The organism is Komagataeibacter sp. NFXK3, from assembly GCF_054182245.1.
In genome coordinates this window covers 170,663-228,333 of sequence record NZ_JAPIVJ010000002.1, presented here as the reverse complement: position 1 = coordinate 228,333, position 57,671 = coordinate 170,663, and the positions used below count along the sequence as shown (strand labels likewise).

The window sequence follows — 57,671 nt, the reverse complement described above, 5'->3', positions numbered from 1 at the left end:
TGGGCGTGATCTTCGTGTTCCTGCGCAACGTGCCGGCCACGCTGATCCCCAGCCTGTCGGTGCCGCTGTCGCTGGTGGGCACGCTGGCGGTGATGTACCTGTTCGGCTTCTCGCTCGACAACCTCTCGCTCATGTCGCTCACCATCGCCACGGGCTTCGTGGTGGATGATGCCATCGTCATGATCGAGAACATCGCCCGCTACATCGAGATGGGCGACACCCGCATGCAGGCGGCGCTGAAGGGCGCGGGCGAGATCGGGTTCACCATCATCTCTCTCACCGTATCGCTGATCGCGGTGCTGATCCCGCTGCTGTTCATGGGGGACGTGGTGGGCCGCCTGTTCCATGAATTCGCCATGACGCTGGCGGTCACCATCATCCTTTCCGCCGTGGTCTCGCTCACGCTGGTGCCCATGATGTGCGCCCGCCTTTTGCATGAGCACGACACCAAGCATGCCGAACCCGCCTGGTCAGCCGCCATCGAGCGCTGGACGGTCGCCACGATCGAGGGCTATGGCCGCGCGCTCGATGTGGTGCTGCGCCACCGCAGGCTCACGCTGGGCGTGTTTGGCGCAACGCTGATGCTGACCGGCGTGCTGGCGGTGATCATTCCCAAGGGGTTCTTCCCCGTGCAGGACACGGGCGTGATCCAGGGCATATCGGTCATGGCGCAGTCCACCTCGTTCAGCGCCATGAAGCGCCACCAGCAGGAACTCGCCGACCGGATCCTGCAAGATGAGGACGTGGCCAGCCTGTCCTCCTTCGTGGGGGTGGACGGGCAGAACGTCACCCTCAACCAGGGGCGCTTCCTCATCAACCTCAAGCCGGTGGACAAGCGCTCATCCACCGCGCAGCAGGTCGCAACCCGCCTGCGCGCCGAGACCGCCGACATACCGGGGGCCGAACTGTACGTGCAGCCGGTGCAGGATCTCTCGCTCGACACCTCGGTCGCGGCCACGCAGTACCAGTTCCTGCTCGAAAACCCCGACTACAACCAGTTCACCACCTGGGTGCCGAAATTCATCGCCCGCCTGCAGCAGGAAAAAGCCCTGTCCGACGTGACATCGGACCTGCAGGCGGCAGGTCTCGTGGCGCATGTCGACCTCGACCGCACCACGGGCGCGCGCTACTCGATCACGCCGCAGACCATCGACAACGTGCTGTATGACAGTTTTGGCCAGCGCCAGATCTCGACCATCTTCACCCAGTCCAACCAGTACCGCGTGATCCTCGAGGCAACGCCCAGCTTCCAGCAGGACATGGGCTCGCTGAGCCAGATCTACCTGCCGGGCATCAGCGGCAATGCGGGCGAGAGCACGTCCGGCCCCACCCGCTCGCCCACCTCGGGGCTGGTGCCGCTCTCCTCCGTCACCACGGTAACGCAGGATACCGCGCCGCTATTGATCACGCATGTGGGGCAGTTCCCGGCCACGACCGTCTCGTTCAACGTAAGGCCCGGCTACGCGCTGGGCGATGCGACGGATGCGATCGAGCGCGCGGAGAAGGACATCCACCTGCCCTCGAGCTTCCAGACCTCGTTCCAGGGCACGGCGGCGGCCTTCCGCAGTTCGCTGTCAAACGAGGCCTGGCTGGTGCTGGCGGCCCTGGTTGCGGTCTATATCGTGCTGGGCATCCTGTATGAGAGCTTTGTCCACCCCATCACCATCCTCTCCACCCTGCCCTCGGCTGGCATCGGCGCGCTGCTGGCGCTGTGGCTGACGGGATCGGGGCTGGATGTGATGGGCATCATCGGGCTGGTGCTGCTGATCGGCATCGTCAAGAAAAACGCCATCATGATGATCGACTTCGCGCTTGAGGCCGAGCGGGTGGAGGGCATGACGCCGCTGCACTCCATCCGCCACGCCGCGCTGCTGCGCTTCCGCCCCATCCTCATGACCACGCTGGCCGCCATGCTGGGCGCCGTGCCGATGATGCTGGGCACCGGCACCGGCTCGGAGCTGCGCCGCCCGCTGGGCATTGCCATCGTGGGCGGGCTTGCGGTGAGCCAGCTGCTCACGCTGTTCACCACCCCGGTCATCTACCTGCTCATGGACGGGATCAGCCAGAAGCTGGCCCGCCGCTTTGGCACGACGGATGAGGCCGGGCCTGACGGTGGCCAGCCCGGCCCGCAGGCTTCTGCATGAACCCGCTTGCCATCTTCGTGCGCAGGCCGGTCGCCACCGTATTGCTGACGGTGGCGCTGATCCTGGGCGGCGTGATCGGCTACACCACCCTGCCGGTGGCGGACATGCCCAATGTGGACTTTCCGGTCATACAGGTGCAGGCGCAGCAGGCCGGTGGCTCGCCCGAGGAAATTGCAAGCTCGGTGGCCGCCCCGCTCGAGCGGCACCTTGGCGCCATTGCCGACCTGACGGAAATGACCTCGCAGTCATCTGCCAACCAGGCGCGGATCACGCTGCAGTTCTCGCTTGACCGCGACATCAACGGCGCCGCACGCGACGTGGAGGCCGCCCTTCAGGCCGCCCATGCCGACCTGCCCTCCTCGCTGCGGCAGAACCCAAGCTACTTCAAGGCCAACCCCAACGGCGCGCCGGTCATGATCCTGGCGCTGACCTCGCGCACGCGCACGCCGCCGCAGCTTTACGACCTGGCCTCGAACGTGCTGCAGCAGCACCTCTCGCAGATTCAGGGCGTGGGCCAGGTCGAGATCGGTGGCAGCTCGCTGCCTGCCGTGCGGGTGGAGATGAACCCGCTGGCGCTGTACAAATTCGGCATCGGGTTTGAAGATATCCGCGCCGCCCTCGCCTCGGCCAACGCGCATACGCCCAAGGGCTTCATCGACCAGGGCGACAACCGCTTCGTGCTGTCCACCAACGACCAGGCGCATAACGCCCAGGCCTATCGCGACCTGATCGTGGCCTACCATGACAGCCGCCCCGTGCGGCTCGAGGACGTGGCCTACGTGCATGACAGCGTGGAGGACGTGCGCAACGCGGGCTACGTGGATGGCAAGTCCGGCGTGCTGGCCATCATCTTCGCGCAGGCCGGGGCCAACATCATCAACACCAATGACCAGATCCGCGCGCAGATCCCCATGCTGCGGGCGGCATTGCCCGCGGATGTGGACCTTGGCAACTTCATGGACCGCTCCACCACCATCCGCGCGGCCCTGGCCGACACGCAGTTCACGCTGGTGCTGTCGGTCGTGCTCGTGGTGCTGGTGGTGCTTCTGTTCCTGCGCTCGCCGCGCATCACCATCATCCCCGCCATTGTCGTGCCGACTTCCATCATCACCACCTTCGGCGCGATGAAGCTGATGGGCTATTCGATCGACAACCTCTCGCTCATGGCGCTGACCATTTCCACCGGCTTCGTGGTGGATGACGCCATCGTGGTGGTGGAGAACATCAGCCGCCACATGGAGGCGGGCATGGACCGGCTGCAGGCCACCCTGCTCGGCACGCGCGAGGTGGCGTTCACGGTGCTGTCGATCACGATGTCGCTGATTGCGGTGTTCCTGCCCATCCTGCTGCTCAGCGGGGTGGCGGGGCGCCTGTTCCATGAATTCGCCATGACGATGTCGCTGACCATCGTCATCTCCATGGTGCTGTCGCTCTCGCTCACCCCCATGATGACCTCGCGCCTGCTCAGGCAGTACGAAAAACCCACCGCGGGCGGCGGTGTGTTCGGGCGCATCGGCCTGTGGCTGGAAAGCGGGCTGAATGCGGCCCAGCAGGGCTATGCGCACTCGCTGGAATGGGCGATCACGCACCGCCGCATCACCATCCTGTCGCTGCCCGTCACCATTGCCATCATGGTTGGCCTGTTCATCAAGATGCCCAAGAGCCTGTTCCCTGAATCGGATACCGGCATGCTGATGGGCCACCTGATGGGCGACCAGTCGATTTCGTTCCAGGCCATGCAGTCGCAGGTCCATACCGTGCAGTCCGCCATCATGGCGGATCGGGACGTGGCGCATGTCATGGGCTTCATGGGCGGGCGCGGCAGTTCCAACCAGGCCAACATGTTCGTAACCCTCAAGGACAAGTCGGAGCGCAACGACACCCCCGCCCAGACCATTGCGCGCATCTCGCACCGGCTGCGCAACATGGTGGGGGCGACATTCTATGCCTCCGCACCCGGGCAGCTGCGCATTGGCGGGCGGCAGAGCAATGCGGCCTACCAGTATTCGCTGCATTCCGATTCCTCGAAAGATCTGTACAAATGGACGCCGCTGCTGGTCTCGGCGTTGCAGAAGCATCATGAGCTGTCCGATATTTCATCGGACGTGCTGCAGGGCGGCTCGGCGCTTGACGTGCAGATCGACCGCGACACCGCAAGCCGCCTCAACATCACGCCGCAGCTCGTGTCGAACACGCTGTATGATGCGTATGGCCAGCGCTCGGCCTCGGTCATCTATAACGCGCTGAACCAGTACCGCGTGGTGATGGAGGTCGAGCCCCGCTTCTGGGCGGACCCGACCACGCTCAAGCAGGTCTGGGTGAGTGTGGCGGGTGGCACGGCGGGCGGTGGCACGCAGTCCAACACCATCCGCGTCAAGACCGATACGGGCACCACCGCCTCGCAGCTCAGTGCTGAATCCTTCCGCAACCAGGTGGCCAACAAACTGGCGGGCGGCAACAGCGCCTCGACCGGTTCGGCGGTTTCCACCAGTTCGGAAGCCATGGTGCCGCTCACGCTGGTCTCCACCCTCAAGCCCACCAAGACCGCGCTCAGCATCAACCATGACGGGCAGACGGTCTCGAGCACGGTCTCGTTCAACCTGAGCAATGGCGTCTCGCTCAGCCAGGCGGTGCAGATCATCAATGAGGAAATGGTGCGCCTGCACATGCCCGACAATATACAGGGCGCGTTTGCGGGCAATGCCGCGCAGTTCCAGAAATCGGTCAATAACGAGCCGCTGCTCATCCTCGCCGCCCTGGCTGCGGTGTACATGGTGCTGGGCATCCTGTATGAAAGCTACGTGCACCCGCTGACCATTCTCTCCACCCTGCCCTCGGCCGGGGTGGGCGCGCTGCTGGCGCTGCAGTTCTTTGGGGAGGCGTTCTCGCTGATTGCCATGATCGGGGTGATCCTGCTGATCGGCATCGTGAAGAAAAACGCCATCATGCTGGTCGATTTCGCCATCACCGCCGAGCGTGATGAGGGGCATAGCGCGCTTGAGGCCATCCGCACCGCCTGCCTGCTGCGCTTCCGCCCGATCATGATGACCACGTTCGCCGCAGCCCTGGGCGCGCTGCCGCTCATCTTCGGCCATGGCTACGGCTCGGAGCTGCGCCGCCCGCTGGGCATCGCCATCGTGGGGGGGCTGCTCGTCAGCCAGGCGCTCACGCTTTATACCACGCCGGTTGTCTACCTCTATCTCGACCATATGGGGGCAGCCTGCCGCGGCTTTTTCAACCGGCTGTATGGACGGCTGTCCCGACGCCATCGTCTTTCCCACCAGCAGGATTCCTGAACCGGATGACACGTCCCTCGCCATCCCCCATCCGTGCCAGCCATGCGCCCGGCCGCCGCCTGCGTCTTGCCTTGGCCCTTGTGCCGCTCGCGGCCCTGAGCGGGTGCATGATCGGGCCGAAATACCATCGGCCCGCCGCCATCGTCTCGGCCCATTTCAAGGAATTGCGGCCCGAACCTGGCTGGGAAGCCGCCAACCCCAAGCTTGCGGAACTGCCCAAGCATGACTGGTGGACAATCTATAACGACCCCGTGCTGAACGCACTGGAGGCGCAGGTTGCGATCTCGAACCAGAACGTGAAGCAGTACGAGGCCAATTACCGTAACGCACGCGCCATGATCGACAGCGTGCGCGCCCAGCTTTTCCCCACCATCAGCGGCAGCCTTGGCTTCAACCGCGCGGGGCATGGGGCGGGGTCTCTTTCCTCCTCCGGCAGCAATTACGCCAAGGAGGGCTCGACCTATAACACCTATGATATCGGCCCCAGCGCCAGCTGGGATCTCGACATCTGGGGCAAGATCCGCCGGCAGGTGCAGGAGCAGGTGACGGCGGCGCAGGCGAGTGCGGCCGACCTGGCCAACGCCACGCTGTCCTATCAGGCGCAGCTGGCCACGGCCTATTTCAACCTGCGCTACCAGGACAGCCTGACCGACCTTTTGCAACGCTATGTCCACTTCAATGAGCAGGCGCTGCAGATCACCCAGAACCAGTTCGAGGCGGGCACGGCGGACCCGACCGCCGTGCTGCAGGCCCGCACCACGCTGGAGCAGAACCGGGCCTCGCTGGTGCAGGCGGGCATCAACCGCGCGCAGTATGAGCACGCCATTGCCGTGCTGGTGGGCAAGCCGCCCGCCGATGTCACGATCGCTCCGGCGGAACTGTCGCGCACCGTGCCGCCCATTCCGGTCAGCGTGCCAGCCGACCTGCTGCAACGCCGCCCCGACATTGCCGCCGCCGAGCGCACGATGGAGGAATACAACGCCATGATTGGCGCGGACATGGCCGCCTTCTTCCCCGACATCACCATCAATGCCAGCTATTCACAGAGCGGCGGCGACCCGGTGACCTCGCTGATGCAGGCTTTGAACCGGGTGTGGTCGCTTGGCGCTTCCGCCACCGAAGTGCTGTTTGAAGGCGGATCGCGCACGGCCGCCGTGCATGAGGCCAACGCCCAGTATGACAGCGCGGTGGCCACCTACCGCCAGACCGTGCTGACAGCCCTGCAGAACACGGAAGATCAGCTCTCGAACCTGCGCATCCTGGCCGAGCAGAGCCGCCAGCAGCAGAAGGCGCTCGACCTTGCCAACCGCACGGTCGAGGTCTCGCTCAACCAGTACCAGGCCGGCACCGCGATCTATACTACCGTCATCACCAACGAGAACTCGGCCCTGAGCGATGCCGAGACGCTGCTTGGAATCCAGCAGCAGCGCATGGTCGATAGCGTGAGCCTGGTGCAGGCCCTTGGCGGCGGATGGGATACCTCCCGCCTGCCCAGCAAGCACTCGCTGCAAAAGGACAACCCGCTCCTGCCCTCCTTCATCCAGAAGGACACCAACAAATAGGCATGAAAAAACCCCCTGCACCACGTGGCGCAGGGGGTTTTTGCCTAAGGGCCAGCAGGTTGCTACCGGAATAACGTGTTGGCCGAGAACAGCACCAGCAGCACCACGATCACGAAGCACGCAATGGCGATGAAGAACAGAATCTTCGCCATCCCTGCCGAAACGGCGGAAATGCCACTGAAGCCGAACACGCCGGCCACCAGCGAGACAATAAGAAAAAACAGCGCCAGTTTCAGCATGGCTTATTTCCTTGCAAATCAGTCATGCCCCATTCAACGCGGCAGCATGGCATATGTTGCCTCAGCCGCGCCTGCGGCGCAGGAACGCGGTTACGAGAAAGCCGAGAAAAGAGGCACCGAGCAGCGCCATGAGCGGGCGGTCGGCGGTCACGTCACGCAGGCTGTCGCAGATCTCGCCCATGCCCTGCTGGGCTGCGCCGCCCGCACCCTGCATGCGGGCTGACAGCGGCATGCCGGAATCACCAACAAAACCATCCAGCCCATCCTGGAGGCGGCCGATGCCTTCTTCGAGATGCTCTTCAAGATTGGGGGGATTTGTCATGGTCTGTCTTCCCTATGCTTGCCAGGGGCGCAGGCCCGACCGCCCTGCCCCCATGCCTTCATGCCCACCTGCGCCAGGCAGGGTGAGTGCCGAGACTTATCATATCTCCGATGCCTGCCAATAGGCCGCATCCGCGCCGGGGTCGGGTTCACCAGCAATGAGTCGCTTCATCCGCTCGGCCATGGCCTGCACGGCCGCGCCCTCATGCGGGCGTGGCCCCACCATGAAGTCGCCCTTCACCCCCGCCGGCTGGCCCTGCAGGATGATGATCCGGTCCGCCAGCAGCAGGGCCTCGTCAAGGTCATGGGTCACGAACAGCACCGTGCCCTGCCGGCGGGCATGGATGTCGAGCAGTTCGCGCTGCAGGCTGGCGCGTGTAATGGCATCGAGCGCGCCAAAGGGTTCATCCATCAGCAGCAGGTCGGGTTCCACCGTCAGCGCGCGCGCAACCCCCACACGCTGGCGCTGTCCGCCCGAAAGCTGGCGTGGCCACCGTGCCGCCCTGTCGGCCAGCCCCACCAGTTCAAGGGCTGCCATGGCGCGTTCGTGCCGCTCGGCGCGGTTCAGCCCCAGCCCCTCAAGCCCGAGTTCCACATTACGCCGCACGCTGCGCCATGGCATGAGCTTGGCATCCTGAAACACCATGGCGGCGGGCCGATGCGCCTGGGCCGGGCGCGATTGCAGGGTCACCTGCCCCTCGCTGGGCTGCACAAGCCCCATGATGACGCGCAGCAGCGTGGACTTGCCCACGCCCGAGGGGCCAAGCAGCGCCATGAACTCACCGGCCCGGATTTCAAGATCGACATGGCGCAGGATGAAACTGTGCCCGTGATCGTGCGACAGGCCGATATTCTCAAGCCGCACCACGACTTCCGCCGCGCTGGCGGGGTCTGTCTCGCGTATTGCCATCGTGTTCATCCCTGCCAGCCCAGCAGCCTGCGCCGCACCAGCATGAACAGCATGTCGGTCACCGCATAGAGCAGCGCCATGGTGAGCATGTAGACCACCACCAGATCGGTTGCGAGCAGGCTTGAGGCCTGCATCATCCGCGCGCCGATGCCCGGCACGCCAAACAGTTCCGCCGCCACGACCGACATCCAGGCCTGCCCGATGCCCGTGCGCAGCCCATCAAGCACGCCCGGGCTTGCCGCAGGCAGCACCACCGTGCGCAACCGCGCCCAGAAGCCGCCATGGCCGAAGGCGGCGGCAACCTCATACAGGTCCGGGTCGATCGCGCGCACCGCGCCATAGGCGGCGTAAAAATTGATCCAGAAGACCGAGATGGCGATGATGAACGTGGCCCCCGCTGTGTTCAGCCCGAACCACAATATGGCAAACGGCACCCACGCCAGACCCGGAATGGGGCGCAGCACGCGCACGATGCCCGAGAGCAGCCCGTCGAGCACCGGCAGCGCTCCGCACAGCAGCCCCACCAGCGTGCCCGTGACCGAGCCCGCCACGAGGCCTGTCAGGTAGTGGGTCAGGCTGTCGCGGATGGCCTGCACCCATGCCCCGCTGCGCACCTCATCAAGCCATGCCGGGCCGAGGCTGGAGGGCGCTGGCAGGAAGCCGGACTGGATCCACCCCCCGCGCACCGCCGCTTCCCATACGCCAAACAGCACGGCCAGCCCCGCAAGCCCGAGAGCGGGGCGCAGAAGGCGGGCGCGGGCCTGACTCATGGCCGGACCTGCCGGTAGGTTTCAAGGTCAAACAGGTCAGCCACCGGCTCGGCCTTGCGCAACAGGCCACTTTCAACCTCGAAATCCTGCAGCTTGCCCACGGCCGCCACGATCCGCTCGGGATCGGACACATATCCGCCCGCCGAGGCCTTCAGCGCCTCGACAATAATCGCCTTGGGCAGCATGCCCCCGCCCAGCGCCTGCTGCACGTAAGGCGCTGCCTGCTCGGGATCGGTGGCCAGAAGCTGCGTGGCCTTGACGAAAGCGCTGACAAATGCCGTCTTCCACGCGGCCCGGTCGGGCGCGTCTTCATTGACAATGGCCAGCACCGAGCCCGGCTGGCCGGGCATGAGGTCATGACCCGAGGCCAGCACCCGTGTCGCGGGCAGGCGATGGCGGATGATGGTCAGCGCCGGTTCGCGCAGGATCGCACCATCAACCGCGCCCGCCAGAAAAGCCTGCTGGGCGGCATCAATATCAATGCCGACAATATCCGCCACCTGCGCCGGGTCGAGCCCGTTGCCCGCCTTCAGCCAGTAACGCAGCAGCGTATCAGGCACCGAGCCCAGGGGCTGGGCGGCAATCTTGGGCTTGTGGCCATCCTTGGCCGCAAAATCAGCCAGGCGCTGGCGCAGTGCGTCGGGGGTGAGCGTTGCAGGCTGCTCGGGCAGGCCCGTTGCCAGGTCCCCACGGGCCACGACCTCGAGTTCCTCCGTCGCGGCACTGGCCACCACCTTGACATCCGCCCCATGCGCGCGGGCCTGCAACAGCGGCAACACGCCAGCCACATAGGCATCAATCTTGCCCGATATCAGCGCCTGTATGGCCTGCGGCCCAGACTGGAAACGCACAAGCTGCAGGTCCATGCCCGCATCATGCCCCCAGTTTGTGCCCTGCATGACAAAAAGCGGCGCCGAACCGATGACGGGAATATAGCCCACCCGCACGGGAGCCGCCTGCACCGTGCCGCACAGCATCATCACGCTGGCCATGGCGTAAAGCCCGCACCGTAACAAATGCCCCCAAACCCTTGCTGCCATGTCTTGCGCCCTATCCTGCCGCGCAGGCAAAACCCTGCTGGTAAGAGATTTTTTGTAAACACCCGGTGGATAACAGGTGCCGCCTGCCGCCTGTTTTCAAAACAGACGACGTTATTCGAAGCCTTATAAACAGCCCCCAAGCGTATTAATCAATAATATACGCAATTACGCCTGTATATCTATATAACGATTAAAAAGATTAATTAGGATCCGGGCACAAAAAAACCCGGCATAAAGCCGGGTTTCCTTGAAGGAACGGGGTTCCTCAGGCTGCCAGGTTTTCTTCCGTGGCGGCCTCGGGGCGCGGACCGCTGTCCTGGCCCTTGGCCGACACATCGCGGTCAACCAGTTCGATCACGGCCATGTCGGCCGCATCGCCATGGCGCATGCCCGCACGCAGCACGCGGGTGTAACCACCCGAACGCGCCTTGTAGCGGTCAGCCACGGCAGCAAACAGCTTGGACACGATCTTGTCGTCACGCAGCTGGGCGAAAGCCTGGCGGCGGGCATGCAGATCGCCGCGCTTGCCAAGGGTGATCAGCTTCTCCACGACCGGGCGGAGTTCCTTCGCCTTGGGCAGCGTGGTGGTGATCTGTTCGTGCTTGATCAGGGCGACAGCCATGTTGCGAAACATGGCCTGTCGATGGGACGAGGTAACGCCGAGCTTACGGCCGGCAACACCGTGACGCATGATGTAATTTCCTGTTTTATCCGGTTCGGAGGATCAGAACGGCTCGTCGAGCCTCTTGGCCAGATCTTCGATATTTTCCGGCGGCCATGCCGGCACATTCATACCCAGTGAAAGCCCCATGGCGGTCAGGACTTCCTTGATCTCGTTGAGCGACTTGCGGCCGAAGTTCGGGGTGCGCAGCATCTCCTGCTCGGTCTTCTGAACCAGATCACCGATATAGACGATGTTGTCGTTCTTCAGGCAGTTTGCACTACGGACCGACAGTTCCAGCTCATCAACCTTGCGCAGCAGGTTGCGGTTGAACGGCAGGTCATCCTGCGGCTCTTCCGTGCGCACCGTGCGCGGCTCATCGAAGTTGATGAACAGCTGAAGCTGATCCTGCAGGATACGCGCGGCCAGGGCCACGGCATCTTCCGGAGTCACGGCGCCGTTGGTTTCCACCGTCAGCAGCAGGCGGTCATAATCGGTGACCTGACCCACGCGGGTCTGCTCCACCTTGTACGACACCCGACGGACCGGTGAGTAGATGGCGTCAACCGGGATCAGGCCAATCGGCGCATCTTCCGGGCGGTTTGCCGCTGCCGGAACATAGCCCTTGCCCATGTTCACGGTGAACTCCATCCCGAACTTCACCCCTTCATCAAGGGTGCAGATCACGAGATCGGGGTTCATGACTTCGATGTCATGCCCGGTCTGGATCTGGCCGGCACGCACTTCGCCCGGGCCCGTGGCCGTCAGCACCATGCGCTTGGGGCCTTCGCCATGCATCCGCAGCGCGAGCTGCTTGATGTTCAGCACGATGTCGGTCACGTCTTCACGAACACCCGCCACCGACGAGAATTCATGCAGCACGCCGTCAATCTGGATTGCCGTAACCGCAGCCCCCTGCAGGGACGACAGCAGAACCCGACGGATCGCGTTGCCCAGCGTCATGCCGAAGCCGCGTTCCAGCGGCTCGGCTACGACGGTAGCAATGCGTGAAGGTTCCGCCCCCGGTTCGACTTCCAGCTTTTCCGGCTTGATCAGGGATTGCCAGTTTTTCTGGAGGACCAAGGTAATGGCCTTTCAAGACTGATCTGCCACCCGAGAGTGGCAGATGGTATCCTGTGGCAGGATACCGGAATGACAATCTTCCCCCGCATGCGGGGGAAATACGACTAAGGCAGACGACGTATCAGACGCGACGGCGCTTGCGGGGGCGGCAGCCGTTATGCGGCACCGGCGTCATGTCACGGATCGCCGTGATCGAGAAGCCGACAGCCTGCAGCGCGCGCAGGGCGCTCTCACGCCCCGAACCCGGACCGGAAACCTCGATCTCCAGCGTTTCCATGCCGTGCTCGCGGGCCTTGCGGCCTGCATCTTCAGCAGCAACCTGCGCCGCATACGGCGTGGACTTGCGCGAGCCCTTGAAACCCTGGGCACCAGCGGAAGACCAAGCAATCGCATTGCCCTGCGCATCCGAGATGGTGATCATGGTGTTGTTGAAGGTGGACAGCACATGCGCCACACCGGAGATGATGTTTTTCCGCTCTTTCTTACGAATACGCGGAGCCGCAGCTTTCGCCATAATTTTCTCGATCCTGTCAGTTCAAACGGTGCACGGAACCCGCAGGCTCCATGCACTCATACCAGGCAATCCGCTGATTAGCGGGTCGCCTTCTTCTTGCCCGCAATAGCCACGGCCTTACCCTTGCGGGTACGGGCGTTGGTATGAGTCCGCTGACCATGGACAGGCAGGCCACGACGGTGGCGCAGGCCACGGTAGCAGCCCAGGTCCATCAGGCGCTTGATGTTCATCGCCACTTCACGGCGAAGATCACCTTCAACGCGGTAATCGCTGTCGATCAGTTCACGGATCTTGCCGATCTCGTCGTCAGACAGTTCGTTGACGCGCCGCTCAGCCGGAATTTCCAGCTTGTCGCAGATCGCCTGGGCCTTGGTGGCCCCGATACCATAGATATAACGAAGGCCAATTGTGACCCGCTTGTTGCTAGGGATGTTCACGCCGGCAATACGTGCCACGCCACTTACTCCTCGTCCGCCCCTGATTCAGGGCACTAACTATCAGGCAGGGCTGCGTCACACCACCCGCCCTGTTCTGGCGGGAGCATCGTGAACATACCGGTTTACGGACCGGCCAACCCCATCATCATACATTCTGGCCCTACGAGCCGCCCCTCATGGACGACTCACACGACGCTCATACCTTGAGGGCGCGCAATATACTGCTGCCCCCCATTGAGTCAATTATTTTGCGTCACTTTTTAGTGATACGATCGATAACATCAAAGACCTGCTTCGTCACGTCATCGATATCCGCCATGCCGTCCACACGGTACAGCCGCCTTTCCGCCTCGTAATAAGGCAGGATCGGCGCCGTGAGTTCCCGATAGGTCTTCAGGCGTGCCGCCACGGTCTCCCGCCGGTCATCTTCGCGGCGGATGAACTCGTGGCCGCCACACACATCACATGTGCCAGCCACCTTCGGCCGCTTGGACACGTCGTTATAGCCCGCGCCGCACTTGGCACAGGTGTAACGGCCCGCAATCCGGTCGGCCAGGGCATCCTCGTCTACATCGAGCAGCAGCACCGCATCGATGTGCTGCCCGCTGCGGGCCAGCATGGCATCAAGCGCTTCCGCCTGCGCCCGAGTGCGCGGGAAGCCATCAAGGATGAACCCCTTGGCACAGTCCGGCTGGCGGATGCGCTTTTCAATCATGGCGATGATCAGGTCATCGGACACAAGCTGCCCGTTCGCCATGACCGCCTTGACCTTCTGTCCCAGCGGGCTGCCGGTCGCGACTTCGGCCCGCAGCATGTCACCGGTTGAAATCTGGGCGATTCCGTAGCGTTCTTCCAGCCGCTTCGACTGGGTGCCTTTTCCAGCACCCGGCGGCCCAAGAAAGATAATATTCACCGCATTTTGCCCTTTCGGCCCCGTCCGCGACGCATAAGGCCCTGATACTGGTGCGCCACCAGATGCGACTGCACCTGCGTCACCGTATCGATCGTCACGGTCACGATAATGATCAGACTCGTACCACCAAAATAGAACGGCACGTTGTAATGGCTGATCAGGATCTGCGGCAACAGGCAGACAGCGACAAGATAGAGCGCGCCGATGGTCGTGATGCGCGTCAGGATACGGTCAAAGAACGCCGCCGTATTGGCGCCTGGCCGGATGCCGGGCACGAACCCGCCCTGCTTGCGCAGGTTCTCGGCCGTCTCCTGCGGGTTGAATGTCACCGCCGCATAGAAATACGAGAAGAACACGATCATCGCCGCATAGAACAGCATGTAGAGCGGCTGCCCCTGCCCCAGCGATTGCCCCAGGAAGGACAGCCAGCCGGGCATCGAGCTGTTATTGACGAATCCCGCAATGGTCACGGGAATCAGCAGCACCGATGAGGCGAAGATTGGCGGAATCGACCCCGCGGTGTTCACCTTCAGCGGCATATGCGTCGAGTCACCGCCAAACATGCGCTGGCCGACCTGCCGCTTGGGGTACTGGATCACCACGCGCCGCTGTGCGAGTTCCATGAACACGATGAACGCGATGGTCACCGCCGCCAGCACCAGGAAGACCAGCACGAAGAACGGTGAAAGCGCCCCGGTATAGCCAAGCTGGAACAGGCTTGCGAGCGCATTGGGCAGGTTTGCCACGATACCGGCAAAGATGATCAGCGAGATGCCGTTACCGACCCCCCGCGACGTGATCTGCTCTCCAAGCCACATCAGGAACATGGTGCCGCCCACCAGCGTCAGCACGCACGAGACGATGAAGAACAGCCCCGGCGAGACAACGGCCGAGCCTGCCTCCGTATGCATGTTCTCCAGCCCGATGGCGATGCCGTAGGCCTGGAACAGCGCAATGACCACCGTCAGGTAACGGGTATATTCATTCAGCTTGCGCCGCCCGCCCTCGCCTTCCTTCTTCAGGGCTTCAAGGGAGGGAATGGCCGCCGACATGAGCTGCACGATGATCGAGGCACTGATATAGGGCATGATGTTGAGTGCGAACACGGTCATGCGCCCCAGCGCACCACCCGTGAACATATCGAACATACCCAGGATACCGCCCTGATGCCGGGCCAGAAGCTGCCCCATCACCGTCGCATCGACGCCAGGGACGGGGATATAGGTGCCAATCCGGTAGACGATCAGCGCACCGAGGGTAAACCAGATACGCTTCTTCAGTTCCGTTGCGTTGGCAAAGGAACTGAAATTCAGATTGGCAGCCAACTGTTCGGCCGCGGAGGCCATGCGCCCATCCTTTCACAAGAACAGCGCCACCGCCGAAAACGGGACGCTGTCATGATAAAAAAAACCGCAGAAAGTAATAAAGCGATGCGCCCGCCGAGTGCAAGCAGCATCGCTTTTATCATGCTTCGGGTACAGAACGTGCCTGTGCCCCCAGCCGGTCATTCGGCGGCAGGAGCCTGCGGCTTCTGGACCTTGACCTGCACCTTGCCGCCAGCCTTTTCAACTGCGGCGATGGCACCGGCCGAAGCACCGGACACTTCAATGGTCACGGCGTGGTTCAGCGCGCCATCGGCAAGCAGGCGGATGCCGTCAAAGCGGCCCGACCCGGCCAGACCGGCCTTGGTCAGGATCTCTTCCGTCACCACGGTCTTGGCATCGATCTTGCCAGCCGCAATCGCCTTGTCGAGCACGCCCAGGTTCACCACCGCATAATCCTTGCGGAAGATGTTCTTGAAGCCGCGCTTGGGCAGACGACGGTAGATGGGCAGCTGGCCGCCTTCAAAACCGTTCAGCGACACACCGGAGCGTGCCTTCTGGCCCTTCACACCCTTGCCCGACGTCTTGCCCTTGCCAGAGCCGATGCCGCGACCAAGGCGCTTCTTGCGATAGCGTGCGCCCTCGTTGTCACGAAGTTCGTTCAGGTTCATCTCAATCCTCCACCTTGATCAGGTGGGACACCTTGCGGATCATGCCACGAACCGAAGGGGTATCCTCCAGCTCGCGGGTACGACCGATCTTGTTCAGGCCCAGGCCCACCAGCGTAGCCTGCTGGCCCGGCTTCTGGCCATTGCCAGAATGCACCTGGGTAACGCGAATGGTTGCCTTGGTATCAGACATCGGCCGCAGCCTCCGTCGCTACCGCAGCCTCGCGGCGCCCCAGGATGTCCGAAACCTTCTTGCCACGGCGGTTGGCAACCGAACGCGGGCTGGCGCAACGCTCCAGCGCGGCGAAAGTCGCCTTGACCATGTTGTGCGGGTTGCGGGTGCCGAGCGACTTGGCCACCACGTCATTGATGCCCAGGCTCTCGAACACGGCGCGCATCGGACCACCGGCAATGATGCCCGTGCCCGCATCAGCGGAACGCAGGACCACCTTGCCCGCCCCGAAGTGACCGGCCACATCGTGATGCAGCGTACGGCCTTCCTTCATCGGAACGCGGATCATCGTCCGCTTGGCGCGGTCGGTTGCCTTGCGGATCGCCTCGGGAACCTCACGGGCCTTGCCCGCGCCAAACCCTACGCGACCCTTCTGGTCACCAACAACAACCAGTGCCGCGAATGCAAAGCGGCGACCGCCCTTTACAACCTTGGCAACACGATTGATCGTGACCAGCTTGTCGACCAGATCGTCGCCTTCGCGGTCGCGATCGCGACCACCCCGGCCGCCTTCTCTCGGTTCACGTGCCATTATGCGTGACCCTTTCGTCAGAACGAGAGACCGCCCTCACGGGCAGCCTCCGCCAGGGCCTTGATACGCCCATGATACAGATACGCGCCGCGGTCGAAAACGACCTTCGACACACCAGCAGCCACCGCGCGCTCGGCAAGAAGCTTGCCGACTGCACCGGCTGCCTTCACGTCCGTACCACCCTTGAGGGTGGAACGCAGATCCTTGTCGAGGGTCGAAGCTGCGGCCAGCGTGCGGCCAGCGGCATCGTCGATCACCTGCGCGTAGATATTCTTGCCCGAACGGAACACCGACAGACGCGGACGGCCACCACTCTTGAGGCGAAGCTGGAAACGGAGACGCTGGCGCCGCCGCTCCCGCAGATCCTTCTGCGTGCTCATTATTTCTTCTTGCCTTCCTTGCGACGGATGGTTTCCGTTTCATAACGGACACCCTTGCCCTTGTAGGGCTCGGGCTTACGGAAGCTACGGATATCAAGCGCAACCTGACCAACCCGCTGCTTGTCGATACCCTCGACAGTCACGGCCGTAGGCCGCGGGGTGGTGATCTTGATGCCTTCGGGAATCGCATAGACGATGTCATGCGAATAACCGAGGTTCATGACCAGGTTCTTGCCCTGCACCGCAGCGCGGTAACCGGTTCCGGAGATTTCCAGAGTCTTGGAAAACCCTTCCGACACACCCTTGACCATGCTCGCGATCAGGGAACGCGTGGTCCCCCACATCATGCGGGCCTGGGCCTCGGTGCCAACCGGCTTCACCGCAACCTTGCCATCCGCAACATCAACGGCAACATGACCGGACAGGGGCAGCTTGAGCTCGCCGAGCTTGCCCTTCGTGGTCAGCACGCCATCAGCAACGGAAACCTGAACGCCCGACGGAACTTCGACGGGATATTTGCCCACTCGCGACATTTATCCCTCCTCAGAACACACGGCAGAGGACTTCACCGCCAACATTGGCAGCGCGGGCCTCCGCATCGGACAGAACACCACGCGGCGTCGACAGGATCGACACACCCAGCCCGGCATAGACACGCGGCAGTTCCTTGATCTTGGAATAGACGCGGCGCCCCGGCTTGGACACACGGTGGATTTCTTTGATGACCGGCTCGCCATCGAGATATTTCAGCTCGATGCGCAGCTGGGCCACACCCTTGCGCAGTTCCTCACGCGAGAAACCACGGATATACCCCTCGCGGCGAAGCGCCTCGAGAACACTGGCGCGCAGCTTGGAAGCCGGCGCCACGCAGGCAGCATGCCGTGCACGCTGCGCATTGCGGATCCGGGTGAGCAGATCACCCAAAGGATCAGAAAGTGACATCGTTCCCTGCCCTTACCAGCTTGACTTGACCATGCCCGGGATCTGACCATTGGAGGCCAGGTCGCGCAGGGCGATACGGCAGAGTTCAAACTTTCTGTAATTGGCGCGAGGACGCCCGGTGAGCTTGCAGCGCAGGCGCACGCGCACGCGCGAGCCATTGCGAGGAAGTTCAGCAAGCTTAAGCGACGCATCGAATCGATCTTCAACCGGCAGAGACCGGTCCATGATGATGTTCTTCAATGCAGTCCGCTTAGCCCGGTCCCGGTCTGCCATGCGCTCGCGCTTGACATTCCGGTTTACGGCGGAAATTTTGGCCATGCCTTGTTTTACCCTCCGGAACCTGTCGGGCCAGTCCCAACGGTTTTCCAAACAACGTGTGTATTAGGTCTTCTGGACTTCAGACGGAAGCCCTTTCGCTACATTTTATGCAGCGAAGGGCAGATCAAACGCCTTCAGCAGAGCCTTCGCTTCCGCATCCGTCTTCGCAGTGGTCACGAAGATGATGTCCATGCCGCGGATCTCGTCTACCTTGTCGTATTCGATTTCCGGGAAGACAATCTGTTCCTTCAGCCCCATCGCGAAGTTGCCACGGCCGTCGAAACCCTTGTTCGCCGGCAGCCCGCGGAAATCACGCACGCGCGGCAGGGCGATCGTCACGAAACGATCCAGGAATTCGAACATCTGGGCACGGCGCAGCGTCACCTTGCACCCGATGGGCAGACCTTCGCGGATCTTGAAGCCGGCGATCGCCTTCTTGGCAACCGTCTTGACCGGCTTCTGACCAGCGATAAGGGTCATTTCCTTGACCGCCGCGTCGAGCTTCTTCTGGTCGCCGGCGGCTTCGCCAACACCCATGTTCAGGACAATCTTCTCGAGACGCGGAACCTGCATCTCGTTCTTGTACCCGAATTCCTCGCGCAGCTTCGCGCGCAGCTCGTCCTGATAACGCTGCTGCATGCGCGGCAGGGCGCGGGCTTCTTTCACTTCAGACATTCCCGCCCCCTCAGCCTTCGATTACTTCGCCGGTCGCCTTGGCGACACGAACCTTGCGACCATCTTCCAGAACGCGGAAGCCGACCTTCGTCGGGTCGCCGCTCTTGGGGTCGATCAGCTTCAGGTTGGACAGGTGCACCGGCATTTCCTTCTGGACAATGCCGCCCTGCTCACCCATGCGCGAAGGACGGGTATGACGCTTCGCAATGGCAACGCCACGCACCACGGCCTTGTTGGCCGCGGGCAGGACCGTAACGACCTCGCCACGGGTTCCCTTGGAACCACCGGTGGTGACCAGAACCTGGTCACCCTTCTTGATACGAGCAGCCATTACAGCACCTCCGGTGCCAGCGAGATGATCTTCATGAACTTGCGGGCACGCAGCTCACGCACGACCGGGCCAAAGATACGGGTACCGATCGGCTCCTGCTGCTTGTTGATCAGCACGGCCGCGTTGCGGTCAAAACGGATGGCGCTGCCATCGGCCCGGCGCACGGGGTAGGAAGTGCGCACGATCACCGCCTGGTGAACATCGCCCTTCTTGACCTTGCCGCGGGGAATGGCTTCCTTGACGGACACGACAATCACGTCGCCGACCGAGGCAGACTTCCGCTTGGAACCGCCCAGTACCTTGATGCACTGCACCTGACGGGCGCCGGAATTGTCGGCCACGTCAAGGTTGGTCTCGGGATGGATCATGGTCTATGCCTTCTTTACGCCTGGGCGCCAGACGCAGCACCGGCGGCTGCCGCGAGCGGCTGGCCATTCCGGACAACGACCGTCCAGGTCTTGCGGCGGGAAATCGGCTTGCATTCTTCAATGCGCACCGTGTCGCCCACCTTGCATTCATTCAAGCCGTCATGCGCCGCGTACTTCTTCGAGCGGCGAATGAACTTCTTATACAGCGGGTGGATAATGCGACGATCGACAAGAACCGTAACGGTCTTGTCCATCTTGTCGCTGGTTACCCGCCCGGTCAGGACGCGCCTTGGCATCGCCCGTCTCCCTTCAGGACTTTGCTGCCGGCGCGTGGCCAGCAGAACTCTTCTTAACAACCTCGGTCGCAATCGTCTTCACACGCGCGATTTCACGACGAACCACGCGCATGCGGGACTGCCCCTCGGTCTGGCCGGTCGCATGCTGAAACCGAAGATTGAACTGCTCGCGCTTCAGATCGACGAGAAGCGTATCCAGTTCTTCAACAGTCTTGGCACGCAGATCGGCCGGCTTTGTTGCCTTTGCCATCTCACGCCTCTCCGATACGGGTCACGAATTTGGTCTTGATCGGCAGCTTTGCCGCACCCAGAGCCAGCGCTTCACGCGCGACTTCAGGCGACACGCCTTCGATCTCGAACAGGATTCGACCCGGCTTCACACGAGCCACCCAATATTCGGGCGACCCCTTGCCGGACCCCATACGCACTTCTGCCGGCTTTGTCGAGACCGGAAGGTCAGGGAAAATCCGAATCCAGACACGACCCGCACGCTTCATGGCACGGGTAATGGCCCGGCGGGCCGCTTCGATCTGGCGGGCCGTGATCCGTTCAGGCTGGAGAGCCTTCAGGCCAAAAGCCCCGAAATTCAGGGTTGTGCCGCCCTTGGCCAACCCATGAATGCGCCCTTTGTGGGCCTTGCGGTACTTTGTCCGCTTGGGAGAAAGCATTTTTCAAATCCTCACGCGCCGCCTGGCGCATCTAGGTCCATTGGACCCCGCAGTTAGCGCTGCGGGGCCTGTTCGGCGGCGCGACGGTCCTGCGCCAGCGGATCATGGGCAAGAATCAAGCCCTTGAAGATCCAGACCTTCACACCACAGGTGCCATAGGTCGTCTTGGCGGTCGCCACACCATAGTCGATGTCCGCACGCAGCGTGTGCAGCGGCACCCGACCTTCACGATACCACTCGACACGCGCGATTTCCGCGCCGCCAAGACGGCCCGAGCAGTTGATCCGGATCCCCTGCGCGCCAAGGCGCATGGCGGACTGCACGGCACGCTTCATGGCGCGACGGAAGGCAACGCGGCGCTCGAGCTGCTGGGCGATGTTCTCGGCCACCAGGGTCGCATCGATTTCCGGCTTGCGGATCTCGACGATGTTCAGCGCGACATCGGTCTTGGCCATGCGGGCCAGGTCCTTGCGCAGCACATCGATGTCCTGGCCCTTCTTGCCGATCACCACGCCAGGGCGTGCCGCGTAGATGGTCACGCGCGGCTTCTTGGCCGGGCGCTCGATCACCACGCGGGACACGCCTGCACCGGCCAGCTTGCGGCGCAGGTAGGCGCGCAGCTTCAGGTCATCATGCAGCAGGCGGGCATAATCCGCATCGGCGTACCAGCGGCTGTCCCATGTCCGGTTAATACCGAGCCGAAGCCCGATCGGATTAACTTTATGTCCCATGGATCAGGCCGCCTTTTTTTCGGTTTCAGCTTCGGGCTTCTTTTCGGCCACGACAATGGTCAGGTGGCTGAAAAACTTCTCGATGCGGGCCGAACGGCCACGACCACGTGCGTGGAAACGACGCATCACGATCGACTTGCCCACCTCAGCGCGGGCAACGACCAGTTGGTCAACGTCCAGCTGGTGGTTGTTCTCGGCGTTGGCAATCGCACTTTCCAGCGTCTTCTTGACCTGCTGGGCAATGCGACGCTTGGAGAATGTGAGGGTGGCGATTGCCTGCGCAGCCGGCTTGTTGCGGATCAGACCCGCAACAAGGTTCAGCTTGCGCGGGCTGATGCGGATGTTCCGCGTCAGCGCCTGCGCCTCGGTTTCCGCGAGCGTGCGCGGATGCTTAGGCTTGCTCATGTTCAGCCCCGCTTCGCTTTCTTGTCCGAAGAATGACCCGTGAAGGTACGGGTCGGTGAGAACTCACCGAACTTGTGGCCCACCATGTTCTCGGAAACCTGCACGGGCAGGAATTTGTGCCCGTTATAGACGCCGAACGTCAGTCCGACGAACTGCGGCAGGATGGTGGATCGACGCGACCAGATCTTGATCACTTCGTTACGGCCCGACGCGCGCGATGCATCGGCTTTGTTCAGCAGATACCCGTCTACGAACGGGCCCTTCCAGACGGAACGTGCCATCTTAAATGCCCCTTACTTGCCGGTCTTCCGGCGACGGATGATCAGACTGTCCGTACGCTTGTTGACCCTGGTCTTGTAACCCTTAGTCGGCTTGCCCCATGGCGTAACCGGATGACGCCCACCCGAAGTGCGTCCTTCACCACCACCATGCGGATGATCAACCGGGTTCATGACGACACCACGGTTGTGCGGGCGGCGGCCCAGCCAGCGATTGCGGCCGGCCTTGCCCAGGTGCTGGTTCATGTTGTCCGGGTTGGACACGGCACCGATGGTGGCCATGCATTCCGCGCGAACAACACGCAGCTCACCGGACTGCAGCTTGATCTGGGCATAGCCCATGTCCTTGCCGACCAGCTGTGCATACGTGCCAGCCGAGCGGGCGATCTTGCCACCGGCACCGGCCTTGAGCTCGATGTTGTGGATGATCGTGCCCACCGGAACGGCAGACAGGGGCATGGCGTTGCCCGGCTTGATATCGGCGCGCGCACCGGCGATGACTTCGTCACCCGCCTTCAAACGCTGCGGCGCGATGATGTAGGCCAGCTCGCCATCGGCATACTTGATGAGCGCGATGAACGCCGTACGGTTGGGATCGTATTCCAGGCGCTCCACCGTGCCGACCACGTCGAACTTGCGACGCTTGAAGTCAACATAACGGTAGGACTGCTTGTGACCGCCACCGATGAAACGCGAGGTGGTGCGGCCGTGGTTGTTACGGCCGCCGCTCTTGTTCTTCCCCTCGGTCAGGCCCTTGACGGGCTTGCCTTTCCACAGCTCCTTGCGGTCGATCAGGACCGTTCCGCGCAGGCTGGGGGTAACTGGATTAAAGTGCTTCAATGCCATTTCTTGTCACCCCGCGTCAGACCAGCTTCGCGGTCAGGTCGATGGACTGACCTTCTGCAAGCTGAACAAACGCTTTCTTAACATCCGAACGCTGGCCGGGACGTCCCTTGAAGCGCTTGGCTTTTCCCTTCTGGATGAGCGTGTTCACACCCAGAACCTTCACACCAAACAGCGTCTCGACCGCAACCTTGATCTCCGGCTTCGTAGCGCTGATCGCAACCTTGAAACCCACCTGGTTCTTCTCGGAAAGGGCAGTCGCCTTTTCCGTGATCAGGGGAGAGCGGATGATGTCGTACATCGCTTCGCGCGACATGCGTTCCGCCTTCTTGCGGATTGCCAGGATGTTGGTCATGCCAGACGCTCCTTCAGGCCCTCAACCCCGGCGCGCGTGATCGCGAGCACATCGTGGTTCAGGATATCGTAGACATTGGCGCCCACCGTCGGAAGAATGTCGATCTTCGGCAGGTTGCGCGCGGCGCGGCCGAAGTTCTCTTCAACCGCGGCATCCACGATCAGCGCGGATGTCCAGCCCAGGACCTTCAGCTTCTTGGCCAGCTCGGCCGACTTGCCCGAGGCAGTCGCGGCATCGAGCACCACCAGCTTGCCTTCCGCCGCCTTCTGCGACAGGGCGGAAATCAGGCCAAGGCGACGCACCTTCTTGGGCAGGTCATAGCCATGGTCACGCACCACGGGACCATGAACGATGCCACCGGTGCGGTACTGCGGCGCACGCAGCGAACCCTGGCGGGCGCTACCCGTGCCCTTCTGGCGATACGGCTTCTTGGTCGTGCCGGAGACTTCCCCCATGCCCTTGACCTTGTGCGTACCAGCCCGGCGCTTGGCCAGCTGCCAGTGCACCACACGCGCCAGGATGTCCGTGCGCGGCGTTGCGGCGAAAATCTCGTCGGGAAGGCTGGCGGTGCCTGCGCTTCCGTTATCGAGGGTTTTGATCTCGTAATCCATTGCCCTCTATCCTCAGCCCGCAGCCTCAACCAGGGCCGCCGGATACGGCGCCTCGGCATGACGGGCCTTCTTGATCGCATCACGAACGAGAACCGTTTCATTCTTTCCGCCCGGCACGGAGCCGCGGATCATGATCAGGTTCTTTTCGGCGTCAACAGCCGCAACCTCAAGGTTCAGCGTAGTGATACGCTCGGAACCGAGATGGCCGGCCATCTTCTTGTTCTTGAAAACCTTGCCCGGATCCTGACGGTTACCCGTGGAACCGTGCGAACGGTGACTGATCGAGACACCGTGGGTGGCTTCGAGACCGGCAAAGTTCCAGCGCTTCATCGCGCCGGCAAAACCCTTACCCTTGCTGGTGCCGGTAACGTCCACCTTCTGCCCCACCACGAAATGGGCGGCGGACAGAGAAGCCCCGACTTCCAGGACGGCGTCATCCGATACACGGAATTCAGCCAGCTTCTTCTTGGGCTCGACCTTGGCCTTGGCAAAATGGCCGCGGTTCGGCTTGGACACATTTTTGACCTTGGCCTTGCCCGCGCCAAGCTGGACAGCTGTGTAGCCATCACGCTCGGTGCTGCGAACATCAACCACCTGCAGATCATCAAGCTGCAGGACAGTCACCGGCACATGTGTGCCGTCTTCCTTGAACAGCCGGGTCATACCCAGCTTTTTTGCGATCAATCCGGTGCGCATCGTCTGGACCTTAGAGTTTAATCTCGACATCTACGCCAGCGGCGAGGTCGAGTTTCATGAGAGCGTCCACGGTCTGCGGGGTCGGCTCGACAATGTCGAGCAGCCGGCGATGGGTCCGAATTTCGAACTGCTCGCGGCTTTTCTTATCCACGTGGGGGGAGCGGTTTACGGTAAACCGTTCAATATGCGTCGGCAGCGGGATAGGACCCCGAACCCGCGCACCCGTACGCTTCGCCGTATTGACGATCTCCTTCGTGCTGTTGTCTAGCACCCGATGATCGTACGCCTTCAGGCGAATGCGGATGTTCTGGTTGTCCATCTTTCTGTTTCAGTCCAACTTTACCTGATTCGGGGGAACCCGATCCGCAATGGAAACCCGGCCGGATTGCTCCGACCGGGATGCCACAGTTCAGTTACTGTCCAATCACTCGGTGATGGAAGCAACAACACCTGCACCAACGGTGCGGCCGCCTTCGCGGATAGCGAAGCGCAGGCCTTCATCCATGGCGATCGGAGCGATCAGCTCGACATCCATGGCGACGTTATCGCCAGGCATGACCATTTCCGTGCCTTCCGGCAGGTGAACGACACCGGTGACGTCGGTCGTGCGGAAATAGAACTGCGGACGATAGTTGGTGAAGAACGGCGTGTGACGGCCACCCTCTTCCTTCGTCAGGATGTAGGCTTCCGCCTTGAACTTGGTGTGCGGGGTGATCGAACCCGGCTTCGCCAGCACCTGACCACGCTCAACGTCTTCACGCTTCGTGCCACGCACCAGTGCGCCGATGTTGTCACCTGCTTCACCACGGTCGAGCAGCTTGCGGAACATTTCAACGCCGGTCACGGTCGTCTTCTGCGTCGGGCGCAGGCCAACGATCTCGATTTCGTCGCCGACGTTCACCACGCCACGCTCGACACGGCCCGTCACCACGGTGCCACGGCCCGAGATGGAGAACACGTCTTCGATCGGCATCAGGAACGGACGGTCAACCGGACGCTCCGGCTGCGGGATGTATTCGTCCACAGCGTTCATCAGGTCCATGACGCGGTTTTCACCGACTTCGGCGTCGCCATCTTCCAGCGTCACCAGGGCCGAACCCTTGATGATGGGGATATCGTCGCCGGGGAACTGGTAAGCGGAAAGCAGCTCGCGCACTTCCATTTCCACCAGCTCGAGCAGCTCCGGATCATCAACCTGGTCAACCTTGTTCAGGAAGACGACCAGGGCCGGCACGCCAACCTGGCGGGCAAGCAGGATGTGCTCACGGGTCTGGGGCATCGGGCCATCAGCAGCCGACACGACCAGGATCGCGCCGTCCATCTGCGCGGCACCGGTGATCATGTTCTTCACATAGTCAGCATGGCCGGGGCAGTCGACGTGCGCGTAGTGACGCTTCGCGGTCTCGTACTCGACATGGGCGGTCGAGATGGTGATGCCACGGGCGCGCTCTTCCGGCGCGGCGTCGATCATGTCGTACGCCTTGAATTCCGCGCCACCGGCCTTCGCCAGCGTCTTGGTGATAGCAGCGGTCAGCGAGGTCTTGCCGTGATCGACGTGACCAATCGTGCCGATGTTGCAGTGCGGCTTATTCCGCTCAAATTTAGCCTTTGCCATCGTTTTCTCCGTTAACTCGGCCTCGTGCCGAGAGTCGGGTTGGAAAGTTCCGTTTCGGAAGCCGGGCCGGTCAATAAACCGGCCTGACCGCCTTTACCAGCGGTAATGACTGAATGCCTTGTTGGCTTCTGCCATGCGGTGCGTGTCTTCGCGCTTCTTGACCGCGGCGCCACGATTGTTGACGGCGTCAAGAAGTTCGTTCGACAGGCGATCCTGCATGGTGTTCTCGCCACGCTTGCGCGAGGCGTCAATCAGCCAGCGGATGGCCAGCGCCTGACGACGCTCGGCCCGGACTTCGACCGGAACCTGGTAGGTGGCGCCACCAACACGGCGGGAACGCACCTCGACAGCCGGCTTGACGTTGTCCAGCGCGCTGTGGAACATGACCACAGGGTCCGCTGCAGCACCACCACGGCGGCGCAGCACCTCAAGGGCGCCATAGACGATCCCTTCAGCGGTGGACTTCTTGCCGTCGTACATCAGGGCGTTCATGAAACGCGTAATGACGACATCACCAAATTTTGGATCGGGAAGAATCTCGCGCTTGACTGCGCGATGACGGCGACTCATGCCTCGTTATTCCTTTTACTTAGGACGCTTCGCGCCATAGAGCGAGCGACGCTGACGACGCTTGGCGATACCCTGGGTGTCCAGAACGCCGCGCAGGATGTGATAACGCACGCCAGGAAGATCCTTAACGCGACCACCACGGATCAGGACAACGCTATGTTCCTGGAGGTTATGCCCCTCACCCGGAATATAGCTCACAACCTCATAACCGTTGGTCAGGCGTACTTTTGCCACCTTACGCAGAGCCGAGTTCGGCTTCTTCGGTGTGGTTGTGTAAACACGAGTGCAAACGCCACGCTTCTGCGGACAGCCCTGCAGGGCAGGAACCTTATTGCGTTTGGCTGCGGGTTCGCGACCTTTCGCGATCAACTGGTTGATGGTCGGCATACGCCTTTCCCGATCCTTACAAAATTCGGCCGGCCAACCCCATATCTGGTTGCCGACTGTCGTTCACAACAAAACCCCAACGAATGACAACCATTCGTTCGGGCATCATATTTACATCCGGCCTGGGCAGCCCGATTCCCGGACTGCGGCACCGCATGTCTGCATGCTGCATTCGACGGCCAACGACGTCTTTCAGACAGGGCTAGCCGAGGGCGCGTTACCTACGGGCAAACTGACCAAAAGTCAAGCCTTGCGCAGGATTCGCTAGCAGTCTGGCGAAACGACTCTGTTCCGCCGGACTCGGAGCACCGCTCCGTCAGGCTGCTGATACCGCCTGAATCGGATGGTGACAATAGTGCAGCACCGAATCATGCCGGATAGCGGTCCCCCGCCATCCGGCATTTCTCTCGTGTAGTTACTCGGCCGCCTTGGGCGGCACGGCAGCGCGGGCCTTGGCGAGGCGCTGCTTGTCCTCGCCCGCGGCAACCGCGCGGAGCTTGTTCATCACGCTGCCCGTCCCTGCCGGGATCAGGCGGCCGACGATGACGTTCTCCTTGAGGCCGTTGAGCGTATCCTTCTTGCCCGCCGTAGCAGCCTCGGTGAGGACACGGGTGGTCTCCTGGAAGGAGGCCGCCGAGATGAAGGACTGCGTCTGCAGCGAGGCCTTGGTGATGCCCTGCAGCACCGGCATGGCAACGGCAGGGTGCTCGCCAATGTTGAGGCGCTTGGCGTTCTCTTCCTCATATTCGATACGGTCCACCGTCTCACCGATCAGGTAGGTCGTATCGCCCGGCTCAAGGATTTCCACCTTCTGCAGCATCTGGCGAACAATGACTTCGATGTGCTTATCATTGATCTTCACGCCCTGCAGTCGGTACACGTCCTGAATCTCGTTGACGAGGTAGTCCGACAGCGCCTCGACACCCAGAACCTTCAGGATGTCATGCGGCACGCGCGGCCCGTCAACGAGCGGATCGCCCACCTGGACAAAGTCGCCTTCCTGAACGGACACGTGCTTGCCCTTGGGGATGAGATAATCCGTCTCCTCGCCCGTCTCGTCGTTCTTCACGATGACGCGGCGCTTGGACTTGTAGTCCTTGCCGAATTCCACGCGCCCCTCGGTTTCCGAGATGATGGCGTGATCCTTCGGGCGGCGGGCCTCGAAGAGTTCCGCCACGCGCGGCAGACCACCGGTAATGTCACGCGTCTTGGAGCCTTCACGCGGGATACGCGCCAGCACGTCACCTGCGTTGACCTGCGCGCCGTTCTCCACCGAGAGCAGCGAATCAGGCGACAGGAAGTAGCGGGCGTCGTTGCCGTTGGCCAGCTTCACCACGTCACCGTTGGCGTCCTTGAGCTGCAGGCGCGGACGCAGGTCGATCCCCTTGGAAGCCTGCTTGTAGTCCACGACCACTTTCGAGGTCAGGCCGGTCACCTCATCCATCCGCTCCACCAGGGTGATGGAGTCGATCAGGTCAAGATATTCTACCTTGCCAGGCTGCTCGGTGATGATGGGCAGGGTGTACGGATCCCACTCGGCCATCTTCTGGCCACGGGCCACCTCGGCGCCATCCTCGACCAGCAGGCGCGCACCATAAGGCACGCGGTAGCGGGCGCGTTCGGTTCCACGGTCATCCGTCAGCAGGATCTCGCAGTTACGCGACATGACGATGGGCACGTTCTGACTGTTATGCACCACGTTCTTGTTGCGGATCGTCACCTTGCCATCACGCGAGGCCTCGACCATCGACTGCTCGGCGCCACGCTGCGCCGCACCACCGATATGGAAGGTACGCATGGTCAGCTGCGTGCCCGGCTCACCGATGGACTGGGCGGCGATAACGCCCACGGCCTCACCGATGTTGACCGGCGTGCCGCGTGCAAGGTCACGGCCATAGCAGTGGCCACACACGCCCACGCGGCTGTCACAGGTCAGCACGGAGCGGATCAGCAGGCTTTCGACACCCGCCTTCTCGATCTGCTCGGCCTCGGCTTCCTCGATCAGGGTATTGCGCGGGAAGAGCACCTTGCCGGTTGCCGGGTCGAGCACGTCGGCTGCCAGCGTGCGGCCGAGCATCCGCTCGGACAGGGAGGCAACGACTTCGCCGCCATCCATGACCGCACGCACGGTCAGGCCGCGCTCGGTGCCGCAATCTTCCTCGACAATGATGCTGTCCTGCGCCACGTCAACGAGGCGGCGGGTGAGGTAACCCGAGTTCGCAGTCTTGAGCGCGGTATCGGCCAGGCCCTTACGCGCACCATGGCTGGAGGTGAAGTAATCGAGAACCGACAGGCCTTCCTTGAAGTTGGCGATGATCGGCTGTTCGATGATCTCGCCCGACGGCTTGGCCATCAGGCCACGCATGCCGGCAAGCTGCTTCATCTGCGCTGGCGACCCACGGGCACCGGAGTGGCTCATCATCCACACCGAGTTGGTGGGCTTGCCGATCTCCTGCTTGGAGATCTCCTTCATCATCGCGGCCTGCACTTCATCGGTGCAACGCGACCAGGCATCAACCACCTTGTTGTAGCGCTCGCCAGCGGTGATCAGGCCGTCCTGATACTGCTGCTCGAACTCCTTCACTTCGCCGGCCGTACGGTCCACGAGCTCCTTCTTCTCGACGGGAACGATCATGTCGTCCTTGCCGAACGAGATGCCCGAACGCGCGGCGTGGCGGAAGCCAAGCCCCATCAGGCGGTCACAGAAGATAACGCATTCCTTCTGGCCGCAGTGACGGTAAACCGCGTCGATCACATCCGACACGATCTTCTTGGTCAACTGGCGGTTGATCAGCGAGAACGGCAGCGCCGGGTTGCGCGGCAGGATCTGGGCAACAAGCATGCGGCCCGGCGTGGTCACCACCGTCTCGCGCACGGTCTTGCCCTCGGCATCGAAGCTTTCGATGCGCGCGCGGATCTTGTCGTGCAGCTTCACCGCGCCCGTGCTCAGCGCGTATTCCACTTCGCCAACGCTGGAGAAGGACGGCGCGCCGCTTACGGTCACCAGCCCCTTGTCATCGTAGCTGTTCTTGTCGGGCGTTGCGCGGAATTCGGGTGTTTCGAGGCTGAGGTAATACAGCCCGAGCACGATATCCTGCGACGGCACGATGATGGGCTTGCCGTTGGCCGGGCTGAGGATGTTGTTGGTCGACATCATCAGCACACGGGCTTCAAGCTGCGCCTCGAGGCTCAGCGGCACGTGCACGGCCATCTGGTCGCCATCGAAGTCGGCGTTGAACGCGGTGCAGACCAGCGGGTGCAGCTGGATGGCCTTGCCCTCGATCAGCACCGGCTCGAACGCCTGGATGCCCAGACGGTGCAGCGTGGGCGCACGGTTGAGCATGACCGGATGCTCGCGGATCACCTCTTCAAGGATATCCCACACTTCGGGACGTTCCTTTTCCACCATCCGCTTGGCGGCCTTGATGGTGGTGGCATGACCGTATTTTTCCAGCTTGGAATAGATGAACGGCTTGAACAGCTCGAGCGCCATCTTCTTAGGCAGGCCACACTGGTGCAGCTTCAGTTCCGGGCCCACCACGATGACCGAACGGCCCGAATAATCGACGCGCTTGCCCAGCAGGTTCTGGCGGAAGCGGCCCTGCTTGCCCTTGAGCATGTCGGACAGCGACTTGAGCGGACGCTTGTTGGCACCCGTAATGGCACGGCCACGGCGGCCGTTATCGAACAGCGCATCGACCGATTCCTGCAGCATGCGCTTTTCGTTGCGCACGATGATGTCGGGCGCGCGCAGCTCGATCAGCCGCTTGAGGCGGTTGTTACGGTTGATGACGCGGCGGTACAGGTCGTTCAGGTCCGACGTGGCGAAACGACCGCCATCAAGCGGCACCAGCGGGCGCAGCTCGGGCGGAATGACCGGCACGAGGTCCAGGATCATCCATTCCGGGCGCGATTCACTGTCGGCAAAGGCCTCGACCAGCTTCAGGCGCTTGACCAGCTTCTTGCGCTTGGCTTCGGACGTGGTTTCCTTCAGCTCAAGACGCAGCTCTTCCTTCTCGACCTTGCAGTCGATGCGCTCGAGGATCTTCTTGATCGCTTCCGCGCCAATGCCGACCTCGATGCCCTCGTCGCCATGCTCGTCCATGACATCGAGGTACTGGTCTTCCGTCAGCAGGCTGTACTGCTTGAGCGGCGAGGTGCCGGGCTCCAGCACCACATAGCTCTCGAAATACAGGATCTTTTCCAGATCCTTCAGCGTCATGTCGACCATCAGGCCGATCCGGCTGGGCAGTGATTTCAGGAACCAGATATGCGCAACCGGGCTGGCCAGCTCGATATGGCCCATGCGCTCGCGGCGCACCTTGGCCAGCGTGACCTCAACGCCGCATTTTTCGCAGATGATGCCGCGGAACTTCATCCGCTTGTACTTGCCGCACAGACATTCGTAGTCCTTGATCGGACCAAAAATCCGCGCGCAGAACAGGCCATCACGCTCCGGCTTGAAGGTCCGGTAGTTGATGGTCTCGGGCTTCTTGATCTCGCCATAGGACCACGAACGGATCTGCTCGGCCGAGGCCAGCTGGATCTTGATCTGGTCAAAGGTCATGGCCTGGCCACCCTGGCCAAGGATCTTCATGAGTTCATTCATGCGCCGCAAACCCCCTGAGGGAATGAAGCGGAAGCAGGCGCCGCACCTGCCTCCACTCCTGAAAGAAAAATAGATGGACCGACGTGCAACATGCCGACCGGATCAGTTACCGCTCTGTTCCAGGTCAACATTCAGGCCAAGGGACTTCAGTTCCTTGATCAGCACGTTGAAGCTTTCCGGAATACCGGCCTCGAAATCATCCTGCTCGCGCACGATGGCCTCATAGACCTTGGTACGACCGGACACGTCATCCGATTTGACCGTCAGCATTTCCTGCAGCGTGTAGGCGGCGCCGTAGGCTTCGAGCGCCCACACTTCCATCTCACCAAAGCGCTGCCCACCGAACTGCGCCTTACCGCCCAGCGGCTGCTGGGTCACCAGCGAATACGGACCGATGGAGCGGGCATGGATCTTGTCATCAACAAGATGATGCAGCTTGAGCATGTAGATGTAGCCAACCGTGGTCTTGCGCTCGAACGGCTCGCCCGTGCGCCCGTCGATCAGCTGCGACTGGCCGGACTTGTCCACGCCCGCGCGGGTCAGCATCGCCTCGATATCGGGGATGGACGCGCCATCGAACACCGGGGTCGCGATCGGCACGCCCTTGCGCAGGTTGCCGCACAGCTCGAGAAGCTGGGCATCGGTCATGTCACCGATCTGCTCGTCATAAACCGCGTCGCCATAGACCGACTTCAGTTCATCAAGCAGCTCCTGCCGCTTCTCGCCCGTGCGCTGGTAGTCATTGGCCAACTGGCCGATCTGGCGGCCGATATTGGCACACGCCCAGCCCAGATGCGTCTCGAGGATCTGCCCCACGTTCATGCGCGAGGGCACGCCGAGCGGGTTGAGCACGATGTCAACCGACGTACCATCCTCAAGGAACGGCATGTCTTCCACCGGCACGACGCGCGAGACGACACCCTTGTTGCCATGGCGGCCGGCCATCTTGTCACCCGGCTGCAGCTTGCGCTTCACCGCGACAAAGACCTTGACCATCTTCATCACGCCCGGCGGCAGTTCGTCACCGCGCTGCAGCTTCTCGACCTTGTTGTCGAAGCGGGCCTGGATCTTGGCCACCGCCGCATCAAACTCGCGACGCAGGGTTTCAAGCTCCCCCATGACCTCATCGGACACCACGGTGATATTGCGCCACGCGCCACGCGGATGCTCGGACAGGACCTCGTCCGTGATCTCGGTGCCCGAGCGGATGCCCTTGAAGCCCGCACCCGCGGTCTGGCCGATCAGGTGCTCGCGCAGACGGTTGTAGAAGGAACGCTCCTGAATGGCGCGCTCGTCATCACGGTCCTTGGCGAGGCGTTCGATCTCGGCGCGCTCGATGGCCATCGCGCGCTCGTCCTTGTCCACGCCACGGCGGGAGAAGACGCGCACGTCCACGATGGTGCCGGTCGTGCCGGGCGGCAGCTTGAGCGAGGTGTCACGAACATCGGACGCCTTCTCGCCAAAGATGGCGCGCAGCAGCTTTTCTTCCGGCGTCATCGGGCTTTCGCCCTTGGGCGTGACCTTGCCGATCAGGATATCGCCGGGGTTCACTTCCGCGCCGACATAGACGATGCCCGCCTCGTCGAGGTTGCGCAGTGCTTCCTCGCCGACATTGGGAATGTCGCGCGTGATTTCTTCCTGGCCCAGCTTGGTGTCGCGGGCCATGACCTCGAATTCCTCGATATGGATCGAGGTAAACACGTCATCGCGCGCGATCCGCTCGGAAATCAGGATCGAATCTTCGAAGTTGTAACCGTTCCAGGGCATGAACGCGACCAGCACGTTGCGGCCCAGCGCCAGTTCACCCAGTTCAGTGGAGGGGCCATCGGCGATGATCTCGCCAGCCCGCACCTGGTCACCCACGCGCACCAGCGGGCGCTGGTTGATGCAGGTGGACTGGTTGGAGCGCATGTATTTGCGCAGGCGGTAGATATCCACGCCCTGTGTGGCACCACCCTCATCGGTGGCGCGCACCACGATACGCGCACCGTCGATCTGGTCCACCACGCCATGGCGGCGGGCCACGATGGCGGCACCGGAGTCGTGCGCCACGGCCGCTTCCATGCCCGTGCCGACCAGCGGCGCATCCGAGCGCACCAGCGGCACGGCCTGACGCTGCATGTTCGAGCCCATCAGGGCACGGTTGGCGTCATCGTTCTCAAGGAACGGGATGAGCGCTGCAGCAACCGAGACAAGCTGCTTGGGCGACACGTCGCAGGCAGTCACTTCGGTCGGCGGCACCTGGCGGAAGTCGCCGCCACGGCGCACGGACACCAGATCATCGGTCAGGTGGCCCTGCTCGTCCTGCTTCGCATCGGCCTGGGCGACGATCAGCCTCTCTTCTTCCATAGCGGAAAGGTATTTCCAGCCATCCTGAAGCACGCCGTCCTCGACCATGCGGTACGGGGTCTCGATAAAGCCGTACTTGTTCACCTTGGCGTAGGTGGCCAGCGAGTTGATCAGGCCGATGTTCGGGCCTTCAGGCGTCTCGATCGGGCAGATGCGGCCATAATGCGTCGGGTGCACGTCACGGACCTCGAAGCCCGCGCGCTCACGGGTCAGGCCACCCGGGCCAAGCGCCGAAAGGCGGCGCTTGTGCGTCACTTCAGACAGCGGGTTGGTCTGGTCCATGAACTGGCTGAGCTGCGAGGAACCGAAGAACTCGCGCACGGCAGCCGCCGCAGGCTTGGCGTTGATCAGGTCATGCGGCATGACGGTGTCGATATCGACCGAACCCATGCGCTCGCGGATGGCGCGCTCCATGCGCAGCAGGCCAACGCGGTACTGGTTTTCCATCAGTTCGCCCACGGAGCGGACACGACGGTTGCCAAGGTTGTCGATATCGTCGATCGCGCCGCGACCGTCCTTCAGCTCGCACATGATCTTGACGGTGCGCAGGATGTCTTCCTTGCGCAGCACGCGCACCGTGTCGGGCACGTCCACGCCCAGGCGCATGTTCATCTTAACGCGACCCACGGCGGACAGGTCATAGCGGTCGGGATCAAAGAACAGGCCGGAGAACATCGCTTCCGCCGTCTCGGGCGTGGGCGGCTCGCCGGGGCGCATGACGCGGTAGATGTCGGTCAGCGCTTCCTCGCGCGAGGCGTTCTTGTCCACTGCCAGCGTATTGCGGATCCACGGGCCATTGGCCGCGTCCACCGCCAGCGTGGTCAGCGTGGTCAGGCCTTCGCCCTCGAGTTCCTCAAGCTTCTGCTCGGTCAGCTCGTCGCCCGCCTCGGCATAGATCTCGCCGGTGTGCTCGTTGACGATGTCGCTGGCAATGAAGCGGCCAATCAGCCCTGCGGGGCCGACAAGCACTTCCTTGGTGGTCTCGGCGATCTTGCGGACCATGCGGGCGGTCAGCTTGGCGTCGGCCGGGGCCACTTCCTCACCGGTCTGGGCATCGATCAGCGGCTCGAGCAGCTTCTGGCCACGGAAGGCATCGGCATCGAAACGGCGCGCCCAGCCCTTCTCGGTCTTGGTGAACTCCACCTTGCCGTAGAAGTAGGACAGGATCTCATCAGGGTCCATGCCCTGGATTTCCATCGACTCGACATCCCCGCCCTCGGCGGCCTTGGCGGCGCGGGCGGCCTCCGAGACGGCGCCTTCAAGCGCGTACAGCAGCGTCGTGACCGGCAGCTTGCGCTTGCGGTCGATGCGGACGTAGATCAGGTCCTTGCTGTCGAACTCGAAATCGAGCCACGAGCCACGATAAGGAATGACACGGGCGGCAAACAGGAACTTGCCCGAGGAATGGGTCTTGCCCTTGTCATGATCAAAGAACACGCCGGGGCTGCGGTGCATCTGGCTGACGATGACGCGCTCGGTGCCGTTGATGATGAACGTGCCGTTATCGGTCATGAGCGGCATGTCGCCCATATAGACCGGCTGCTCCTTGATATCGCGGATCGAGCGCGACCCGGTATCCTCATCCACATCCCATACGATCAGGCGCAGGATCACCTTCAGCGGGGCGGCAAAGGTCAGCCCGCGCTGGATGCATTCCTCGACGTCGTATTTCGGCTCCTCGAGTTCGTAGCTTACGAACTCCAGACGCCCGCGCCCCGCGAAATCATTGATCGGAAAGACGGAACGGAACACTTCCTGCAGGCCCGTCGGCGTCCGGCTGTCGGGCGCCACATTCATCTGAAGGAACGTCTCGTAGCTTGCCCGCTGCACGTCGATCAGATTGGGCATCGGAGCCACTTCGGGTATGTGCCCGAAGCTCTTGCGGATGCGTTTGCGTCCCGTGAACGATTTCGTAATCGCGTTCATCGCCTATCCAGCCCCCATCCACACAGGCCCGCACGGTCGTGACACGGTCATGTCACGCGGACTGCGCGGCCCTTGAAAATCCTTGGCAGATCAACCGGACCTGCGCCCGATCAATCTTTCACTACCGCCAAAGGCACCCGAAGCCTTGCGGCCAGGGTGCCTGTAACGCCCAAGGGGGCGGAAACCAGACGGTTTCCACCCTCACCTGAACAATCAGCCTGAGTGCGTCATAAACGACGCATCCGGATTGGCCAACTTATTTGATTTCGACCGAAGCGCCGTTGTCTTCAAGGGTCTTCTTGATCTTCTCGGCTTCATCCTTGCTGGCGCCTTCCTTGATGGTCTTGGGCGCGCCCTCGACCAGGTCCTTGGCTTCCTTCAGGCCCAGACCGGTGATCGCACGGATTTCCTTAATCACGTTGATCTTCTTGTCGCCGGCCTTGGTCAGGACCACGTCGAACTCGGTCTTCTCTTCTGCCGGAGCAGCGCCAGCGCCCGGAGCGGCAACGGCAACAGCAGCCGGAGCAGCGGCGGAAACGCCCCACTTCTCTTCGAGCAGCTTGGACAGCTCAGCCGCTTCCAGAACGGTCAGGGCGGAAAGGTCTTCAACAATCTTGTTCAGATCGGCCATGGTATTGGTCTTCCTAATTTATACACTGGTTGGCACGACACAATCCCGTTTTTAGGGAAAATGCCGTTTTGTTGATAGCCCGGCGGGCCGGGCCATGGGGTCTCAGGCGGCTTCGCCCGTCTTGGCATAGGCACCAAAAACCCGTGCAAGCTGTCCGGCCGGTGCCTGCAGCACGCCTGCGATCCGCGTAGCGGGGGTGGAGATGAGCCCCACCAGCTGCGCGCGCAGAACGTCAAGCGACGGCAGTTCGGCCAGAGCCTTGATGCTTTCGACGTTGAGCGTCTGGGCACCAAGCGATCCGCCGAGCAGAACAAGCTTGTCATTGGTTTTGGCGAACTCGACGAGCACCTTCGCCACGGCTACCGGTTCATCCGCCCACGACAACGCGGTCGGCCCCTTCAGCAGCGGCTTGATGCCTTCGAACTGGGTCCCTGCCAGGGCGAGAGAGGCCAGCCGGTTCTTCGCGACCTTGTGTGTAGCTCCAGCCGCACGCACGCGACGCCGAAGGTCCGTCACATCAGCCACGCTCAGCCCGTCATTACGGGTGACAATGACCATGGACGTTTCAGCGAACACGGCTGCGAGGGAGGCAACAAACTCCCGCTTCTCCGTACGGTCCAAATCCCGTCTCCATCATCACCTGCCAGCCAGGGCCAGCAGGTAGGGTTTACCCTGGGGATGCGCCGACAAGCCGGCAACATCCCGGTTCGCCTGTCCTTTTAACGGAACAACCAGTGTGGGCTTTCGCCCCGATCCGGCAATCCCCGTCTTCCGGCTGCGGCCCTTTCGGGGCCATCAAGGCTTGCGCCACATCCGGTCATGGACAGGTTCGGAAACCGGCGGCAAGGCCGCCAGCCCCTGTCCCCTCCCCCTTAACGGGAAAGGGTCATTCCTTGGCTGATCAGCCCGCCGTGAAGGCGGCGACGTCAACCGTAACACCCGGCCCCATGGTGGAGGACAGGGCGATCTTCTTCACGTACGTGCCCTTGGCACCCGTGGGGCGGGCCTTCTGCACGGCATCCACGAATGCGCGGATGTTCTCGGCCAGCTTGGATTCGTCAAACGAAGCCTTGCCAACGCCTGCATGCACGATACCGGCCTTTTCAGCGCGGTATTCAACCTGGCCGGACTTGGCTGCGGAGACCGCGCCCTTCACGTCCATGGTCACGGTGCCCAGCTTGGGGTTGGGCATCAGGCCACGCGGGCCGAGGATCTTGCCCAGACGGCCCACGAGCGCCATCATGTCCGGCGTAGCAATGCAGCGGTCGAAGTTGATCTCGCCAGCCTGCACCTTCTCGGCCAGGTCCTCGGCGCCAACCACGTCGGCACCGGCGGCCTTCGCTTCCTCGGCCTTGGGGCCACGGGCGAACACGCCAACGCGCAGGGTCTTGCCCGTGCCGTTGGGCAGGGACAGCAGGCCACGGACCATCTGGTCGGCATGGCGCGGGTCAATGCCGAGGTTCATGGAGATCTCGACCGTCTCGTCGAACTTCGCCTTGGCGTTGTTCTTGATCAGGCTGATCGCCTCATCGAGGCCATACTGCTTGCTGGAATCGACTGCGGCGCGGGCTGCGGTCAGACGCTTGTTCTTTGCCATTGGTATCAGCCCTCCACCACGTCGAGGCCCATGGAGCGGGCAGAACCTGCCAGCATGCGCACGGCGCCGTCGATGTCGTTGGCGTTCATGTCTTTCTGCTTCGTCTCGGCAATCTCGCGCAGCTGCGCAATGGTCACCTTACCAACGCTCGCGGCCTTGCCTACGGTCGAGCTGCCCTTGGAGATCTTGGCAGCCTTCATCAGGAAGTAGGTGTTCGGCGGGGTCTTGGTAATGAAGCTGAACGTACGGTCGGCATAGGCGGTAATGACGACCGGGATCGGCATGCCGGGCTCGAGGCCCTGCGTCTTGGCGTTGAACTCCTTGCAGAACTGCATGATGTTCAGGCCGCGCTGGCCGAGTGCCGGACCAACCGGCGGTGACGGATTCGCCTTGCCGGCGGGAATTTGCAGCTTGATGTAGCCAACGATTTTTTTGGCCATATCCGGGGCTCCTGACTGTTTCACCCGGACCGCGGTTCTGGTGGCCACCCGCCTGCCCGCATGGGCAGGGCGGGCGACCTCCCGCGTTCCGATAAGAGGCGCGCACCTACCGCTGTTTTGGGGTGCCTGTCAAGTCTTTGTCATGGAATCCGCTGCCGGACAGGTCAAGGGACTCGGGGCCATTATCAACATTCACGCCGCTGACCGCCTTGGGCATGCGCAGATGGTTGTACTGCATCACGTCAAACGGGCGGATCTGCTTGTTGTTGGGCAGTTCGGCCGTGCTCCAGCCGCCACCGAGCGAGCGGATGAGTTCCACCTGCGCCTGCATGTAGCGGGTCTCGACCTGCACCTCGGCAATGCGGGCCTGAAGGGCCGCCACCTGCGCCACCACCACGTCGAGGTAGTTGGTCAGGCCGCCGGTATAGAGCTGCATGGTCATGTTCTGCGTGCGCATGGAGGCCTGAACGGCCTCGGCCTGCTGGCCTGCCTCGATGTTGAGGTCATGCGTCATGCTCAGCCCGTCTTCCACGTCCTTGAAGGCATCGAGCACGGTGGCGCGGTACTGGTCCTCCGACTGGCGGTACTGCGACCAGTTGCGTTGCAGCTCCGCCCGGCGCAGGCCACCCTGGAACAGCGGCAGCACCGCCTGGGCGGCATAATTGTACATGCCGTTGGCGATCTTATCGAGCGTGAAGCCGTTATCCATGAAACCGGCCATCGCGCTGAAGGTCACATGCGGGTAAAACGCCGCGCGTGAAATGCCAATGGCCCGGTTGGCCGCCGCCATGTGCCGCTCGGCGCTGGCGATATCGGGCCGCCGCTCCAGCAGGGTCGAGGGCAGGCCGACCGGAGTCTTGACCTTGGGGAAGCTGATCTGCCCGCGTGGCGCGATATGGAAGCTGGACGGCGCCACATTGCACAGGATGGCGATGGCATGCTCCATCACCGCGCGATGGGCCTGCAGGTCGGTATCCGCCGCCTGGGTCGAGGCAAGCTGGGTCTGCGCGCGGGCCACGTCGATGCCCGCCGCAATCGCGCCCGCCTGCCGCATCTTCGTGATCTGCACGGCGGTCTGGTAGTAGCGGATCGAGTCGAGATAGACGGCGTGCTGCGCGTCCATGCCGCGCAGCTGCATGTAGTCATTGGCCAGCTCGGACTGGATGCTCAGCCGCGCGGTGGCGAAATCGGCCGCCGCCGCCTGCGCCATGCGCTGCTGCACCCGCCTGCGGTTACGGATGGCCGACCAGAAATCCGGCTCCCACCGCGCCGTGGCGCTGTACTGCTCGGATGACATGTAGATCGGCCCCGTCGAACCCGCGCCACGCCACAACCTGTGCGACGACGCCTGATTGTTCGAGGCCCCGGTGCTGCCCGATATCTGCGGATAGAGATTGGACTGCGCCTCGGCGGCGATGTCACGCGCCTGGGTGAAGGTTTCCGCATCGGCCTGCAGGTTGGGGTTCATGCGGCTGGCGCGGTCCTCGAGGTCATCGAGAGTCGAGTCGTTGAAGACGGTCCACCAGTCGCCGCGCGGGGCGCCATCCTGCGGCGTGCCGTACTGCATCAGGCTGTCGCCCTTCCAGTTATCGGGCAGCAGGTAATGCTGGTGGCGGTATTTGGGCGCCAGGTCCACGCACCCGGCCAGGCTGCCCGCAAGGGCGGCGCACCCGGCCAGGGAAATCATACGACGCGAAAACATGCGACGGGGCAGGATAGGGCGTGACCGGCTGCACGGCGCCGCATTCATTGGCGCACTCCCGCGTCACCTGCGCTGTCATCTCCGGCTGGCATGGCGCGCACGTCATCTCCCTTGCCCACGGCAGGCGAAGCCGAGGCGCCAGCATCGTTATAGCCGGGCGTCGACCCGACCAGATAGACCTTCTGGCCTTCCAGCAGCCCTGCGGAAGGGTTGTTCACGATCCGGTCCTGCGGGCCGATGCCTGCCAGGATCTGCACTTTGGTACCCAGGTTCGTCCCCACCGTTACGTTACGCAGGCGAATGCGGTCATCCTTGTCCACCATCGCCACCTGCATGCCCTGCGCGCGAAATACGAGCGCGCCTTCAGGCACTATCAGGATATCGGGGTCGCCGGGTGCGACAAAGTGTACATTGGCGTAAGAATCCGGCCACAGCTCGCGCTTGTCGTTATCGACCACCAGTTCCGTGGTCACGGTGCGGGTGCCCGCGTTGAACGCCTTGGCGGTAGCAAGGAACTTGGCCTTGAACACCCGGCCCGGATATTGCGGCACCGACACGTCACCCTCGAGCTTGGGGCTGATGATATCGGCATAATCCTGCGGCACGGACACGAACACGCGCATGCGGTGCACATCGGCCACGCTGAACAGCTCGGTGGCCGTGCCGCGTGAGGAGACATCGCCACCGCCCGCGTTCACGTAGTCGCCCACATCGGCGAGGCGGGTGGTGACCACGCCATCAAACGGGGCGACAAGCTGCTTGAAGCCGATCAGCGCCGCATAGCGCGAGACCTCGTGGCGGGCGGCCTCGACCTCGGCCTGGCGGGCCTCGGCATCGGCGGCCTGCACGTCGACTTCCTGCTGCGAGACGGCCTGCGTGCCCTGCAGCGCGCGCCAGCGCCTGGCCGTGATCTGTGCCAGGCGGTAGCGCGCCATCGCCACGTCAAAATTGGCCTTTGAGGCCGCGTACTGCGCATCAAGGCCCGGCGTGTCGATGGTGGCCAGGATCTCGCCCGCCTTCACCTTGGCGCCGATATCCTTGTACCACATCTGCACATAGCCCGAGACCTGCGCATAGATCGGCGCCTGGTACCATGCCGAGATGTTGCCCGGCAGGTCGAGCGTGCGGGTGGTGGGGCCTTTTTCAGCCGTGATGACCTGCACGCGCGGGATGGCGGCATCCTGCGCCGCCTCCTTAAGGTTGGAGACATGGATGCGCCGCTCGAGAATGCCCCCGGCAACGATGGCAGCCACCACAACCCCGCCAAGGGTCACGTACAGCCGACCACGCCTGGACATGCGCGGCGTCTGGTTTTCCCCTGAGGCGGTCATGCGTGCTCTCCTTCGCCAGCGGCGGCTTTCTTGGACTTTCTGGAATGGATCAGCGCAAACACGCACGGCACGAACAAAAGCGTGGCGCAGGTGGCCACCAGCAGCCCGCCCATCACCGCGCGCCCGAGCGGCGCATTCTGTGAATTGCTCAGCGACATGGGCAGCATGCCGATGATCATGGCCGAAGCCGTCATCAGCACCGGGCGGATACGCTCATAACCCGCCTCGATCGCAGCCTTCACCGCATCGCCATGCAGGTCCATCCGCTCACGCGCAAACGAGACCACAAGGATGGAGTTGGCCGTGGCCGTGCCCATGCACATGATGGCTCCCGTCAGCGCCGGAACCGACAGCGCCGTGTGCGTGAGGAACAGCGCCCAGGCAATGCCGCCAAGCGCGCCCGGCAGGGCCGTGATGATGATGAACGGGTCAAGCCACGACTGGAAGTTGACGACGATGATCAGATACACCAGCAGGATCGACATCGCGAGGCCGCCGATCAGCTGGGTATAGGCCCCGTTCATGGTCGAGGCCTGGCCATAGATGGTCAGGCTGGAGCCCTGCGGCAATTCCTTGCGGGTCTCGTCCACCACGCGCTGGACCTCACGCGAGACCGCGCCAAGGTCCAGCCCCTCGTTCGAGGCATAGATGTTGAACACGGGCATGATGTTGTAGTGCGACACCTCGCCCGGCGTGCCAGTCTGCACGATCTGGCTCAGGCCACCAAGGATCTGCGGCGCCTTGTCGGACGGGTTGCCGTCGCCCTTGTCGATGGGGATGGTCTCGAGGTCGTTCATGGTCTGCAGGAACTGCAACGGCGTCTGGATATCGACCAGGTGCGAGACCCCGGTCTTGGGGTCGAGCCAGTAGGTCGGCGCCACCTGTCCGCTGCCCGACAGCACGGCAAGCGCGTTGTTGGCCACGTCCGCTTCCGTCAGGCCGGTGCCCAGCGCGTAGGTGCGGCGCGCGTTAACGCGCAGAGTGGGCGTGTTGAGCGGCTCCTGCACCGACACGTCGGCAATGCCGGTGACATGGCGCAGCTTCTCGGCCAGCTTCTCGGCAAAATCGAAATTGTCATACAGGTTGCGCCCCGATACCTGCACGTCGAGCGGCGCGGGCAGCCCGAAATTCAGGATCTTGGCTGTGAGGTCGGCAGGCATGAAGGTGATGTCGGTGCCGGGGAATTTCTCGGCCAGCCCCTTGCGCAGGATGCCACGGAACTTGGCCACCGGCGCTTCCTCGTCCTTCAGCGTCACGGTCAGGTCGCAGTCCTGCGCGCCGACGGTGGGCGTGGGAATGAAGGCCTGGTTGAGCGGGCTGAACGGCAGGCCGCAGTTATTGACAATGCCCTCGACCTGGCCGGGCAGCAGGCGCTCGATCTCGCCATTGACCAGCATGGCGATCTTGCCGGCTTCCGCGATCTTGGTGCCCATGGGCGCGCGCATGTGAATGGCCAGCGCGTTGGAATTGATCTCGGGGAAGAAGTCCTGCCCGGCAAACAGCAGCAGGCCCAGCGAGGCGAACGCCGCAAGCCCAAAGATAGGCACGAAGCGCCCGCGAATAAACAGCAGGTGCTCGAGCAGCGCCTTGTAGCGGTTGCGGAAGGTGACGAACCGGCGCTCGAACCCCTGCTGGAAGCGACCGAAGATGTTGGTCGGCTCATGGTGGCCGCCCTCCGCCTTGGCCTTGGCATGGGCTGCGACCTGCGCTGCGAGCATGTATTTGGCCATGGTCGGCACCAGCGTGCGCGACAGGATGAACGACGCGATCATGGCGAAAATGATGGCTTCCGCCATGGGCATGAACAGCCAGCCCGCAACGCCTGTGAGCTGGAACAGCGGCATCCACACGATACAGATGCACAATGTCGAGACGAAGGTGGGAATGACGATCTGGTTGGCGGCGTCGATGATGGCCGTCTCTAGATCCTTCTCCATTTCCAGATGCGCGTCGATGTTCTCGATCATCACCGTCGCATCATCGACCAGAATGCCCACGGCAAGCGCCAGGCCGCCAAGCGTCATGACGTTGATGGTCTGGCCCGCGGCCCCCAGCCCCACGACCGAGCACAGCATGGCCAGCGGGATGGAGGTGGCGATGATGACGGTCGATCGCCACGAACCGAGGAACAGCAGCACCACAAGGCTGGTCAGCAATGCTGCGGTGCCCATTTCCTGCACCACGTCGCGCACCGCCTCCTTCACGAAGGTCGAGGCATCGCCCAGCACGGTAATGTCAACCCCGGGCGGCAGCGTACGCACGATGGAGGGCAGCAGCGCCTTGATCCCGCTCACCACCGAAAGCGTCGAGGCATCGCCGCTTTTCATGATCACGATCAGCACCGCCTGGTGGCCCTTGACCAGCACCATGTTGGTCTGTGGCGGCCCACCTGCGTGCACCCATGCCACATCACGCAGGTAGACGACGGAATTCCCTTCCTGCTTGATGGGCATGTTGTTGAAACTGTCGATCTCCTCGGGCGAGGCGTTGGTCTGCACCATCCAGTCAAACGCGCCGATCTGCTGGTCGCCTGCTGGCAGCACGATGTTCTGCTTGCTCAGCGCGTTGCCGATATCGGTGGCCGAAAGCCCGTGGGCGAGCAGCTTGCTCTGGTCGAGATCGACCATGATGTTGCCCGGCTGGCCACCATAGGGGTTGGGAATGGCCGCCCCCGCAACCGAGACCAGTGCGGGCCGGATCAGGTTGGAGGACATGTCGTAGATCTGCGACGCGGTCATGGAATCCGATGAGACCTGCAACGTCAGCACCGGCACGGACGAGGCGTTGTAGGTCAGCACCAGGGGCGGCGTCATGCCCGCGGGCATCTGCTTGATGACGGTCTGGGAGACGGCGGTGATCTGCGTCTGCGCCACGGCGGTGTCGGTGCCGGGCTGGAAGAACACCTTGACGATGCCGCGCCCGTAATAGGACTGGCTCTCGATATGTTCGATATTGTTAACCGTGGCGGTCAGCGCGCGCTCGTAATAATAGACCACGCGGCCGGACATGTCCTCGGGCATGAGGCCGGTATAGGTCCAGCAGATCGCAACCACGGGGATGTTGATGCTGGGGAAGACATCGGTTGGCGTGCGGAGCAGGCCACGGACACCGAACACGACGATGAGAATGGACAGGACAACAAAAGTATAGGGCCGCTTGAGCGCGGTAACGACAATACCGTTCATGCGCGGCCTGTTGCCCCCTGCCCTGTCGGCAGGCCCGGCGCCATGAAGCACGCACAGGGCGCTCCGGGCCGGGACAGGTGGTGTTCTTGCATCTCTCGTCTCCCCGTCTGTCCATTCGGTGTTAATGGGGGTGCGTCAGGTGGCAAATGAAATTTCAATTTAGTTTCCGGCCTGCACCACACAAAAAGGCGGAAAAATTATGGTCATGGTGACACCGGGCATCCGCTCGTGCACACGCGTGGGCATGATGTCGAGCTGCGCGTGGTGCAGCGCCACAATGGCGGAAACCAGGCTCAGCCCCAGCCCTGATCCGGGAATGTGGCGGCTCTTGTCCGAGCGGTAGAAGCGCCCGGTCACCGCCTTGCGCTCGGCTGCCGGGATGCCAATGCCCGTATCGCTCACCTGCAGCAGGGCGCACTCCCCATCCATGGCGGTATGAATTTCAACCCGGCCGCCGGCGGGGGTGAATTTGATGGCGTTGTCCACCAGGTTGGCCAGCACCTCGATCAGGAGGTCACGGTCGCCCTGCACCTTGATCGGCGCCTCACGGGCGGCACAGGCCAGGATGATACCCTTGGTTTCGGCTATGGGTTCATACAGATCGACGATATCGGCCACCAGCGCATCGAGGTCCACCGTGCCGAATCCGGCCCGCCTGCGCCCGTTCTCGATCTCGCCTATGCGCAGCAGCGCGGTAATGATGGCGAAGGACTGGTCGAGGTCATCAATGGTGCGGGAAATGACATTGCGCAGCGCCTCCGCCGAGTGCCCGGCATTGAGCGCGCGGTCAAGGCGGGCGCGCACGCGCGCAAGCGGCGTGCGCAGGTCGTGGGCAATGTCGTTGCCCACGTCGCGTATTTCATCAAGCAACTGCTCAAGGCGGTCGAGCATGCGGTTGACGCTGCCCGCAAGGCGCTGGAGGTCGTCATTCTGCCTTCCTGCGGGCAGGCGCTCGTGCAGGTCGCCCTCCATGATGCGGTCGATCGCCTCATGCATGACCTTGACGCGCGAGAGCGCGCGGTGGCTGAGGATGATGCCGGTAATGAGCGCGAACAGCACGGTTGGCACGATCGAGACCAGCATGGAATGCCGCATCATCAGCCGCAACTCGGTGCGCATCTGCCGGCTGCGCCCCAGCACAAGGTAGCGCCCGCCGGGCACGCCCACGGCCACCATGCGCAGCACGGTGGCCGAACTGCCCCCCGTGGCCTCGGGGGCTACGACATGCACGCGCCCGTCAGCCACGAGCCCCGTGGGCCAGCTATGCAGGTCGCCCACGATATAATGCTGCCCGGCATCGAACAGGGTGGTGGCGTTCATGATGATGCGCAGGTCATCGGTGGCGCGGTCGCGCACCTGCTGCTCGAGGGCTGCAGGCGTTTCACGCTGCAGGATTCCCGCCTCGCGCAGCAAAAGCAGGTCGGAGCGCTTGGCCTCGAACACGTTGGCCTGGCTGTAGCCAAAAAAGAACTGCAACGCCGCCGAGCCGATCATCGCCGCCACGACCGCCAGCGTAAGGCGGAAGGTGGCGGTGCGGAACAGCTCGTTACGAAACACGCAGCATGAACCCCGCGCCGCGGATGCTCTGGATCAGGGGCGGGCGGCCCGTTTCATCAATCTTGCGGCGCAGCTTGCCGATATGCACGTCCACGAGGTTGGTCTGGGGAATGAAGCGGTAATTCCACACATCCTCGAGCAGCATGTTGCGCGTGAGCACCTGGTTGGGGCGGCGCATGAGGTATTCGAGCAGCCGGAACTCACGCGGCAGCAGGTCGATCAGCACGCCATCGCGCCGCACGGTGCGGGTGATGAGGTCCATCTCCAGCGGGCCCGCGCGCAGCATGGTGTGGCGCGAGGTATCGGGGCGGCGCAGCAGGGCCTCGAGGCGGGCGGCGAGTTCCTCCATGGCGAATGGCTTGGTCAGGTAGTCATCGCCACCCGCCTTGAGCCCGCTCACCCGGTCATCCACCGCCGAAAGGGCCGAGAGCACCAGCACCGGCACATGCACCTGCCGCTCGCGCAGGGTCTCGATCAGCGTCAGGCCATCGAGCTCGGGCAGCATGCGGTCAACAATCATCACATCGAAATGCGCGTTCAGCCCCATGGACAGCCCCGCCGCGCCTGAAAACTCGTGCTGCACCACGAAGTGCCGGCTTTCCAGTTCCTCGATCACTTCCTGCGCAATCTTGCCATCATCCTCCACCAGCAGCACGCGCGGCGTGGCCTCGGGCCGGGGCACGGTGGGCATGGGGTCGGGCGGCAGGTTTTCAGACGGAACATTCATCACCCCTCCCTTATGCCGCGCGCAGCAAAATACGGCCAATTAAAATCATTTTCAGCGAGGGGCGGCACCCTCATGCCCCCATCGCGCCGTCATGTCGCCCTGCGTATCCGGGCCGGAGGGCGTTTGAGGTAAATCGGGCGTGGCCGCATCCTGCGTATCCACATCAAGCTCGCGCAGCCTGCGGCTGACAAGCCCGGTGCGGCGGCGGGCCTCGTCAATGGAGGAGGACATGGCGGAGGCATTGCGGGCCAGTTTTTCCAGCACGCCATCCATGCGCAGCATTTCCTGCCGTGTTGCGCCCAGCAGGCGGGCGATGTCATCGGTGCGGCGTTCAAGCGCGAGCGTGACATAGCCAAGGTGAATGGTGCGCAGCATGGCGGGCATCAGCCCCGGCCCCATCACGATCACGCGGTAGGTGCGCCCGATTTCATCAAGCAGGCCGGGAATGCGCGCCACCTCGGCATACAGCCCGTCGGTAGGCAGGTAGAGCACCGCGAATTCCACCGTAACGGGCGGCACGATGTATTTGGTGGCGATCTTGCGGGCCTCGATGCGCAGCGTGGTCTCGAGCGCGCGGCGGGCGGCGCGCTCGGCATCGGGGTTGCAGTCCTCCACGGCCTGCAACAGGCGTTCATACGCCTCGGTGGGGAATTTGGAATCAATGGCCAGCACCGGCGGCACCGTGGCGCGCACCGGCATGCGCACGGCAAACTCAACCACCTCGCGGCTGTCATCGCGCAGGCGGCGGTTCGTGTCGTAGCTGCCTGCGGGCAGCACGTCGTCAAGGATGGTGCGCAACTGCGCCTCGCCCCAGCCGCCACGGGTCTTGACGTTGGAGAACAGCCGTTTGAGGTCGCCCACCTGCGCGGTCATGGCCGAGACCTCGCCCATCGCCTTCTGCATCGCGCCGATCTGCTCGAGCACGCGCTGGAAGGAGGTCTGCATCTGTTTTTCCACCGCCTCATGCAGCCGCTCATTGACGGCGGCACGCAGCGCGTCGCTGTTGCGCCTGCCCTCTTCCGCCATCTCGCGCAGGGATTCGGACTGGGTCACCCGCATCTCGGACAGGTCGCGACCCATCATGCGGGCAATGCGGTTGAAGGTCTCGGTCAGTTCCTGGTGGCGCTGGTCGAGGCGGTTGGAGAGCGCACGCTCGATCTCGGCCATGCGGCCGCGCTGGGCTTCGTTCTCGGCCATGCGGGCGGCGGTCTCGCGCTCCATCATCACGCATAGCCGCCCGAGCAGTTCCGCGTCCTGCCCGGTGCCCATGAAAGACAGCCTGCGCAGCACGATAAACGACATGAGGCACGATATGACGGCGCACAGCAGACCGATCCAGATAACGGGCGACGCGGACAGATCAGCCATGATGCACGGACTTCCCACAATGAAGAACAAACCATGACCGTGCCCTGTCATGTGCCTGATGTAAAGTCATCATGTTTTTTTGGAATATCTGGCAACCGATGATATGCACAAACCGCAACGATCGACATCTCACCTGATTTTCAGGTTCGCGCCGCGCCAAAACCCACTAGCGTGCCCCCGGCATGCCGCATTACCGCCCGCTTACGGCACATAGAACCGACCCCAAGGACCCGCCTGCCATGCCCAAGCCAACGCCGACCTGCCCGCAGGGCCAGCCCGCGCGCGGCAGATCCCTGTTCACCAGCCTGTACGCGCAGGTGATCATCGCGGTGGTGGCGGGCATTGCGCTGGGGCATTTCTGCCCGCATGCGGCGGTTACCCTCAAGCCGCTGGGCGATGGCTTCATCCGCCTGGTCAAGATGGTGATCCCGCCGGTGATCTTCCTCACCGTGGTCACCGGGGTTGCGGGCCTGTCCGACCTTGGGCAGGCGGGCCGACTTGCGGGCAAGGCGATGGTCTATTTCCTCGCCTTCTCGTCGCTTGCGCTGGTGGTGGGCATGATCGTGGCCAACGTGGTGCAGCCGGGCGCGCATATCCACGCAAACCCCGCAACGCTCGATGCGCACGCGGTGGCGGCCTACACGGCAAGGGCGCAGGCGCATTCGTTCAGCGATTTCCTGCTCAACATCATCCCCGATACGGTGGTCAGCGCCTTTGTGTCGGGCGATATCCTGCAGGTGCTGCTCGTTGCCATCCTGTTCAGCATCAGCCTGTCCCGCATGGGCAGCAGGGGCCAGGCCATCCTGACCCTGCTCAAGCAGTTGACGCAGCTCGTGTTTGGCGTAGTGCGACTGGTCATGTATGCCGCCCCCATCGGCGCGCTGGGTGCGATGGCATTCACCATCGGGCGCTTTGGCATTGGCGCGGTGCTGCATCTTTTCTTTCTGGTGGCCACGTTCTATGCCACGTCGGCCGTGTTCGTGCTGGTCATTCTGGGGGCCGTGGCGCGGTGGAACGGGTTTCGCATCCTGCCGCTGCTGCGCTACCTGCGCGAGGAACTGCTGATCGTGCTGGGCACGAGTTCGTCTGAATCCGCCCTGCCCACCCTCATGACCCGGCTGGAAAACGCAGGCTGCGCCCCCTCCGTGGTCGGGCTTGTGGTGCCGATGGGCTATTCCTTCAACCTTGATGGCACCAACATCTACATGTCGCTCTCGGCGCTGTTCATTGCCCAGGCGACCGACGTGCACCTGGGGCTGGGCCAGCAGCTCAGCCTGCTGCTCGTGGCCATGATCAGCTCCAAGGGGGCGGCGGGCGTTACGGGGGCCGGGTTTGTCACCCTCGCAGCCACGCTGGCGGTGGTGCCCGACGTGCCGGTGGCGGGCATGGGGCTGATCCTGGGCATTGACCGCTTCATGTCCGAATGCCGTTCGCTGACCAACATCATCGGCAACGCGGTGGCGACCATCGTGCTGGCCCGGTGGGAGGGCGCGCTCGACACGCAGCGCCTGGCCGCCGCCCTGTCGGGGCGGATCAGCGATGCGCAGGCCGACATGCCTGTCATGCCAGCCGACGGGCAGCCCCGGCCGACCATTCACTAAAGCCCTGATTTCCTTTTCGTCTCTCCATTCGCGTCCATAGGTTTCATACCATGCCTGTTTTCAAGCCCCAGACCGGCGCACTGACCACCGCGCAGAGAATACGAAGCATTATTGCGGGTTCATCGGGAAATCTGATCGAATATTACGACTGGTACGTCTATGCGGCATTTTCCATGTATTTTGCCCATTCCTTCTTCCCGCCCGGCAACCCGACGAGCGAACTGCTGCGCAGTGCGGCGGTATTTGCCATCGGTTTCCTCATGCGCCCGGTGGGCGGGTGGCTGATGGGGCTCATGGCCGACCGGCATGGCAGGCGGGCGGCGCTCAGCCTGTCGATCATCGCCATGTGCGCGGGTTCTCTCGCCATTGCCCTGTGCCCGACCTATGAGCAGATCGGGCTGGCGGCCCCCTCCGTGCTGCTGTTTGCCCGCCTGTTGCAGGGGCTGAGCCTTGGCGGGGAATATGGCGCGAGTGCCACCTACCTTTCCGAAATCGCGCCGCCGGCCCAGCGCGGGTTCTATGCCAGCTTCCAGTATGTAACACTGGTGATGGGGCAGTTGCTGGCACTCGTGGTGCTGCTGGCACTGCAGTTCGTGCTGCTCAGCCCGGCCCAGCTTGGCGCGTGGGGCTGGCGGGTGCCGTTTGGCATTGGCGCGCTGCTTGCGCTGTCCATTTTATGGTTCCGCCGCGGCATGGCCGAGAGCGAGCAGTTCAGCGCCGCGACAAAAGACAGGAACACGCATGGCGGCCTGCGCGTGCTGCTCCAGCACCCGCGCGAGGTACTGGGCGTGTGCGGCCTGACGCTGGGCGGCACGGTGGCATTCTATACCTTCACCATCTACATGCAGAAATATCTGGTCAACACGGCGGGGCTGGCCAAGGAGCAGTCCACGCTGGTCTCGACCGCATCGCTGTTCGTGTTCGCGCTGGTCCAGCCCGCCTTTGGCGCGCTGTCCGACCGGGTGGGCCGCAGGCGGCTGCTGCTGTCCTTTGGCGTGATCGGCTGCCTGGGCACCGTGCCGCTCATGGAGGCCATTTCCACCGTGCACTCACCGCTGGCGGCCTTTGGTCTGGTTACGGCGGCGCTGATCGGTATTTCAGGCTATACGTCGATCAACGCGGTGGTGAAGGCCGAACTTTTTCCCACCCGCGTGCGCGCGCTGGGCGTGGCGCTGCCCTATGCGCTGACCGTATCGGTCTTTGGCGGCACGGCGGAATACGTGGCGCTGTGGTTCAAGCAGATCGGGCATGAGGGGCTGTTCTACTGGTACGTGACCGGCTGCATCGCCTGCTCGCTGCTGACCGTGCTGTTCGTGCTGCCCGGCCATGACCGAATCACGCCAGAACACTGACCTTAAAGATAAAAGTTTTGGGTGAAGCTTTTTTCAAAAAGCTTCGGAAGCGCTACCCAGACACGTTCGCCTACGCCCGGCCCGACCTCAATGCACATGCATCAGGTTGCGCAGGAAGCCGGGCAGCAGCATGGCATAGGGGTTCACATGCACCGCCGGGTTGCCCATCGGCCCGGTCACCTGATAGGTGGCCGACAGCACGCCGCCATTCTTCTCCGGGCTGAACAGCCAGCCCAGCAGGCCCGGCAGGTGGCCGGGGGCGGCATTGACCGCAAAGGCGGGGATGATGGTGCCATCAAGGTTGAGGGTCTTCTTTTCCAGGTTCACGTCGCCTGACACCGTGGCGCCAAGGGAGGCGTTGCTGACCAGCCCGTCGGAGATATGGATGTTCCCTTCATCCATCTTCACCGGCGCGTTGAGCTGCTCGATCTGCATGCCCGGCGCATGCGGCGCGCGCAGCCAGCCATAGATCGAGGCGTTATTGGCCAGCCTGACCACGGCAGGCACGTTGCGCAGCTTGAACGGCCCCATATGCACCGTGCCCGAGAAGGGGGCAGTGGCCGAACTGTCATCGAACTGCCCGGTAATGTCGGTCACGCCGCCCTGCATCTCGTCGGTCACCTTCATGTCATGCAGCAGGTCGCCAAGGCTTGCCACATGCACATCGAGCAGGCGGGCATTGCCCTGCTGGGTCAGGTGCGCCTGCGCGGGTACCGGGCCTTCCACCGTCAGCACGCCACGGGTCAGGCGCACGCCATTGGTTTCAAGGTGGCTGTGCACGTTGGTCAGCGTATCGGTGGGGCCGTAATACAGGGTGCGGGCATCCACGTTCAGGTCCCACCGGCGGCCCGGCGGGCCGTTGACGCGCCCGGTCGCGATTTCGGGCATGTGGTAGCCGCCGCTATCGCCCTGGTGGGCGGCCACCTTGGTCGCCGCCGTGCTGTCGGGCGCGGTCTGGAACGAGACCAGCGGCGAGAGGTCAAGCACCTTCGCCGCCACGTTCACGCCAATGGGGTCGTTCTCGCGCTGCGGCAGCAGCACGGAGGCATTGCCCACCGAGCGCCCGATGCGGAAGCCGCGCAGCACCAGCCGGCGCGTCACCCCGCCCGTGGTCTCGGCATGGCCATCAATCAGCAGGTCGGGGCCTACGGCGCGCATGTTCTCGATGCCTGCAATCTGCCCGTGGTCGAGGTCAAGCTCGACCGAGGCATTGGCCTCCTGCCCCACCTTCTTGGACCAGATGGGAATGGCCAGCGCCGCGCGATCAAGATCGAGGTCGATATTCACCTGCGCCTTGCCGCCCACGTAGCGGTCGTAATCCACATCAAGCAGGGCGCTGCCCGAGAAATGCTCGCCCATCTCGAATCCGGCCCGCTTTACCCCCTCCGGCGTGACATGGCCCTGCAGGCTGGCACTTTCCACCGCATGGACCATCGGCCCGCTGCGGAAGTCCATGGTGTAGATCACGCTTGAGGGAATGCCCGCCAGCACGCCCGTGCCCTGCAAAAGCAGGCCATTGGTGGTGGCATCGATGCCCAGCGTGCCGTTATCAAGCGGGCGGCCCACCACCACGTTGCCCAGATGCACCTGCGCCAGATCGGTATGGCTGCGCAGGTCGATCTGGTCGAGGCGCACATGCGCATCAAGAGGCAATGCTATGTGCAGCGACACATTGGCCCGCCCCGACGGATGCGTGAACGACATGGGGTGGCGCGAGAGCACATTGAGCCGGGGCTCGGCCAGCAGAGCGAGCACATCACGCGCATTGCCCAGCAGGGTCACGTTGATGTCGCCCACCTGCACCTTCTTGTTCAGGCCGGTAATGCGCATGGAGCCGGGGCCGACCTCGATCCGCCCCGTGCCCGTGGCATCGACATGCCGCCCCGCAAGGTCGACAAGCTGGTACGCATGGCCGAAATGGATCATGATCTCATCGGGGCCATCAAAGGTCAGGTGGGCATCCATGTCGTGCAGCGGCGGGATGGGGCTGAGCCAGTGCAGTTCCATCGCATCGGCATCAATCGTGCCGCCAAGCGAGGCGAGGTCGAGCCCGCCCCAGCCCTTGTGGCTGCTCAGGCCCATATTGACCTGCAACTGGCGCACATGGCCATGCGGTATGTTTTCGGTCACCCACCGGCGCGCGCCCTTCATGGCGGCGGGCGGCCAGAACTCACCAAGCGTTTCAAACTCCAGCGCCCGCGCATGCGCGCCCACGTCAAGCTGGACATGGGCCGGGTGCAGCAACGAGGCTGCACTCAGCGCCGCCGTGGCGTTCAGCGTCGGGCCGCTACCATCATCATCGGCATGGCCCGGTGCGCGCAGGTGCAGCTCGAGGTTGCGCAGCGCCACCTTCAGCGGGCCATCAAACGGCGCGTTGGCCGGTCCCGGCCCCAGCGAGCCGGTCAGGTCGGCCACGCCCTCGCCCACCAGGAACTGCCCGGCCTTGCGCGTGGTGACCTGGCCATTGCCCGCATCAAGGTGCAGCGTGAAGTCGCGCGGCATGAGGAAGTCCTGCCCCTGCCCCCCATCACGGAAAGCAACCTGCAACTGCCCGCCCACCGGCAGGTCGAGCGGGGCGACTTCCTTCTGCCCCGGGGCAAAGGCCGCCGGGCTGATGGGGTCGAGCACCAGGGTCCAGTCCACATGGCGGGGACTGGAATGGATGCCCTGCCCATGCAGCACCAGCCGCTCGCCATTGCCTTCCAGCCCGAGGCGGATATCGCCTTCCACCCCTTTCTGCCCGGTATCGTTCACCACTTTCAGCCGGGCATCCGCCTCGCCCAGCCGCCAGTTACGCCCGGTCATGCGATCGGTGAACTGCACATGCGTATCCGACACCACGGCCTGGCGCAGCGCCGTCATGTCGAGGGGGGATGCCTCCTCGGGCTTGTGCGCGGGATAGGGCGTATCCGGCCCCAGATCGAGACCGATCTTGCCCTCATGGCTGCGCGCAAGCTGCAGCCGCCCATGCGAGACCGACAGTTCAAGAATGCGCACGATGCCATGCGCCAGCGCCGGGGTATCGAGCGTGATACGCCCCCGGCGCAGCGTATCGGCCACGTGGCCATCGCGGCGCGCGATGCGCACATCCTCCACCCAGATCACGAACGGCGCGCGCAACCCCTCATGCATCGCATTCCAGCCCAGCCGCACATGGGCTGCCGACAGGTTGCCAATAATATCCTCATGCCTGCGCCCATGGGCCACGGGCAGCGGCATGAACAGGCGCACCACCGGCGTGACCTCAAGCGGGCCAGCCGACAGGCGCATGGTCAGTACGAGCAAAAGCAGGGCGGGCAGCGTAATGCACAGCAGCACCAGCCACACCACCACGCGGCCCGCGGCCAGCACCGCGCGGCGCACGCGGCTCTGGCGTGGCGGCGTGGGACCGGGGGGCGGCGAGGCTTGACCTGCCTGCGTCATGCCGTCCACGCTACGCGCCCGCGCCAATAAGCGTGCATTCCCAGTCTCTTGCCGGACATTTCTCCATGGATCAGCCCATTCCGCCCCTGCCCGCGCCACATCCCTCGTGGCAGGGATGCACATGGCCCCGGCCCGCCGACCCGCGCGCCGCGCGCATCCTGCGCGAGAACCTGTCCGATACCTGCGCGCGCGCGGGCCTGCCCGACCTTACGACCATACCTGGCATCATGCCCATGCTTGATGCGCTGGGGGGCAACAGCCCCTACCTGTCCGACCTGGCGCTGCGCGATACGGAAGCCTTCGCCACCCTTGTGCATGAAGGGGCTGAAGCCTGCGTGCGGCGCATCCTCGCCGCACTCGACGCCCTGCCGCCTGATACAACCCGCGCCGACGTCATGGCCGAACTGCGCGAGGCCAAGCGGCAGGCGGCGCTGGCCATAGCGCTGGCCGATATCGGGGGCGCGTGGTCGCTCGAGCAGGTCACCCTGGCGCTGAGCGAACTGGCCGAGAACGCGCTGAACGCGGCACTCAGGCATCTGCTGCTCCAGGCGCACGAGACCGGGCGCCTGCGCCTGCGTTACCCCGAGACCCCGTGCCGGGGCAGCGGCTTCGTGGTTCTGGCAATGGGAAAGCTGGGCGCGCGGGAACTGAACTACTCCTCGGACATAGACCTGATCATTCTGTATGACCCGGACCGTCACCCCGGCAATGGGGAACTGCGACATACCTTTGTGCGCATGACTAGCGATCTTGTCACGCTTATGGAAGCGCGGGATGCAAATGGTTACGTTTTCCGCATGGACCTGCGGCTGCGCCCCGACCCGAGCGCAACGCCTGCCGCCGTGTCGTTTCCCGCCGCCATACAGTATTACGAGAGCATGGGCCGCACATGGGAACGCGCGGCCATGACCAAGGCGCGGCCCGTGGCGGGCGACATCACGGCAGGGCGCCGTTTCCTCAAGAGCATTCATCCGTTCATCTGGCGCCGCCATCTGGATTTCGCGGTAATTGACGACCTGCATGACATGAAAGCCCGCATCGACCGCCACCGTAACGCAGGCCACGCCAATCTGGACAGCCTGCCCGCCGAGGATATCCGCAACCCCGACACCGCCATGCGCTGGCTTTTGGGCCAGAACGTAAAACTGGGCCAGGGCGGCATCCGCGAGGTGGAATTCGTGGCCCAGGCCCTGCAGCTTGTCTGGGGTGGCAGGAGGCCTGAACTGCGCGACCCCACCACGCTTGGCGCGCTGCGCAGGCTGCGCCGGGCGGGGCTGCTGGCGCGTGAGCAATCCGCAATACTGGCCCGCAACTACCGCATGCTGCGCCAGGCCGAGCACCGGCTGCAGATGCGGCTCGACCACCAGACCCACAGCCTGCCCGACACGGCGGCCGGATTCGCGCGCTTCGCCACCTTCATGAACATGGGGCCGCCCGATGAACTGCCCGGCAGCCTGCTTGGGGTCATGCAGCGCTCGCGGCGCATTTTCGACCAGCAGTTTGCCGAAAGCGGCCCCGGGGACATCACCATCGCCCCCGAGGATGCCGATGCCGCCGACCGCCTGCGCGCGCACGGCTTCCCTGCCACCGACATCAATGACGCGCTGGCCATCCTCAACCGGTGGGAGGGCAACCGCCTGCGCGCCCTGCGCTCGGACCGCGCGCGCAAGCTGCTGCGCCGCCTGCTGCCCGGCCTGCTGGCCGAGATCGGCCGCCGCCAGCAGCCGCTGGCCGTGCTGCGCCGCTTCGATGCGCTGCTGGAGCGGCAGTGGGCGGGGGTGCAGTTCCTGTCGCTGCTCGAACGCAACCCGGCCCTGATCCACCGTATCGTGACCGTGCTGGACTGCGCCCCCTTCCTGGCCGACCACCTGGCCGAGACCCCCTCCGCGCTGGACGGGCTGCTCGACATGGATGCCGGCCCCGGCGCGGTCAGCACGGTAACAGTGCTGGCGCGGCGGCAGGTGGCGGCGGCGCAGTCGGCCGAGCAGGTGCTGCCGGTGCTGCGCGGGCTTGTGTGTGGCGAGGAGTTCCGCCTGTCGGTCGCCCGCCTCGAGCACCGCATGAGCGAGGACCGCGCCGCCCGCGCCCGCACCGCCATGGCCGAGACGGTCATGCGCGGCCTGCTGCGCGTGGTCAGCGCCGAGCACCGCCAGCGCCACGGCACCGTGCCCGGCGGCGCGGTGGCGGTGGTGGCGCTGGGCAAGGTGGGCTCGCGCGAGATGATGCCCGGATCGGACCTTGACCTGATGGTGGTGTTCGACCACCCCGAGGATGCGGGCGAGAGCGTGGTCAGCGCCAGCGATGGCCCGCGCGCCCGCCCCCTTTCCGCCGGCACCTATTACGTGCGGCTGGCGCATGCCTTTGTCGCGGCGCTGACCGCGCCGGGGCGCGAAGGCCCGCTCTATGAGGTGGACATGCGGCTGCGGCCCTCGGGCTCGAAGGGGCCGGTGGCGGTCTCGCTCTCCGCCTTCCGTCGCTACCATGCCGAATCCGCCTGGACATGGGAGCGCATGGCGCTCACCCGCGCGCGCGTGGTGGCAGGGCCGCCCGCGCTCGCGGTCCCGCTGGGGGCCGCCATTGCCACAGCCCTCGACCACGCGCCGCGCACCGCGCAGGCCCGCGCGCAGGTGCTCCATGACGTGCGCCACATGCGCGAACGCCTGGCGCGTGAACGCCCCGCCTCCGGCCCGTGGGACATAAAGCGCCGCCGGGGCGGGCTGATGGATGTGGAATTCGTGGCGCAGGGGCTGCAGCTTGTAG

The 57,671-nt window shown here is 63.5% G+C and carries 54 protein-coding genes (2 of these 54 running past the window's edge); 6 read left to right on the top strand and 48 right to left on the bottom strand.

Annotated features, from left to right (window positions below; translation table 11 throughout):
- The 3 genes in view from OQZ28_RS03245 to OQZ28_RS03235 are tightly spaced (at most 5 nt apart) and all read left to right on the top strand, a layout consistent with a single transcriptional unit that may run on beyond the window.
- Positions 1 to 2,144, top strand: the 3' portion of a protein-coding gene (locus OQZ28_RS03245; RefSeq protein ID WP_458135128.1) for an efflux RND transporter permease subunit. 1,036 nt of this gene lie to the left of the window's left edge; only the last 2,144 of its 3,180 coding nucleotides appear in the window; its start codon lies off the left edge, out of view; its stop codon occupies positions 2,142 to 2,144.
- Positions 2,141 to 5,440: an efflux RND transporter permease subunit gene (locus tag OQZ28_RS03240; RefSeq protein ID WP_458135127.1), complete on the top strand. Its 3,300-nt coding sequence runs from the start codon at positions 2,141 to 2,143 to the stop codon at positions 5,438 to 5,440. The genes OQZ28_RS03245 and OQZ28_RS03240 overlap by 4 nt, the downstream gene beginning before the upstream one ends.
- A 5-nt stretch (positions 5,441 to 5,445) precedes the next feature.
- A complete protein-coding gene (locus OQZ28_RS03235; protein WP_458135126.1) occupies positions 5,446 to 7,002 on the top strand; it encodes an efflux transporter outer membrane subunit in 1,557 nt (518 codons plus the stop codon).
- A gap of 62 nt (positions 7,003 to 7,064) precedes the next feature.
- Here the strand turns inward: OQZ28_RS03235 and OQZ28_RS03230 are convergent, their stop codons facing one another.
- From OQZ28_RS03230 to OQZ28_RS03000, 47 genes are all read right to left on the bottom strand, one after another.
- The gene (locus OQZ28_RS03230; RefSeq protein ID WP_130730308.1) at positions 7,065 to 7,241 is read right to left on the bottom strand and encodes a DUF1328 domain-containing protein; all 177 of its coding nucleotides are present in this window, start codon (positions 7,239 to 7,241) and stop codon (positions 7,065 to 7,067) included.
- Positions 7,242 to 7,302: 61 nt separating this feature from the next.
- On the bottom strand, positions 7,303 to 7,563 hold the full coding sequence (locus OQZ28_RS03225) for a hypothetical protein (RefSeq protein ID WP_458135125.1): 261 nt from the start codon (positions 7,561 to 7,563) through the stop codon (positions 7,303 to 7,305).
- A gap of 99 nt (positions 7,564 to 7,662) precedes the next feature.
- Positions 7,663 to 8,472 (bottom strand): ABC transporter ATP-binding protein, encoded by an 810-nt coding sequence (locus OQZ28_RS03220; protein WP_458135124.1) that lies wholly within the window; start codon positions 8,470 to 8,472, stop codon positions 7,663 to 7,665.
- A gap of 5 nt (positions 8,473 to 8,477) precedes the next feature.
- Entirely contained in the window at positions 8,478 to 9,242 is a 765-nt protein-coding gene (locus OQZ28_RS03215) for an ABC transporter permease (RefSeq protein WP_458135123.1), read from the bottom strand.
- Positions 9,239 to 10,282 carry an ABC transporter substrate-binding protein gene (locus tag OQZ28_RS03210; protein WP_458135122.1) on the bottom strand — a complete coding sequence of 348 codons (1,044 nt, stop codon included), beginning with the start codon at positions 10,280 to 10,282 and terminating at the stop codon, positions 9,239 to 9,241. Before OQZ28_RS03210 ends, OQZ28_RS03215 begins: the two co-directional genes overlap by 4 nt.
- Before the next feature lie 265 nt (positions 10,283 to 10,547).
- Positions 10,548 to 10,973, bottom strand: coding sequence for a 50S ribosomal protein L17 (gene rplQ / locus OQZ28_RS03205; protein WP_061271359.1), 426 nt, complete (start codon positions 10,971 to 10,973; stop codon positions 10,548 to 10,550).
- Between the two features lie 33 nt (positions 10,974 to 11,006).
- On the bottom strand, positions 11,007 to 12,026 hold the full coding sequence (locus tag OQZ28_RS03200; protein ID WP_007399646.1) for a DNA-directed RNA polymerase subunit alpha: 1,020 nt from the start codon (positions 12,024 to 12,026) through the stop codon (positions 11,007 to 11,009).
- Between the two features lie 121 nt (positions 12,027 to 12,147).
- Complete coding sequence (gene rpsK / locus OQZ28_RS03195) at positions 12,148 to 12,540, bottom strand: 30S ribosomal protein S11 (protein WP_003621069.1); 393 nt, start codon at positions 12,538 to 12,540, stop codon at positions 12,148 to 12,150.
- Between the two features lie 77 nt (positions 12,541 to 12,617).
- Positions 12,618 to 12,995 (bottom strand): 30S ribosomal protein S13, encoded by a 378-nt coding sequence (gene rpsM / locus OQZ28_RS03190; RefSeq protein ID WP_061271361.1) that lies wholly within the window; start codon positions 12,993 to 12,995, stop codon positions 12,618 to 12,620.
- 235 nt (positions 12,996 to 13,230) lie between these two features.
- The gene (locus OQZ28_RS03185) at positions 13,231 to 13,890 is read right to left on the bottom strand and encodes an adenylate kinase (protein WP_130730313.1); all 660 of its coding nucleotides are present in this window, start codon (positions 13,888 to 13,890) and stop codon (positions 13,231 to 13,233) included.
- Positions 13,887 to 15,236: a preprotein translocase subunit SecY gene (gene secY / locus OQZ28_RS03180; RefSeq protein ID WP_061271365.1), complete on the bottom strand. Its 1,350-nt coding sequence runs from the start codon at positions 15,234 to 15,236 to the stop codon at positions 13,887 to 13,889. Before secY ends, OQZ28_RS03185 begins: the two co-directional genes overlap by 4 nt.
- 158 nt (positions 15,237 to 15,394) lie before the next feature.
- A complete protein-coding gene (gene rplO, locus OQZ28_RS03175; RefSeq protein ID WP_458135121.1) occupies positions 15,395 to 15,883 on the bottom strand; it encodes a 50S ribosomal protein L15 in 489 nt (162 codons plus the stop codon).
- Position 15,884: 1 nt separating this feature from the next.
- Positions 15,885 to 16,073, bottom strand: a complete 189-nt coding sequence (rpmD, locus tag OQZ28_RS03170) for a 50S ribosomal protein L30 (RefSeq protein ID WP_061271369.1) — start codon at positions 16,071 to 16,073, stop codon at positions 15,885 to 15,887.
- Positions 16,066 to 16,644, bottom strand: a complete 579-nt coding sequence (gene rpsE, locus OQZ28_RS03165; RefSeq protein ID WP_014105019.1) for a 30S ribosomal protein S5 — start codon at positions 16,642 to 16,644, stop codon at positions 16,066 to 16,068. Before rpsE ends, rpmD begins: the two co-directional genes overlap by 8 nt.
- Before the next feature lie 17 nt (positions 16,645 to 16,661).
- Positions 16,662 to 17,024 (bottom strand): 50S ribosomal protein L18, encoded by a 363-nt coding sequence (rplR, locus tag OQZ28_RS03160; protein ID WP_061271371.1) that lies wholly within the window; start codon positions 17,022 to 17,024, stop codon positions 16,662 to 16,664.
- On the bottom strand, positions 17,024 to 17,557 hold the full coding sequence (gene rplF / locus OQZ28_RS03155) for a 50S ribosomal protein L6 (protein WP_130730316.1): 534 nt from the start codon (positions 17,555 to 17,557) through the stop codon (positions 17,024 to 17,026). The genes rplR and rplF overlap by 1 nt, the downstream gene beginning before the upstream one ends.
- Positions 17,558 to 17,567: 10 nt before the next feature.
- Complete coding sequence (gene rpsH / locus OQZ28_RS03150) at positions 17,568 to 17,966, bottom strand: 30S ribosomal protein S8 (protein ID WP_010506719.1); 399 nt, start codon at positions 17,964 to 17,966, stop codon at positions 17,568 to 17,570.
- Between the two features lie 12 nt (positions 17,967 to 17,978).
- Positions 17,979 to 18,284, bottom strand: coding sequence for a 30S ribosomal protein S14 (rpsN, locus tag OQZ28_RS03145; protein WP_061271375.1), 306 nt, complete (start codon positions 18,282 to 18,284; stop codon positions 17,979 to 17,981).
- 105 nt (positions 18,285 to 18,389) lie between these two features.
- On the bottom strand, positions 18,390 to 18,959 hold the full coding sequence (gene rplE / locus OQZ28_RS03140; protein ID WP_061271377.1) for a 50S ribosomal protein L5: 570 nt from the start codon (positions 18,957 to 18,959) through the stop codon (positions 18,390 to 18,392).
- 10 nt (positions 18,960 to 18,969) lie between these two features.
- Positions 18,970 to 19,290 carry a 50S ribosomal protein L24 gene (gene rplX, locus OQZ28_RS03135; RefSeq protein WP_010506725.1) on the bottom strand — a complete coding sequence of 107 codons (321 nt, stop codon included), beginning with the start codon at positions 19,288 to 19,290 and terminating at the stop codon, positions 18,970 to 18,972.
- Entirely contained in the window at positions 19,290 to 19,658 is a 369-nt protein-coding gene (rplN, locus tag OQZ28_RS03130; RefSeq protein WP_061271379.1) for a 50S ribosomal protein L14, read from the bottom strand. Before rplN ends, rplX begins: the two co-directional genes overlap by 1 nt.
- Before the next feature lie 14 nt (positions 19,659 to 19,672).
- Positions 19,673 to 19,954 (bottom strand): 30S ribosomal protein S17, encoded by a 282-nt coding sequence (rpsQ, locus tag OQZ28_RS03125; protein ID WP_061271381.1) that lies wholly within the window; start codon positions 19,952 to 19,954, stop codon positions 19,673 to 19,675.
- 13 nt (positions 19,955 to 19,967) lie between these two features.
- Entirely contained in the window at positions 19,968 to 20,204 is a 237-nt protein-coding gene (gene rpmC, locus OQZ28_RS03120) for a 50S ribosomal protein L29 (protein WP_110567219.1), read from the bottom strand.
- Position 20,205: 1 nt separating this feature from the next.
- Positions 20,206 to 20,622: a 50S ribosomal protein L16 gene (rplP, locus tag OQZ28_RS03115; protein WP_014105026.1), complete on the bottom strand. Its 417-nt coding sequence runs from the start codon at positions 20,620 to 20,622 to the stop codon at positions 20,206 to 20,208.
- Between the two features lie 53 nt (positions 20,623 to 20,675).
- Entirely contained in the window at positions 20,676 to 21,353 is a 678-nt protein-coding gene (gene rpsC / locus OQZ28_RS03110) for a 30S ribosomal protein S3 (RefSeq protein WP_458135120.1), read from the bottom strand.
- Positions 21,354 to 21,356: 3 nt separating this feature from the next.
- Positions 21,357 to 21,758, bottom strand: a complete 402-nt coding sequence (rplV, locus tag OQZ28_RS03105; RefSeq protein WP_007399624.1) for a 50S ribosomal protein L22 — start codon at positions 21,756 to 21,758, stop codon at positions 21,357 to 21,359.
- Positions 21,759 to 21,760: 2 nt separating this feature from the next.
- Positions 21,761 to 22,039 carry a 30S ribosomal protein S19 gene (gene rpsS, locus OQZ28_RS03100; protein ID WP_007399623.1) on the bottom strand — a complete coding sequence of 93 codons (279 nt, stop codon included), beginning with the start codon at positions 22,037 to 22,039 and terminating at the stop codon, positions 21,761 to 21,763.
- 12 nt (positions 22,040 to 22,051) lie between these two features.
- Positions 22,052 to 22,882: a 50S ribosomal protein L2 gene (gene rplB, locus OQZ28_RS03095; RefSeq protein ID WP_130730317.1), complete on the bottom strand. Its 831-nt coding sequence runs from the start codon at positions 22,880 to 22,882 to the stop codon at positions 22,052 to 22,054.
- Between the two features lie 16 nt (positions 22,883 to 22,898).
- The gene (locus OQZ28_RS03090; protein WP_172157796.1) at positions 22,899 to 23,195 is read right to left on the bottom strand and encodes a 50S ribosomal protein L23; all 297 of its coding nucleotides are present in this window, start codon (positions 23,193 to 23,195) and stop codon (positions 22,899 to 22,901) included.
- 35 nt (positions 23,196 to 23,230) lie between these two features.
- Positions 23,231 to 23,845, bottom strand: coding sequence for a 50S ribosomal protein L4 (rplD, locus tag OQZ28_RS03085; protein ID WP_061271391.1), 615 nt, complete (start codon positions 23,843 to 23,845; stop codon positions 23,231 to 23,233).
- A gap of 12 nt (positions 23,846 to 23,857) precedes the next feature.
- Positions 23,858 to 24,541, bottom strand: coding sequence for a 50S ribosomal protein L3 (gene rplC / locus OQZ28_RS03080; protein ID WP_130730318.1), 684 nt, complete (start codon positions 24,539 to 24,541; stop codon positions 23,858 to 23,860).
- 10 nt (positions 24,542 to 24,551) lie between these two features.
- The gene (gene rpsJ / locus OQZ28_RS03075; RefSeq protein WP_007282720.1) at positions 24,552 to 24,860 is read right to left on the bottom strand and encodes a 30S ribosomal protein S10; all 309 of its coding nucleotides are present in this window, start codon (positions 24,858 to 24,860) and stop codon (positions 24,552 to 24,554) included.
- Positions 24,861 to 24,965: 105 nt separating this feature from the next.
- A complete protein-coding gene (tuf, locus tag OQZ28_RS03070; protein WP_130730319.1) occupies positions 24,966 to 26,156 on the bottom strand; it encodes an elongation factor Tu in 1,191 nt (396 codons plus the stop codon).
- 93 nt (positions 26,157 to 26,249) lie between these two features.
- Positions 26,250 to 26,726: a 30S ribosomal protein S7 gene (gene rpsG, locus OQZ28_RS03065; protein ID WP_007399617.1), complete on the bottom strand. Its 477-nt coding sequence runs from the start codon at positions 26,724 to 26,726 to the stop codon at positions 26,250 to 26,252.
- A gap of 15 nt (positions 26,727 to 26,741) precedes the next feature.
- Positions 26,742 to 27,113 (bottom strand): 30S ribosomal protein S12, encoded by a 372-nt coding sequence (rpsL, locus tag OQZ28_RS03060; RefSeq protein ID WP_003621118.1) that lies wholly within the window; start codon positions 27,111 to 27,113, stop codon positions 26,742 to 26,744.
- A gap of 415 nt (positions 27,114 to 27,528) precedes the next feature.
- Positions 27,529 to 31,722, bottom strand: coding sequence for a DNA-directed RNA polymerase subunit beta' (gene rpoC, locus OQZ28_RS03055; protein WP_130730320.1), 4,194 nt, complete (start codon positions 31,720 to 31,722; stop codon positions 27,529 to 27,531).
- Positions 31,723 to 31,824: 102 nt separating this feature from the next.
- Positions 31,825 to 35,997 carry a DNA-directed RNA polymerase subunit beta gene (rpoB, locus tag OQZ28_RS03050; RefSeq protein ID WP_458135119.1) on the bottom strand — a complete coding sequence of 1,391 codons (4,173 nt, stop codon included), beginning with the start codon at positions 35,995 to 35,997 and terminating at the stop codon, positions 31,825 to 31,827.
- 256 nt (positions 35,998 to 36,253) lie between these two features.
- Entirely contained in the window at positions 36,254 to 36,628 is a 375-nt protein-coding gene (rplL, locus tag OQZ28_RS03045; protein ID WP_078524563.1) for a 50S ribosomal protein L7/L12, read from the bottom strand.
- Between the two features lie 102 nt (positions 36,629 to 36,730).
- Complete coding sequence (rplJ, locus tag OQZ28_RS03040) at positions 36,731 to 37,249, bottom strand: 50S ribosomal protein L10 (RefSeq protein WP_078524564.1); 519 nt, start codon at positions 37,247 to 37,249, stop codon at positions 36,731 to 36,733.
- Positions 37,250 to 37,529: 280 nt separating this feature from the next.
- On the bottom strand, positions 37,530 to 38,225 hold the full coding sequence (gene rplA / locus OQZ28_RS03035) for a 50S ribosomal protein L1 (RefSeq protein WP_458135118.1): 696 nt from the start codon (positions 38,223 to 38,225) through the stop codon (positions 37,530 to 37,532).
- 5 nt (positions 38,226 to 38,230) lie between these two features.
- Positions 38,231 to 38,665 (bottom strand): 50S ribosomal protein L11, encoded by a 435-nt coding sequence (gene rplK, locus OQZ28_RS03030; protein ID WP_010513094.1) that lies wholly within the window; start codon positions 38,663 to 38,665, stop codon positions 38,231 to 38,233.
- A gap of 106 nt (positions 38,666 to 38,771) precedes the next feature.
- Positions 38,772 to 40,415 (bottom strand): efflux transporter outer membrane subunit, encoded by a 1,644-nt coding sequence (locus tag OQZ28_RS03025; RefSeq protein WP_458135117.1) that lies wholly within the window; start codon positions 40,413 to 40,415, stop codon positions 38,772 to 38,774.
- On the bottom strand, positions 40,412 to 41,698 hold the full coding sequence (locus OQZ28_RS03020; protein WP_130730324.1) for an efflux RND transporter periplasmic adaptor subunit: 1,287 nt from the start codon (positions 41,696 to 41,698) through the stop codon (positions 40,412 to 40,414). Before OQZ28_RS03020 ends, OQZ28_RS03025 begins: the two co-directional genes overlap by 4 nt.
- Entirely contained in the window at positions 41,695 to 44,883 is a 3,189-nt protein-coding gene (locus OQZ28_RS03015; protein ID WP_458135116.1) for an efflux RND transporter permease subunit, read from the bottom strand. The genes OQZ28_RS03020 and OQZ28_RS03015 overlap by 4 nt, the downstream gene beginning before the upstream one ends.
- A 159-nt stretch (positions 44,884 to 45,042) precedes the next feature.
- Entirely contained in the window at positions 45,043 to 46,440 is a 1,398-nt protein-coding gene (locus OQZ28_RS03010; RefSeq protein WP_130730325.1) for a sensor histidine kinase, read from the bottom strand.
- On the bottom strand, positions 46,430 to 47,167 hold the full coding sequence (locus OQZ28_RS03005) for a response regulator transcription factor (RefSeq protein ID WP_130730326.1): 738 nt from the start codon (positions 47,165 to 47,167) through the stop codon (positions 46,430 to 46,432). Before OQZ28_RS03005 ends, OQZ28_RS03010 begins: the two co-directional genes overlap by 11 nt.
- Positions 47,168 to 47,218: 51 nt before the next feature.
- Complete coding sequence (locus OQZ28_RS03000; RefSeq protein WP_458135115.1) at positions 47,219 to 48,535, bottom strand: DNA recombination protein RmuC; 1,317 nt, start codon at positions 48,533 to 48,535, stop codon at positions 47,219 to 47,221.
- A 239-nt stretch (positions 48,536 to 48,774) separates the two neighbouring features.
- On the opposite strand from OQZ28_RS03000, the gene dctA reads away from it, so the two are divergent.
- Entirely contained in the window at positions 48,775 to 50,136 is a 1,362-nt protein-coding gene (dctA, locus tag OQZ28_RS02995) for a C4-dicarboxylate transporter DctA (RefSeq protein WP_130730328.1), read from the top strand.
- A gap of 50 nt (positions 50,137 to 50,186) precedes the next feature.
- The gene (locus OQZ28_RS02990) at positions 50,187 to 51,488 is read left to right on the top strand and encodes an MFS transporter (RefSeq protein ID WP_458135114.1); all 1,302 of its coding nucleotides are present in this window, start codon (positions 50,187 to 50,189) and stop codon (positions 51,486 to 51,488) included.
- Positions 51,489 to 51,575: 87 nt separating this feature from the next.
- On the opposite strand, the gene OQZ28_RS02985 is transcribed toward OQZ28_RS02990, so the two are convergent.
- A complete protein-coding gene (locus OQZ28_RS02985) occupies positions 51,576 to 54,911 on the bottom strand; it encodes an AsmA-like C-terminal region-containing protein (RefSeq protein ID WP_458135237.1) in 3,336 nt (1,111 codons plus the stop codon).
- A 65-nt stretch (positions 54,912 to 54,976) separates the two neighbouring features.
- Here OQZ28_RS02985 and OQZ28_RS02980 point away from each other — a divergent pair, with 65 nt between their 5' ends.
- Positions 54,977 to 57,671 carry the 5' portion of a bifunctional [glutamine synthetase] adenylyltransferase/[glutamine synthetase]-adenylyl-L-tyrosine phosphorylase gene (locus tag OQZ28_RS02980; protein WP_458135113.1) on the top strand. Its footprint extends 353 nt past the window's final position, so 2,695 of the gene's 3,048 nt are visible here — the first part of the coding sequence; its start codon is at positions 54,977 to 54,979; the stop codon falls past the right edge of the window.

Coding starts and splice junctions, on each gene's coding strand:
- rpsL (WP_003621118.1), bottom strand. CDS start 27,113: ATGCCGACCATCAACCAGTTGATCGCGAAAGGTCGCGAACCCGCAGCC.
- rplF (WP_130730316.1), bottom strand. CDS start 17,557: ATGTCGCGAGTGGGCAAATATCCCGTCGAAGTTCCGTCGGGCGTTCAG.
- rplC (WP_130730318.1), bottom strand. CDS start 24,541: ATGCGCACCGGATTGATCGCAAAAAAGCTGGGTATGACCCGGCTGTTC.
- OQZ28_RS03020 (WP_130730324.1), bottom strand. CDS start 41,698: ATGACCGCCTCAGGGGAAAACCAGACGCCGCGCATGTCCAGGCGTGGT.
- rplB (WP_130730317.1), bottom strand. CDS start 22,882: ATGGCATTGAAGCACTTTAATCCAGTTACCCCCAGCCTGCGCGGAACG.
- rpsH (WP_010506719.1), bottom strand. CDS start 17,966: ATGTCACTTTCTGATCCTTTGGGTGATCTGCTCACCCGGATCCGCAAT.
- rpsJ (WP_007282720.1), bottom strand. CDS start 24,860: ATGGACAACCAGAACATCCGCATTCGCCTGAAGGCGTACGATCATCGG.
- OQZ28_RS02985 (WP_458135237.1), bottom strand. CDS start 54,911: ATGACGCAGGCAGGTCAAGCCTCGCCGCCCCCCGGTCCCACGCCGCCA.
- rpsS (WP_007399623.1), bottom strand. CDS start 22,039: ATGGCACGTTCCGTCTGGAAGGGCCCGTTCGTAGACGGGTATCTGCTG.
- OQZ28_RS03220 (WP_458135124.1), bottom strand. CDS start 8,472: ATGGCAATACGCGAGACAGACCCCGCCAGCGCGGCGGAAGTCGTGGTG.
- OQZ28_RS03230 (WP_130730308.1), bottom strand. CDS start 7,241: ATGCTGAAACTGGCGCTGTTTTTTCTTATTGTCTCGCTGGTGGCCGGC.
- rplV (WP_007399624.1), bottom strand. CDS start 21,758: ATGAGCAAGCCTAAGCATCCGCGCACGCTCGCGGAAACCGAGGCGCAG.
- OQZ28_RS02990 (WP_458135114.1), top strand. CDS start 50,187: ATGCCTGTTTTCAAGCCCCAGACCGGCGCACTGACCACCGCGCAGAGA.
- rpsK (WP_003621069.1), bottom strand. CDS start 12,540: ATGGCGAAAGCTGCGGCTCCGCGTATTCGTAAGAAAGAGCGGAAAAAC.
- rpsQ (WP_061271381.1), bottom strand. CDS start 19,954: ATGCCAAGGCGCGTCCTGACCGGGCGGGTAACCAGCGACAAGATGGAC.
- OQZ28_RS03210 (WP_458135122.1), bottom strand. CDS start 10,282: ATGGCAGCAAGGGTTTGGGGGCATTTGTTACGGTGCGGGCTTTACGCC.
- rpmD (WP_061271369.1), bottom strand. CDS start 16,073: ATGTCTGATACCAAGGCAACCATTCGCGTTACCCAGGTGCATTCTGGC.
- rplP (WP_014105026.1), bottom strand. CDS start 20,622: ATGCTTTCTCCCAAGCGGACAAAGTACCGCAAGGCCCACAAAGGGCGC.
- rplX (WP_010506725.1), bottom strand. CDS start 19,290: ATGGCTGCTCGTATCAAGAAGGGTGACCAGGTTCTGGTCACCACCGGT.
- rpsN (WP_061271375.1), bottom strand. CDS start 18,284: ATGGCCAAAATTTCCGCCGTAAACCGGAATGTCAAGCGCGAGCGCATG.
- OQZ28_RS03240 (WP_458135127.1), top strand. CDS start 2,141: ATGAACCCGCTTGCCATCTTCGTGCGCAGGCCGGTCGCCACCGTATTG.
- OQZ28_RS03225 (WP_458135125.1), bottom strand. CDS start 7,563: ATGACAAATCCCCCCAATCTTGAAGAGCATCTCGAAGAAGGCATCGGC.
- dctA (WP_130730328.1), top strand. CDS start 48,775: ATGCCCAAGCCAACGCCGACCTGCCCGCAGGGCCAGCCCGCGCGCGGC.
- rpsC (WP_458135120.1), bottom strand. CDS start 21,353: ATGGGACATAAAGTTAATCCGATCGGGCTTCGGCTCGGTATTAACCGG.
- rplE (WP_061271377.1), bottom strand. CDS start 18,959: ATGTCTGAAGTGAAAGAAGCCCGCGCCCTGCCGCGCATGCAGCAGCGT.
- secY (WP_061271365.1), bottom strand. CDS start 15,236: ATGGCCTCCGCGGCCGAACAGTTGGCTGCCAATCTGAATTTCAGTTCC.
- rpoB (WP_458135119.1), bottom strand. CDS start 35,997: ATGAACGCGATTACGAAATCGTTCACGGGACGCAAACGCATCCGCAAG.
- OQZ28_RS03015 (WP_458135116.1), bottom strand. CDS start 44,883: ATGAACGGTATTGTCGTTACCGCGCTCAAGCGGCCCTATACTTTTGTT.
- tuf (WP_130730319.1), bottom strand. CDS start 26,156: ATGGCAAAGGCTAAATTTGAGCGGAATAAGCCGCACTGCAACATCGGC.
- rpoC (WP_130730320.1), bottom strand. CDS start 31,722: ATGAATGAACTCATGAAGATCCTTGGCCAGGGTGGCCAGGCCATGACC.
- OQZ28_RS03215 (WP_458135123.1), bottom strand. CDS start 9,242: ATGAGTCAGGCCCGCGCCCGCCTTCTGCGCCCCGCTCTCGGGCTTGCG.
- rpmC (WP_110567219.1), bottom strand. CDS start 20,204: ATGGCAAAGGCAACAAAGCCGGCCGATCTGCGTGCCAAGACTGTTGAA.
- rplA (WP_458135118.1), bottom strand. CDS start 38,225: ATGGCAAAGAACAAGCGTCTGACCGCAGCCCGCGCCGCAGTCGATTCC.
- OQZ28_RS03090 (WP_172157796.1), bottom strand. CDS start 23,195: ATGTCGCGCGAAGCGATGTACGACATCATCCGCTCTCCCCTGATCACG.
- rpsG (WP_007399617.1), bottom strand. CDS start 26,726: ATGAGTCGCCGTCATCGCGCAGTCAAGCGCGAGATTCTTCCCGATCCA.
- OQZ28_RS03235 (WP_458135126.1), top strand. CDS start 5,446: ATGACACGTCCCTCGCCATCCCCCATCCGTGCCAGCCATGCGCCCGGC.
- OQZ28_RS03025 (WP_458135117.1), bottom strand. CDS start 40,415: ATGAATGCGGCGCCGTGCAGCCGGTCACGCCCTATCCTGCCCCGTCGC.
- rplD (WP_061271391.1), bottom strand. CDS start 23,845: ATGGATTACGAGATCAAAACCCTCGATAACGGAAGCGCAGGCACCGCC.
- rpsE (WP_014105019.1), bottom strand. CDS start 16,644: ATGGCACGTGAACCGAGAGAAGGCGGCCGGGGTGGTCGCGATCGCGAC.
- rplQ (WP_061271359.1), bottom strand. CDS start 10,973: ATGCGTCACGGTGTTGCCGGCCGTAAGCTCGGCGTTACCTCGTCCCAT.
- OQZ28_RS03005 (WP_130730326.1), bottom strand. CDS start 47,167: ATGAATGTTCCGTCTGAAAACCTGCCGCCCGACCCCATGCCCACCGTG.
- rplK (WP_010513094.1), bottom strand. CDS start 38,665: ATGGCCAAAAAAATCGTTGGCTACATCAAGCTGCAAATTCCCGCCGGC.
- rplN (WP_061271379.1), bottom strand. CDS start 19,658: ATGATCCATCCCGAGACCAACCTTGACGTGGCCGACAATTCCGGCGCC.
- rplL (WP_078524563.1), bottom strand. CDS start 36,628: ATGGCCGATCTGAACAAGATTGTTGAAGACCTTTCCGCCCTGACCGTT.
- rplO (WP_458135121.1), bottom strand. CDS start 15,883: ATGAACCTGAACGAACTTCGTGACAACGAGGGCGCACGCTATCGCAAG.
- OQZ28_RS03000 (WP_458135115.1), bottom strand. CDS start 48,535: ATGGCTGATCTGTCCGCGTCGCCCGTTATCTGGATCGGTCTGCTGTGC.
- rplR (WP_061271371.1), bottom strand. CDS start 17,024: ATGAGCACGCAGAAGGATCTGCGGGAGCGGCGGCGCCAGCGTCTCCGT.